Genomic DNA, 57,671 nt, shown 5'->3' on the forward strand with positions numbered 1-57,671 from the left:
TTGGCGCTGGACTAAACAAAGGCCCCCTTTTAGGGGGCTCACACAAAGCCACCTTCTTTAGAAGGTGGTAATTTACTATCATATCGAATATCTCATTGAACTTAACTGATTGAGGTTAAGCGAAATCGAAAATGTCGATACCATTTTGTTCTGCATAGTTGATGTATGCAGAGCTCACACCGTTTAGTGTCACTTCAACATTGTATTCATCACTTGAGAATACTGCCCAGCCACATTCATTGTAAGATAAAGTCAGATCATCCGCTGAATCCAAGAACGTATCTCGAATGCCATCGTTATCAGTGTCTCGGCCCATATCAAAGACAAGTTTGTCATGGAAAATATTAAAATCGACAATGTCGGCTTTAACATCAATATCGTTGGAAGACACTGGCTGATCAGGTACACCAATAGCTAGGCGGTTTGTAAGCACGAAGGTGTCGTCTCCACAGCCACCGCTCAGTACTGATTCACCATCACCAACAACGAGCGTGTCGTTACCCCAGCCACCACTCAAGTAGTTGTTGCCTGAATAATCAAAAATTGTGTCGTCGCCGCAGCCACCAAAGAGTTTGTCGTTTCCTAATCCGCCGGATAGGAAATCGTTTCCAAAGCCGCCAGAAACAAAGTCGTTACCTCGGCCACCAAGCAAGGTATCATCTCCCCAGCCACCGAAGACAATATCATTACCTCCGTATCCTACAAACTTATCATCACCACAGAAGCCGAAGAAAATATCGGTTGTTTCAGAGCCTTTTGTGCCTGTCATATCGTCATCTTGAGATGTCCCAAAAATCCAATTTAGGTCGAGATTTAGCATAGACATTGTTCTATTCCTTTTTGTCTGATTTATGCCAATCGCCGAGAGTGCAGAGCGAACCTAGAGAGTCAGAGTACACGATAGCATTAGTGTTATTTTTGATGTGAACTAATGACTTAAAGACAATTTTTGTCTTGTTACCCACGACCTTGCTTTGCTATGAGCGCTCATTGTCTGCGGTGATTGGTATTACTTAGCAGCAAACAGGGACGGCTTATTTTTCGTTGCTTTCTAGCAATACGAACAGTAAACACACCCCAAGTGGTTATTGTTGTAACCCTGACAATTTTATCAGGTACCGCGTGGTTAAAGTGGTTCAGGAAGACCGATATTAGTGGGATTCTCGTTGAGCAATGCCTGCATTAAGTAGTAAAAAAGTTGCAGAATAGGACAAATATTTCGGTCATTTTTGATGTGAATTTTGGTGTGGAGAATGGCGCCGATTTAGCTTACATTAACTAAGAAAGTTACGTATAATGTCCGACCGAAAAATCCCACTGAAATGGGTAAATAGCAAAATGCAGACCAATCCTGGTCTAGACGTCTGTGAAGACGACACATAGGTAGATAAATGAGCGAAAAGTTACAAAAAGTATTAGCACGTGCTGGTCACGGTTCTCGTCGTGAGATTGAATCGTTAATTAAATCTGGTCGCGTTAGCGTGAACGGTGTAGTCGCTAAGCTTGGTGAAAGACTTGAAGACGAGAGCAGCGTAGTTCGTATCGATGGTCACATTGTCTCTGCAAAGATTCAAGAAGAAGTGATTTGTCGTGTACTTGCGTACTACAAACCTGAGGGTGAACTGTGTACTCGTCACGATCCAGAAGGTCGTCGTACTGTTTTTGATCGTCTGCCAAAAATTCGTGGCTCTCGTTGGATTTCAGTTGGTCGTCTGGATGCGAACACTTCTGGTCTTCTACTTTTCACAACGGATGGTGAACTGGCGAACCGCTTAATGCACCCAAGCCGCCAAGTTGAACGTGAATACCTAGTACGTGTGTTCGGTGAAGTAACTGAACAGAAAGTTCGTAATCTAGTAAAAGGTGTTGAACTGGAAGACGGTTTAGCTCGCTTTGAAGATGTTGTTTACGCGGGTGGTGAAGGCATGAACCACACGTTTTACGTTGTTATCAACGAAGGTCGTAACCGCGAAGTTCGTCGACTATGGGAATCGCAAGAGTGTACCGTTAGCCGTCTGAAACGTGTTCGTTACGGCGACATCTTCTTAGACAAGAAACTGCCTCGTGGCGGTTGGATGGAGCTTGACCTGAAAGAAGTAAACTACTTGCGTGAGCTTGTAGAGCTTCGTCCAGAGAAAGAAACCATGCTTGATCTGAACAAAGACAACACGTCACGCAAACGTGAGCGTGCACGCAGCCAAAAAATTCGTCGCGCAGTTAAGCGCCATGAAGAGCGTGTTAACACACCAAAAGGTCGCAGCAACAACCCTTCTCGTCGTAAGCCGAAGAAGACTGCTGGTGACCAAGGCGCACGCAACAAGCATCGTTAATCGATAGCAAAACATCAGAAAGGCTTGCCAATTCGGCAAGCCTTTTTCTTATCTGTTACATAACAAAAGGATCTAAAGCCGATATAGAGCAGGGTGTTTTGGATAAACAAATATCTCAGCTAAACAAAAACAGCAGATAAAAAAATACCAGCACTAGGCTGGTATCTTTGTTCATGATGAAGAAACGTTAATCGCGTTTCCAAAGCATATGGCAGAACTTATGTTCAGGGTCTCGGCTGATTAGCATACGAGCAAATACGTCATCAAGAACGTCATTTTCCTCATTTACTAGGCCGATACGAACCTCTGCATATACTTCTTTGTCGATCTCGAAGCCAACATGTTCAACCCAGTCATCACCGGTTTCAACAAGTTCTGCGGCACCACGATCTTCAAATTGCGCAGTAAACAGTATCACGTCAGCAGGCTCTAGGTTATCTGGAGCCATCTCAAGGAAAATGTCGTACGCTGCGTCGATGACGTCGTCGTAAGAAATCAAATCAGACATGCTTATGCTCGGCTCATGTATTTACGTTCAGCTGTGTTAATGATAACACGGTCACCAGTTGCAATGTACTCAGGAACCTGGATGACAAGACCTGAAGCGAAGCGTGCTGGCTTAGTGCGAGCAGATGCAGAAGCACCTTTGATTGAAGGGTCAGTTTCTTCAATCACTAGCTCAACAGAAGATGGTAGTTCAATACCCACTGCAGCACCGTTAACAAGGATAATGTGGATACCTTGTGTATCTTCGTTGATGAACAGCATGTCGTCTTCAACTTCATTGTGCTTGAATGTGTATTGTGAGTAGTCTTCGTTATCCATGAAGATGTGCTCATCGCCGTCAGCGTATGAGTACACAACTGCACGTTTGTTCATTTCTACCGTTTCAACAACGTCATCAGACTTGTAACGCTCATCTACACGTGCGCCCGTGTTTAGATCTGTACAACGCATTTTGTAGATTTTAGCGCCGCCACGACCGCCAGGAGTCGTTACTTCGATGTCTTTAACTAGAAGAGTTTTACCATTAGACTCGATTGCGAAGCCTTTTTTGATTTCACTTGCCTTTGGCATTGTATATTCCTATTCATACTTATTAAGCAAAACTCGGAGATTATAGCGCTAAGTTAGCCGCCTAGCATTAAAATTCATTGCAGAAATTTGTTGTTACTCCCATGACTAAACACCTGAATGGACTTGATTCAGTGAGTCGGCTAAGAGAACATATAGTCCAACTTCTTGAACCATCTGAGAACACGTTTTAAGTCATGTCTCTGCCTGTTATCGATCCTAAACAACCATTTCAACCAGAGTTTGCGCCTTTAATTAGGGAAGTCACCGCTTGTCTCAAAGGTGGACTGGGGCAAAACTTACACAGCGTTTATGTATACGGTAGTGTTGCTCGTAAAACAGCGATCGTTGGGAGGTCGAACTTAGACCTGGTTGTCGTTACTCAATCATCCTTTGAGCACAATCGCGCGACTTTGCTCAACACAATTAAGTGGCGTGTGCAGCAGAGTTACTCTCAAGTTAATGGTGTATCGGTCCGTACAGCCTTAGTGAGCGAAGTGGCTAATTTAGACAGTATTTTTACTTGGGGCTTTATGCTTAAGCATTGCTGTGTCTGTGTTTATGGTGATGATCTAGCAGACTGCTTCGGTGATTACGTCCCAAGTTGGGAAATTGCTAAGCACTGGAATATGGATGTGGCAGATTGGATTACGGTGTATCGCAAAAAAATCGTACAAGCGAAGACGATAGAAGAGCAGGTGGCCGCCCAGCGCGTGATTGCTAAAAAGTTACTAAGAGCGTCATACTCTTTGGTGATGTATCGAGATAAACGTTGGTTTGATGACCCTATACAATGTGGCAAGGTATTCTTAACTTATCATCCTGAAAAGCAGCTTGAGATCGAGCGGCTAGAAATTTTACTTTCTGGCCGGGGGATTCCCAAGCGTTCTGTTATCGGGTTAATTGATGCGTTTGGTGATTGGTTAGTCAAACAGTACCAGAAAACAGAGTTTCGTATCGGCTAAAACAACCCCATTTGTGGCGCTGAAAGCCTGTCAAAGTCCGTCCCGATGAAAGGGAGAATCGCATCCGCAACAGGTTTGAGTTGTTTATCAATGTAATGTTGATAATCAATAGGGCTATTGAGGTACTCATAAGGTTCAGGGCCGTTCACGGTAATAATGTATTCAATTCGCCCTTTGTTTTGATACTGTAATGGGCGGCCAAGCTTGGCATTTATCTCATCCGCTAAACGAGCTGCACGCACTTGTGGCGGGACGTTCTTCTGATACTCATGCAGTTTTCTGCGCAGTCGCTTTTGATACACCAACTGTTCATCAAATTCACCGTTGTTAGTTTTCTCAACCATCTCTCGGACATAGTCGCTTGGATCTTCACCATGGAAAATCATGCTATAGAGTGTATTTTGAAATTTCTGTGCTAACGAGGTCCAGTCAGTACGGGCACTTTCTAACCCTTTAAATACAATCCGTTCTTGCTCTCCTTCACCGATTAAACCCGCATAGCGCTTTTTCGAGCCAGTTTCTGCGCCACGAATCGTTGGCATAAGGAATCTGCGATAATGGGTTTCATACTCGATTTCCAACATAGATGTTAGGTTGTACTCAGAACGCAGGTGTTCTTGCCACCAAGAGTTGATGTAATCAACTAATTGATTTCCAACAGCGTCAGCTTCTACTTGACTGTATGGTCGATTCAACGACACGAATGTGGAATCCGTATCGCCGTAAATCACTTGATATCCTTGCTCCTCAATCAGCACCTTAGTTTGCTTCATGATTTCATGTCCGCGCATGGTAATACTAGAAGCTAACCGAGTATCAAAGAAACGACATCCCGATGAGCCCAGTACGCCATAAAAGGAGTTCATGATGATTTTGATTGCCTGAGAAAAAGCTTTTTCATTGTTCTTCTTTGCAACATCACGTGCTGCCCAAAGCTTTTCAATCATTTCTGGTAAAAAGTGTTTCGTACGATGGAACTGCCCACCGCGAAAGCCAGGTACAGCCTGATTTTCTTCTTTTCCAATATGGAGCAATAACCCCTCAACTAAACCCATAGGATCAATCAAGAAAGAGCGAATAATCGATGGATATAGACTCTTAAAATCCAATACTAAAACAGAATCATATAGGTTAGGGATGGAGTCCATCACGTAACCTCCGGGGCTGGCAATCCAATTTTCAGGGTGTAGGTTTGGGGCGACGTAGCCTGCTCGGTGTATCTGAGGCATGTATAGGTTTGTGAATGCTGCAACCGAACCGCCAACACGATCCAGTTCGACACCAGTGAGACGAGAGCGCTCTATTGCAAAGTCGAGCAGGTGAGTGTGATTGAAAATCTTATTCACTAACACGCAGTCTTGTAAATTATATTTAGCCAGCGATGGTTTGTCGGAGCGGTACATACGATTGATCTCATCCATGCGGTCATGAACGTTGTGGATTTCTTTCCCTTCCCCTAAGAGTTCTTGAGATACAGACTCTAATGACCAAGACCGAAAGTGATAAGTCGCCGTTTTTAACGTATCGATACCGTCCATTACAACTCGCCCTGGAATGGAAATAAACCCTTGTTGGCTTTGAGATGAACTTCTGAAAAAGCTGGCTTGGTCTGCTCTACCAAGCATTAGCTTCATGTTGTGCCATTCTGCTCGTTTGTGTAGCAGACGAAAGTCAAAATCAATGACGTTCCAACCGACAATGACATCGGGGTCGAATTGTTTAAACCAAACGATGAGTGCTTCTAGAAGCGCTTTTTCATCCTTAACCCATTGTATCGGTGTCTCCGAAGGTTCTGGTTCTCCGATCATGATAACGCGGGAATCCATGACGCTGTCTAATCCGATTGAGTAAAGAATGCCTTTCTCAGAGCATTCTAGATCTAACGAGACAACGTTTAACTTCGGCTCATATTGCCCCGCACGGCATTTTGCGCTCTGGACGCGTTGGTAGCCATTGGTGCGAGTCACATTGCCTGTAAACTCGATACTGCCTTTGATAAAACGCTCCATTAGGTAGCGATCGGCGAGGCGAATATCACTTTCATACGTAGTGATATCTTTTTGAGCGAATGTGTCTTTGAGTGCGAGAGCGTCTCTGGTTACATTGGTATAGCAGGCAGCAAGAGGCGTATGTTCAAACGTTTTGAGATCCAAAAGGCGGATGTCGACGAATATGTTTTTTTCTCGTGCGAGTGTCTTTGCTTGCTCTGAGTGTTTCTGAGCGATGAAAAATACTGGCTTCTCACCATTAATAAGTAACTGAGTAGGACCTGCTTCTGTCGAAAGCCACAGCTCGATTTGAGTTTGACCTTTGATGTCTCGTGCCTGTCGAGTTAGCAGGAAGCCTTGTTGAATATTCAAATGTGAGAAACCTTAGAAAACTTGAAGAACGTTAGTTTAACACTAAGAACTGTAAAAATAACCAGTAAAGAAAGCGTCTCAAATTTTTGCTGGAATTAGTGATTACAAGTTAGTCTTTGGTGCAAGAGGGACAGTGTCATTTTAAGTTATAGCGTGTTTCTCTGGGCAATATGAAACCTAGTTACTTGATTTATTGTACTTAATGTTGTTAATTGTCTTTTCTTAGATTTCGGTTCTGCTCATCACGCTCTAAAATAATAGAGTGGTTTATGAATAAGTTCTTGCTAAAGTTTGCGTTTCAGCACATATTCATAGAAAGCAATTTTTTGTCGATTACGTTAGTATATAGGCAGTCATACTGATATCCACATTTAACAAGTAATGGTTATGTGGGTGCAGAACCAATACAAAGTGTGGAGATACAAGTTTGATAAATGTTTTCCTTGTAGATGATCACGAGCTGGTTCGCACAGGGATACGACGTATTATTGAAGACGTCCGTGGAATGAACGTAGCAGGAGAAGCTGACAGCGGTGAAGATGCAGTAAAATGGTGTCGCAGTAATCATGCTGACGTCGTTTTAATGGACATGAACATGCCAGGAATTGGCGGCTTGGAAGCCACTAAAAAAATTCTTCGCGTGAATCCTGATGTGAAAATCATCGTACTTACCGTTCATACAGAAAACCCGTTTCCAACCAAGGTGATGCAGGCAGGTGCGTCTGGTTATTTAACCAAAGGTGCTGGCCCTGACGAAATGGTGAATGCGATTCGTGTAGTTAATAGTGGGCAGCGTTACATCTCGCCAGAGATTGCGCAGCAGATGGCATTGAGTCAATTTTCTCCAGCCTCTGAGAACCCTTTTAAAGACTTATCCGAACGTGAATTGCAGATCATGCTTATGATCACCAAAGGCCAAAAGGTAACGGATATTTCTGAGCAACTTAATTTAAGTCCAAAGACAGTCAACAGCTATCGCTACCGACTCTTTAGTAAATTGGACATTAATGGTGACGTTGAGTTAACTCACTTAGCGATTCGCCACGGAATGCTGGACACCGAGACCCTTTAGCGTGAATCCTCCTTTCGATTCGGCTTCCTTTCTCAAGACAGTAACTCATCAGCCCGGCGTTTACAGAATGTACAACGCCGAAGCTGTTGTAATCTACGTAGGTAAAGCCAAAGACCTTAAAAAGCGCCTTTCAAGCTACTTTCGAAAAAAAGTAGACAGTGAGAAAACTCGCGCGCTTGTCAGTAATATCGCCAAAATAGACGTCACGGTGACTCACACTGAGACAGAAGCGCTGATCTTAGAGCATAACTACATCAAGCAGTATTTGCCGAAATACAATGTGTTGCTGCGAGATGATAAGTCTTACCCTTATATCTTTATTAGCGGTCATAAGCACCCACGGCTTTCTATCCACCGTGGCGCCAAGAAGCGCAAAGGTGAATATTTTGGCCCCTACCCAGATTCTGGTGCAGTAAGAGAAACATTGCATTTGCTGCAAAAGATATTTCCTGTGCGCCAGTGTGAAGACACTGTCTATTCCAACCGAACGCGCCCATGTTTGATGTACCAAATTGGTCGTTGTGCAGGACCATGCGTTAATACCATCATTTCTGATGAAGAATATGCAGAGTTGGTTGGCTTTGTGCGCATGTTTTTGCAAGGCAAAGATCAGCAAGTACTCAAACAGTTGATTGAGAAAATGGAAGTTGCTAGTCAGCAATTGCGCTTTGAAGATGCCGCTAAATTTCGCGATCAAATCCAAGCGATTAGGCGTGTTCAAGAGCAGCAGTACGTCTCAGAAGACAGCATGGATGATATGGATGTACTCGGGTTTGCTCAGGAGAATGGTATCGCGTGTATCCATATCCTGATGATACGCCAAGGCAAAGTGCTTGGTAGCCGTAGCCATTTTCCGAAAATCCCACAAAATACAAGCCAGCAGGAAGTGTTCGATAGTTTTCTGACTCAATACTATTTGAGCCATAACGAAGCACGTACAATTCCTTCTCGTATTATTTTGAATCAAGAGTTGGCAGAAGATATTGCGCCAATACAGAAAGCGTTAAGTGAAGTGGCAGGCCGTAAGGTTCATTTTCATACGTCGCCAACTGGCTCTCGAGCAAGGTATCTCAAGCTTTCGAACACTAATGCACTAACGGCGATTACCACCAAAATCAATCACAAAATGACGATTAATCAGCGTTTTCATGCGCTTCGCGAAACATTGAATTTGGAGTCTATAGCTCGAATGGAATGTTTTGATATCTCCCATACGATGGGGGAAAGCACGATTGCGTCATGTGTGGTGTTCAACAACGAAGGCCCCGTAAAGCAGGAGTATCGTCGCTACAACATTACTGGGATTACCGGTGGTGATGATTACGCAGCAATGGGACAAGCGTTGGAGCGCCGTTATTCGAAGCAATTGGACGTAGAGAAAATTCCCGACATCATCTTTATCGATGGCGGTAAAGGTCAGTTAAATCGTGCGCATGACATCATTTCGCAGTACTGGGGGGATTGGCCAAAGCGTCCTATCATGATTGGTATTGCAAAAGGCGTTACTCGCAAACCAGGTTTAGAAACGCTGATTACAGTCGATGGGGAGGAGTTTCATTTACCAAGCGATGCTCCTGCGCTGCACCTTATCCAACATATTCGTGATGAAAGCCATAACCATGCTATAGCGGGGCACCGTGCTAAGCGAGGTAAAACCAGACGTACGAGTGCACTCGAAGGGATTGAAGGAATCGGCCCTAAACGACGTCAGGCGTTACTCAAGTACATGGGTGGGTTACAAGAACTTAAACGTGCAAGTGTCGAAGAAATCGCCAAAGTACCGGGAATAAGTCACTCTTTAGCAGAAATTATTTTCCAAGCATTGAAACAATAAGGAAAATCGCGCAACATTAAGCCGCAATGTGTAAGAGAATAATAAAATGCGTTTGAATATCCCGAACATTCTGTCTCTTCTTAGACTGTTCCTAATCCCTGTTTTTGTGGTTGTCTTTTATCTACCTTATTCATGGGCACCGTTTGCAGCAGCAATGGTGTTTTGGGTAGCGGGTTTTACTGACTGGCTTGACGGCATGTTGGCCCGTAAACTTGGCCAAACTTCTCGTTTTGGCGCGTTTATTGATCCTGTCGCTGATAAAGTGCTAGTGGCAACGGCATTGATTCTAATCACGGAACATTATCATTCAATTTGGGTGACCATTCCTGCGGTAACGATGATTGCGCGAGAAATCATTATCTCAGCATTGCGAGAATGGATGGCTGAAATCGGTAAGCGAGCAAGTGTTGCGGTATCTTGGGTTGGCAAAGTAAAAACTGTTTCGCAAATGTTCGCCTTATGGGTGTTGATATGGCGTTACGATGAATGGATGGTTTGGCTAGGCTTTGCGGCCTTGTATGTGGCAACTTTCTTGACATATTGGTCAATGATTCAATATTTGGCTGCTGCGAAAGACGATCTGTTGAATGAAGAGCACCATTAAATTCTGATGTTAGAAAGCAGGCTTAATAGCCTGCTTTTTTGTATCTAAGGCAATCTACAGCATTTTTTGGCTTCTCCCGCTTTTCAATGCTTGCTAACGGCCATGTTTGCAATTTGTATCTGGGGCTTTTGCTTCGATAGAGTTCTATTTGTGATCTAAGTCTTGTTTTTGTCCTTGGAGAGTCTTAGAGAGGCGAGTCTTCTGATTATTAATACTTCAATGCACGCAACGCACGGCCAGCAGTGTAAGGCGTAGCCAAAGTTTTATGATAAACAAGTGTATTTAAGCGATTTTTAGTATTAAAACTAAGCAATCCATCGTCTTTCGCACAAATTCTAGTCAAACGATTTAAAAAAATAAAAATAGTGTTGACTCGATCGCTCGAATCCGTAGAATGCATCCCGTACCCAAGAGAGCACGGCTCGAAAGGGTGGTGAAAAAGCTTAGCTTTATTCACAAATGAGGCGCCTTGGCAGAGTGGCTATGCAGCGGATTGCAAATCCGTGGACCTCGGTTCGACTCCGGGAGGCGCCTCCATTATTCTTTTGAGAGCGAATGGCTTTCGAGAAAAATGCGACACTAGCTCAGTTGGTAGAGCGCAACCTTGCCAAGGTTGAGGTCACGAGTTCGAACCTCGTGTGTCGCTCCAAATTTTATTGATATGGCATTTAGCGGTATCAGATGGTGTTTTACTTTTCTGTAAAGGCATCACAAAGAATATTTGTGTGCCCTGGTGGTGGAATTGGTAGACACAAGGGATTTAAAATCCCTCGACGTTCGCGTTGTGCCGGTTCAAGTCCGGCCCGGGGCACCATCTCATATTAAATGCGACACTAGCTCAGTTGGTAGAGCGCAACCTTGCCAAGGTTGAGGTCACGAGTTCGAACCTCGTGTGTCGCTCCAGATTTAAGGCCTAACATGAAAATGTTAGGCCTTTTTCGTATTTTTTGAAAATCTCAAACTTCTTTTCTGTCACAGACTTCGTTAAGTAACGAACCCTTTGTCTAATTGACTCAAGTGATTGTTCATTCTGCCATTGCAAAGCATCTTAGCCATTCCTACTAGTCTATGTTTAAACCATCACTTGTGGAGAATAACCACTCTTGCTCCAGGCAAAGCTGTGACGAGAATGCTATCTTTTTAAATGTTCCGGATATTGAAAGGAATGTTTTACGATTAAGCAGCACAACCTTAAACCTCTGTTGGATGAGGTGATGATATCTCAAGAATATTTGTTTAAATAACAGCTGTTTGAGAGAAGCAGAAAAGCATAGCTCATGAATATGAACATGCGAGTTACGATGGGGTATGTTTTGTTGTGATTTACATCACTGTTACTAATATGAAAAATCGTTGCCAGAAGATTTTATTTTGTGATAAATTCGCGCGCAATCTCGGAGCGTAATTAACAACGTTTGATCTCTGGGGGATACGCGTAGTGACCATTCAAGCTGATTGTGACACTGCGTAGGGTAGGTATCGGCAAAGCCTTTTGTCGATAGACGGGATACTAATGCTGTAAACGCGGCATATTAATGGGAAACCCAACATTGAAACCTTTGAATAAACACACACTAATCAGCTTCATACTGCCGAAATGTCCTGTTTTACAAAACGGGTGCATTACAGAACCTTGATTAATCCCTTTTACATATAAAGTCGCGAGTATCGTGGCGGATGATCTGTATTTGTCATTTATGCACTGACAAATGCGGAGGGGTATTCACACCTCCTGTAATTTCATTCTAATGATTATTAATACAGGATACAGAATTATTATAATTCAAGGGATTATGTAGTATGAGCACTGCCTTTGAAGTCGATAGCAATATCGCAAACATTTTTTCGTCTCAGGTTCCTATCGTTGAGGGAACGTATGACTTAACGCCAGATCAAGTATTGATTGATCAGGCTGAGCATGAATCTGAAGTACGTTCTTATCCACGTCGTTTGCCGATCGCAATTAAACAAGCCTTTGGGTGCTTGGTTGAAGATACGCGTGGACAGATCTTTCTAGACTGCCTTGCGGGGGCAGGCACTCTAGCTTTGGGGTATAACCATCCTGAAATAAACCAAGCTCTGAAAGAGCAATTAGATTCAGGACTGCCATATCAGACGCTAGATATTGCAACATCAGCAAAAACGACGTTTATTCAATCTGTTAAGTCTTTTCTTCCTCAAGAGTTAAGCGAGAACAGCGTTATCCAATTTTGTGGCCCGTCTGGAGCTGATGCGGTTGAAGCTGCTATCAAGCTCGCGAAACAGACTACCGGTCGCAACACTATGTTTGCCTTCCGTGGCGCATACCATGGTATGACTAATGGTACGATGGGGATGATGGGTAACTTAGGCACCAAAGCTCGTCGAACTGGTTTGATGTCGGATGTGCACTTTATGCCTTTCCCATACAACCTGCGTTGTCCTTTTGGGCTTGGCGGTGATGAAGGTGCAAAAGCAAGTATTCGCTATATCGATCGTCTTTTAAACGATGATGAGTCAGGCATTATGAAGCCTGCCGCGATTATCGTGGAGCCAGTGCAAGGTGAGGGTGGTGTTGTTCCTGCGCCAGCATTCTGGCTACGAGAGTTACGTCGTATTTGTGATGAACACGGTATCTTACTGATCTTCGATGAGATCCAGTGTGGTGTTGGTAAAACTGGCTACAATTTCGCGTTCGAAGAGTCGGGCATTGTTCCAGATATTCTGTGTTTATCAAAAGCAATTGGTGGTGGCTTACCAATGTCGCTATTGGTTATCAACAAGCAACATGATACATGGAAGCCGGGCGAGCACACAGGTACATTTCGTGGTAACCAGCTAGCTATGGTCTCTGGTGCGAAAGCATTAGAAATTATCCAGCGTGATAATCTTGTTGAGCATGCCAATATTGCGGGTCAGTACTTGCGCTACGGCCTTGAGAGTATTCAAAAGCGTGTGAACTGTATCGCAGAGGTTCGTGGCAAAGGTTTGATGCTAGGCGTGGAGATTAAAAATCCAGACGGTGAGCTCAATAAATTTGGTGAACCTCAAGCGGATAGTGAACTCACACTTTCTATTCAACGCGCAGCACTCGAGCGTGGCTTGATCGTTGAGAAAGGTGGACGCGAAGGCGCAGTAATTCGTTTCCTTCCTCCTCTTATCATCTCGTTTGAACAAATCGACTTTGCTTTACGTGTATTTGAAGACGCGATTTTAGCCGCTGGCGGTAGTCACATCGAAACTCAGCCACAAGATGAATGGAAGAAGCATTTCATCCACACTGGAGAGATGGGCAGCAATGAATTTGCTTCGGTGATGAATCACACTACTACGGCAATGAAGTCAGTGTTTGAACAAGTGACTGCACCGTATTCAGGTATGGATCCAAAAGCATTGGAAGCAGCGATTCACGACGTTGATCTTGATAATGGAAATGCGCCTCTTAAATCCGTTATCGACGATGCTGCTGATCTGGTCGCGAAAAACGCAATTTTTACTCAACATCCAGATTGTATTGCTCACCTGCATACTCCACCGTTGATGCCAGCGATTGCGGCAGAGGCAATGATTGCGGCTTTGAACCAGTCGATGGACTCATGGGATCAAGCTTCATCAGCGACTTATGTTGAACAGAAAGTTGTGAACTGGCTATGCGATAAATATGAGTTAGGTGCAAAAGCGGACGGTATCTTCACGAGCGGCGGCACGCAAAGTAACCAAATGGGTTTGATGCTTGCGCGAGATTGGATTGCTGACAAACTCAGTGCACACTCAATTCAAAAGCTTGGCCTTCCTGAATACGCAGACAAGCTACGTATTGTATGTTCGAAAAAATCCCACTTCACGGTTCAAAAATCAGCGTCTTGGATGGGGTTGGGTGAAAAAGCGGTCATGACTGTCGATGCTAATGCCGATGGAACGATGGATGTCACTAAATTAGACGAAGTTCTCAATCAGGCCAAAGCAGAAGGTTTGATCCCATTTGCCATTGTTGGCACAGCGGGCACAACGGACCACGGTGCTATTGATGACTTAGACTTTATCGCCGATATGGCAGCGAAACATGACATGTGGATGCATGTCGACGGTGCATACGGTGGAGCTCTGATTCTAAGTAGCCAAAAAGCGCGTCTGAAAGGTTGTGAGCGTGCACATTCCATCAGCGTAGACTTCCATAAGCTGTTTTACCAAACCATCAGTTGTGGTGCGCTATTGGTAAATGACAAGTCTAACTTTAAATTCCTGCTTCACCATGCAGACTATTTGAACCGCGAACACGACGAACTACCGAACTTGGTGGATAAGTCTATTGCGACAACTAAGCGTTTTGATGCGCTCAAAGTGTTTATGACGATGCAAAGCGTAGGGCCAAAAGCCCTAGGCGATATGTATGATCATTTGCTTGAACAGACGCTTGAAGTGGCAGACATGATTCGAGATAACAAACACTTTGAGTTGTTGGCTGAACCATCACTGTCTACGGTTCTGTTCCGCGCGACACATGAATCAGCGGATCTTGATGAACTGAACAAAACGTTGCGCTTAGAAGCGTTAACACGCGGTATCGCGGTATTGGGTGAAACCATTGTCGACGATAAAACTGCATTGAAATTTACGATTTTGAACCCGTGTCTGACGACGGCGGACTTTGAATCTTTGCTCTCAAAAATCAATACGCTAGCGGCAGAGCTAGTTTAACAAAGGTAACGGAAAACTATGGCAATTCTACAGATTGGTGCAGGCGGCGTTGGCTGGGTAGTTGCACATAAAGCAGCACAAAACAACGACGTTCTGGGTGATATCACAATCGCATCACGTACCGTAGGTAAGTGTGAGAAAATCATCGAATCGATTCAGAAGAAAAACAATCTGAAAGATTCAACTAAGAAATTAGAAGCGCGAGCGGTAAACGCGGACGACGTAGATTCTTTAGTTGCTTTAATTAAAGAAGTACAACCTGACTTAGTGATCAACGCAGGTCCTCCTTGGGTGAACATGTCTATTATGGAAGCATGTTACCAAGCTAAAGTGTCATACCTTGATACATCTGTTGCGGTTGATTTGTGCTCTGAAGGCCAACAAGTACCTCAAGCTTACGATTGGCAGTGGGGTTACCGTGAGAAGTTTGAAGAAGCGGGCATTACAGGTATTCTTGGTGCTGGTTTCGATCCGGGCGTAGTATCGGTGTTTGCCGCATACGCAGTGAAACATCTGTTCGATGAAATCGATACTATCGACGTAATGGATGTAAACGCAGGCGACCACGGTAAGAAGTTCGCAACTAACTTTGATCCAGAAACGAACATGCTTGAGATTCAAGGCGATTCGTTCTACTGGGAAAACGGCGAGTGGAAACAAGTACCTTGTCACTCACGTATGCTTGAGTTTGAATTCCCGAATTGTGGTTCACACAAAGTGTACTCAATGGCGCACGACGAAGTTCGATCTATGCAAGAGTTCATCCCTGCGAAACGCATCGAATTCTGGATGGGCTTTGGTGACCGTTACCTAAACTACTTCAATGTGATGCGCGACATCGGTCTACTCAGCCCAGATCCACTAACGCTTCATGACGGTACGGTTGTTCAACCTTTGCACGTGCTAAAAGCACTACTACCAGATCCAACATCACTCGCGCCAGGCTACACTGGCCTAACGTGTATCGGTACTTGGGTTCAAGGTAAGAAAGATGGTAAAGAGCGCAGTGTATTTATTTACAACAACGCTGATCACGAAGTCGCATACGAAGATGTTGAACACCAAGCTATCTCATACACCACTGGCGTACCAGCGATCACTGCGGCTTTGCAGTTCTTCCGTGGCAAATGGGCAGACAAAGGCGTGTTCAACATGGAGCAGCTAGATCCAGACCCATTCCTAGAAACCATGCCATCTATTGGTCTAGATTGGCATGTTCAAGAACTGGAGCCAGGACAACCTGTTATCCATAAATTGAAGTAAGAATTTAGCGACTCTTATTTGTACGTTTAAGCCGATGCACTTGCGTCGGCTTTGTTCGATTTTATAGTGTCTTTGCTAAGGCGAAGGGACGTAAGGTATCAAAATGCAACAAAACGAACTAAAAACGCCATACTTCATGATCAATGAAGACAAGCTGATTGAGAACCTAGAGAAAGCAAAACAGCTAAAAGACATCTCTGGTGTGAAGCTTGTATTAGCACTGAAGTGCTTCTCAACATGGGGTGTATTCGACATCATCAAGCCTTACCTAGACGGAACAACAAGTTCTGGCCCGTTTGAAGTGAAGCTTGGCTACGAAACGTTCGGTGGTGAGACACACGCATACAGTGTGGGTTACAGCGAAGATGACGTTCGCGATGTGGCGGACATCTGTGACAAGATGATCTTTAACTCTCAGTCACAGCTAGCGGCTTATCGTCATATTGTCGAAGGCAAAGCATCGATTGGCTTGCGCCTAAACCCAGGTGTGAGCTATGCAGGGCAAGACTTAGCAAACCCAGCGCGTCAATTCTCTCGTCTTGGTGTTCAGGCTGATCACATCAAACCGGAAATTTTTGATGGTATTGATGGCGTAATGTTCCACATGAACTGTGAGAACAAAGACGTGGATGCGTTTATCGGCTTACTCGATGCTATTTCAGCTCAGTTTGGCGAGTACCTAGATAAGCTGGACTGGGTAAGCATGGGCGGCGGCGTGTTCTTCACATGGCCGGGTTATGACATCGAAAAGCTTGGCCTAGCGCTGAAAGCGTTTGCTGAAAAACACGGCGTGCAAATGTACCTAGAACCGGGCGAAGCGATCATTACCAAGACGACTGACCTAGTGGTCACTGTGGTTGATATCGTTGAGAACGTAAAGAAGACGGCGATTGTCGATTCAGCCACAGAAGCTCACCGCTTAGATACGTTGATCTACAATGAGCCAGCGTCAATTCTTGAAGCATCTGAAAATGGTGAACACGAGTATGTGATCGGCTCGTGCTCTTGTTTGGCTGGAGACCAGTTCTGCGTGGCGAACTTCGAACAGCCTCTAGAGATAGGACAGCGTCTGCATATTCTAGATAGTGCCGGTTACACCATGGTGAAACTGAACTGGTTTAACGGTCTACGTATGCCGTCGGTCTACTGTGAACGCTCGAATGGTGACATTCAAAAACTGAATGAATTTGACTACTCTGATTTCAAACGTTCACTGTCTCAGTGGTCAGTGATATAAAACGTATTGAGTATTAGAACGACAAAGAGCAGCTGAATTGCTGCTCTTTTTATTGGGGGAAGCGTTAAAGGTATGCAGTTAGCTTTCTACAATTACACGAGTGTCTTCACTCAGAGATTCTAACTCATTGGCTATGTCTTCAATTTCTAGCTCGCTAGGTAGTTTTATCGCCATTTTAGCGCTGAATAAGCTAGAGCTTACCCCTCCGCCTCCTGCAATGAATACACGCTGACAATCCATATCTAAAATTGAGATACCTTGATTATCGAGAACGTGAGTAATTTCATTCACAATACCCGCTCTATCGTTGGCATCTAAACGAAGTTGGAAGATAGTGTCTTCACGATATGAGTGAGGCTCAGAGTCGACGAACCTAACAACAAGAGTCTGACAAGAAGAGAACGCTTGTTTAACGATGTCGGCATTTTCTCTTGGAAGCTCTACTTTGATGACACCTGCAACTTGGTCTTCGATAAAGTTTACTTTGCTGATCAGCCATTTCCCGCCGTTTTCGTGTGTGATTGCAGCGAGCTCTTTAATCGTGGCGGGTGACGCTTGTCCGACAAAATTAACAATAAATACGGTGTTCATAATGTCCCCTCCTGGAATCAAGGTTTGGACGCAGTACGAATAAACGTGCTACTTAAGTTATTGGAATAAATCCTTTTATTTAGTGTAGGTGCTAAGGGCGGGTAATGTTTGATGAAAGTCAATTTTTAACACTAATTCGTGATGCAAATAATTAAAACAATGTTCAGAGCACAAAAAAGCAGCCATCGTAAGGCTGCTTTTTACCGAGTATCAACTTAGGATTAGAAGGTTACTTTTAACTCGACACCATAAAATTGACTGTCGTAGTTTGCGCCTGCGTCCATGGCGAATTTTGCAACATCTTGGTTTCCAAACCAAGGTGATGAATTGAATTGTAGTTCTGCACTACCGCCCCATGCATCAGTTACCCAATAATGAATATGTCCAACAGGGTTTAAGAAGAAGAGCGAAACATCACCTGCGGTTTCAGAGCCCATAACTTCGCCGCCGTTTGCAATAATGTCTTGCTCAGCCGTTAACATCATTTCACCAACAACAGCACCAAAGAATGGTGTGATAAAAATATCCTGCCAAGATGGTACTTCTGCGAACGCCTCCACGCCATACTCCCAAAAGAACGTCGACATAGTTGCGGAGTACAAAAACGACTGAAATTCATTATAGCCAGCGTGACGTGCTGCCGTGTAGTAAACGCCGCCAAAATATGGGTGCATGATGTAGTTGAGGACATGTTCATCGCGATCCCAAACGGGGCCGTCAGAGACATTATCTTTCCACTTTTGCCCCAACTTACTCATGTCTCGGTCTTCTTCGTCCCATTTGGTGATACTTTCTGGAAGAAAAGTCATCATGCCTACGGTCGCGATACTGAGACCTAGAATGGTGTAGGTTTGACCCATCAGATAATCCCAGTCTTTATCTTGAGGGATGATGAGATGTTTAGGCTGAAGCCCTGCGTCAAGGTTTAGCGAATCATCACTATTCTGTTCATACATAACACCGCGATTTTGAGCCTCGAAGGTGTACAGAGTCGTCGTTTCGCAGTAACCTGACAAACAATCAGGTGTGTAAGAAAACTCTGTATGACGGCTTAGGTCATAGTGACTTGCGTGCGCAAGCGCTGACGAAGCCAAGCAAAGGCCTGTTAGAGTCGTCTTGAACATGGATGATTTTGACACAAAGGTCTCCGAGTTAATGGTGTATGTTCGGGCTCGTAATTATCCCTCAAAACATCAATCATTTAAACACTTGACCCTTATTTAGTCCCAACAAACCTCGGCGAGATTTGTCCAAATAAAAAGAAAAATAAGCGCTATAACGAAAATAGGATTGTGCTTACGTTCAGGAGTCAGTTGTGAAAATAGCAATGCTTAGTACTGGTGAGGAAGTCCTCCACGGTGATATTGTTGATACTAATGCGGCATGGTTGTCTAGCCTGTTTTATCAACATGGATTTGGCTTAACAAAGCGCTCAACGGTTGGTGATAGCCTATCGAGTTTGGTTGAAGAGTTTTTAATGCTCAGCTTTAACAACGATGTGGTTATTGTTAATGGTGGTTTAGGCCCTACAACGGATGACATGAGTGCTGCCGCCGCCGCGAGAGCCGCCGATTGTAAACTGGTGCTATTCAAAGAGTGGTTGCAGCATCTAGAAAGTTTGTATGCTCGACGTGGCATCCCTATGCCGGACAGTAATTTAAAGCAAGCAATGCTGCCAGAAACGGCAGAGATATTGGACAACCCGATAGGCACTGCTTGCGGTTTCAAAATGCTGATTAATGATGCCATTTTTTATTTCACACCGGGTGTACCAAGTGAATTTAAGCTCATGGCAGAGACGCAAATTCTTCCCGATCTGAGAAGAGTGTTTCCCGATGTTCAAGGTTCATGTTGTAGTCGAATCTACACGTTTGGTCTATCTGAATCCGGTATTTCAGATAAGCTAGATCAGCTAAAACTTCCTCAAGACTATGAGCTAGGGTATCGCTCTTACTTGCCTTTTATTGAAGTGAAACTTTTTGGTCCTTCAGATCAGATTGAACAGCGTTTGAAACTAGTACAGATAATTAATAAACACCTTGAGAGTAATACCGTTAGTATTGATTTACCTATGGTTGAAAATGTCGGCCAGTTGTTGGTCGATAAAGGACTAACAGTGTCGACCTCCGAAAAAAGTAGCGGAGGATACTTAACGTACTGGCTAAACGGTGATGAAAACGCTGAAAAACAACTAGGGCATGGTTGGATACTACCGAGCCTGACTCAAGCGATGGCCAACAGCGGAGATCCATTAGCAGAAACGTTTGCTCTGGCTGGTGCTACGCGAGAGAAGTGTGGGACGGATTTATCACTCGTCACTGGCCATATTGAAGAGGGCGTTTTTTCCGTCGCTTTATCGACACCGTCAGGCGAGTGGGGAGCGTTATATAAACTCTCGAAAAAGTATCAGCGCAGTGATCAAGTTAAAGTGATCAGCACGGCAGCACTAGACTTGTTGCGTCGCTACCTAGAACGTAAACCGATGTTTGCGCATTATGCATTTTTAGAGAAAGTTAAAGAGATGCACCTCCCGAGCAGTGCTTTATAACCAAAGCTCTCTACAGTAGTCTAAGAGACAAAACACAGAGACAAAAAGCCAAGGTGATTACCTTGGCTTTTGCATTTTATACCGTCGAGTCAACGTTATGCGCGCTGCTTTTCTTTCATCGCGTAGTTAACGCCGCTAAGTGACAAATCTGATTTTGCTTTACAGATACAAGGTAATATTTCATCACTTTGTGTGTAAGCCATGGCAAAACCAACATACTCCACTTCACCAGACTCCAATTTGCAGCGACAGGCGCCGCAGTGCCCGTCACGGCAGTTGTATTCTGGTAATAGGCCAGCTTGCTCCATTGTTTCCAAAATCGTATTGGAAGGGTTGGATTCAATGCTGATCAGTTTGTTGATTTTGAGTGTTGCCATTACAGCTCGAATCCTTCGAAGTCATCTGCGCGAACTTCATTGTCAATTTGACCCACAAGGTAAGAAGAGATTTCTGCTTCTTGAGGCGCAACTTGAACGTTATCTGAAGACAACCAAGCGTTAATCCATGGAATTGGGTTAGTTGTTGCTTCTGGATACGCTGCTGGTAGACCTACCGCTTGCATACGAATATTTGTGATGTATTCAACGTATTGGCTTAGGATGTCTTTGTTTAGACCGATCATAGAGCCATCTTTGAATAGATACTCTGCCCACTCTTTTTCTTGCTCAGCCGCTTCTTTGAATAGGTCAAAACAGTCCTGTTTTGCCTCTTCTGCGATTTGCATGAAAGTGAAGTCATCTTGACCGTTACGTAGCAGGTTGATCATGTGCTGCGTGCCATTTAAGTGAAGTGCTTCGTCACGAGCGATCAGCTTGATGATTTTCGCGTTACCTTCCATTAGTTCGCGTTCTGCGAAAGCGAAAGAACATGCGAAACTTACGTAAAAACGAATAGCTTCTAATGCGTTAACAGACATCAGACAGATGTACAGCTTCTTCTTAAGATCGTACAGACTAACCTTAACCGTTTCACCGTTAAGGACATGCTCACCTTCACCGTAGCGATGGTAATCATTCGTCGCTTGAATCAAATCGTCGTAGTAGTGCGCGATGTCTTTTGCACGCTTCAGAATGTGCTCGTTCTCAACGATATCATCAAACACTACAGCAGGGTCGTTCACGATGTTACGAATAATGTGTGTGTAAGAACGAGAGTGAATCGTTTCAGAGAAAGACCAAGTCTCAATCCAAGTCTCTAGTTCTGGCAGAGACACAAGCGGCAGCAGTGCCACGTTAGGGCTACGACCTTGAATAGAGTCAAGAAGCGTTTGGTACTTCAAGTTAGAGATGAAGATGTGCTTCTCGTGATCTGGCAGTTTGTTGTAATCGATACGGTCGCTAGATACGTCTACTTCTTCTGGACGCCAGAAGAAAGAAAGTTGTTTCTCGATAAGTTTTTCGAAAATCTCAAACTTTTGTTGGTCGTAACGTGCAACGTTTACTGATTGACCTAGGAACATTGGTTCCTTCAATTGGTCATTCTTTTTTTGGTTAAAAGTACTGTAAGCCATAATGCCTCAATTCCTTTTAAACCTCCCCGTAAGGGGGAGGTTATCGATAGTCTGTCTTTACGGGTTCGCTAGGTACGGGAAGATTAAATCTTACAACCGCCGCCAGCACAATCGTCATCTTGTGGTTGAACAGCGTCTTTCTGTTCATCTTTCGCGCCATCACGAGTGTTGTGGTAGTAAAGCGTTTTCACACCAAACTTATACGCTGTTAGCAGGTCTTGAAGTAGTTTCTTCATTGGAACCTTGCCAGTCTCGTAACGTGACGGGTCGTAGTTAGTATTAGCAGAGATAGCTTGGTCAACAAACTTCTGCATAATACCCACAAGGTGTAGATAACCGTCGTTCGAACCGATATTCCAAAGCAGTTCATAGCTGTCTTTAAGTTCTGTGAACTCTGGTACAACTTGCTTCAGGATACCGTCTTTCGAAGCTTTTACTGAAACGTAACCACGTGGTGGCTCAATACCGTTAGTTGCGTTTGAAATCTGAGAAGAAGTCTCAGAAGGCATTAGCGCAGTCAGTGTTGAGTTACGTAGGCCGTGCTCCATAATTTCTTTACGTAGGCTGTCCCAGTCGTAGTGCAGCGCTTCGTCACAAATTAGGTCGATATCTTTCTTATACGTATCAATCGGCAGTAAGCCTTTCGCGTAGTTCGTCTCGTCGAATGAAGGACACTTACCTTGTTCTTTCGCCAGTGCTACAGATGCTTTCAATAGGTAGTACTGCATTGCTTCGAACGTACGGTGAGTTAGGCCGTTCGCGCTACCGTCAGAGTATTTCACGCCATTCTTCGCTAAGTAGTAAGCAAAGTTAATCACACCAACACCTAGCGTACGACGGTTCATAGTCGATTTGTATGCCGCTGGTAGAGGGTAATCTTGGTAATCAAGCAGTGCATCTAACGCACGAACAACAAGATCGGATAGCTCTTCGAAATCATCTAGAGACTTGATAGCACCTAAGTTGAATGCAGAAAGCGTACACAGTGCGATCTCGCCTGAGTCATCTTCAACGTTAGTTAATGGTTTCGTTGGCAGTGCGATTTCTAAACATAGGTTCGACTGACGAACTGGAGCGACTTCAGAATCAAATGGGCTGTGAGTATTACAATGGTCCACGTTCTGGATGTAGATACGACCCGTTGATGCACGCTCTTGCATTAGCAGAGTGAACATTTCAATCGCTTTAACCGTTTCTTTCTTGATTGAAGGATCGTTCTCGTACTTCACGTATAGACGCTCAAACTCTTCTTGGTTTTCGAAGAATGCGTCGTACAGACCAGGTACATCAGATGGTGAGAAGAGCGTAATATTGCCGCCTTCAACTAAACGTTGGTACATCAGTTTGTTTAACTGAACACCGTAGTCCATGTGACGAACACGGTTTTCTTCAACACCACGGTTGTTCTTAAGTACCATTAGTGAGCGTGCTTCACCGTGCCACATTGGGTAGAACACAGTAGCTGCGCCACCACGTACACCACCTTGTGAACAACATTTTACTGCTGTTTGGAAGTACTTGTAGAACGGAATACAACCAGTGTGGAATGCTTCACCACCGCGAATCTCTGATCCTAATGCACGGATACGACCTGCGTTGATACCAATACCAGCGCGCTGAGATACATAACGAACAATTGAGCTTGCTGTTGCGTTAATAGAATCAAGACTGTCTCCACACTCGATCAGAACACATGAGCTGAACTGGCGAGTAGGGGTACGCACGCCAGACATAATTGGCGTAGGTAGAGAAATCTTAAATGTCGATGTCGCATCGTAGAAACGTTTGATGTAATCAAGACGTGTCGCTTTTGGATATTTCGCAAATAAGCACGCTGCTACAAGGATGTATAAGAACTGAGCACTTTCGTAAATTTGGCCCGTAACACGGTTCTGTACGAAGTACTTACCCTCTAGCTGCTTAACTGCCGCGTATGAGAAGTTTAGGTCGCGTTTATGGTCGAGGTACGCATCAAGTTCGTCGAGTTCTGCTTTTGTGTAGTCTTCTAGAATATGTTGATCGTACTTACCCATATCGACGAGGCGAGACACGTGATCATAAAGCGTTGGTGGCTCGTATTGGCCATACGCTTTTTTACGCAGATGGAATACCGCTAGGCGAGCAGCTAGGTATTGGTAATCCGGAGTCTCTTCAGAGATCAGGTCTGCCGCAGACTTGATGATTGTCTCGTGAATATCTGTCGTTGTGATGCCGTCGTAAAACTGGATGTGAGCGCGAAGTTCTACTTGAGAAACCGAAACATTATCTAGACCTTCTGCAGCCCAAGTGATAACGCGGTGGATTTTATCCAGATCGATACTTTCTTTACGGCCATCACGCTTGGTGACGGTAAGTTGTTGGTTCATTCTGCTTTATTTCCCTAAGAAAACTGATAAAAGCCGTATTTTTGTTTGTTTATGTGCAATATGAGTAAAGCTTGCGGCGGCTTTGTGATCAAAGTCTATCTATATATTGTCGCTTAAACACAACATATAGGGGTTCATTTGTTTGCGGGTTACAAGATAGTGCTATTACACTGATTTATCAAGGTACAGATCGGGGATGACTTGTGGATAACTGACAAAATGAAAAAAATCAGTAAGTGAACACTAACCGATGAGAAAAGGGCAGACTTGAATGGTTAAAAGTACGGTTTCGAGATCGGTTTAGAAATAACCGCATGCAAAAATATTTTCCTTGATCTTTGGCCGTTTTTATCTACGAAAAATGGCTTGGTCAAAATGGAATCTAGAGCACGAATTTTAGCCATAAAAAGACAAAAAAAGCGGCAACTTTGTGCTACCGCTTCCGATTCATTTTCTTTAAAAAATGTCAATCACAAAACACATTTTTTAACGCAACAGCGTTCAGTATTTTTTAGTATGAACGATGTAGTTTACATCTACATTACGACCGAGTTTGTAGCTGTCATTTAGAGGGTTGTAATGAAGCCCAGTAATGCCCATTTCCGTCAGGTCAGTTTGGTCTATCATCTTCATCATTTCGGCTGGCTTGATAAACTTATCGTGCTCATGAGTGCCTTCAGGAACAATCTTAAGAAGCTTCTCAGCACCGACAATAGCAAATAAGTACGACTTAATGTTTCGGTTCAAAGTTGAGAAAAACACGTGACCACCGGGTTTGACTAGCGCAGCACAAGAGCGGATAACGGAGAGAGGATCTGGAACGTGTTCAAGCATCTCCATACAAGTCACGACATCGTAAGTTCCTGCGTTTTCTATAGCGTGGTCTTCTATTGTGCTCTGAATGTAGGTCAGTTGAGTGCCTGTTTCTAATGCATGTAGTCGCGCGACTTCTAATGGTTCTTTACCCATATCAAGCCCCGTCACAATAGCGCCTTCTTTTGCCATGCTTTCAGCAAGAATGCCACCACCACAGCCGACATCAAGTGTTCGCTTGCCAAACAAGCCATTTGCTTTTTCAAGTACATAGTTCAAACGAAGTGGGTTAATTTGATGAAGCGGCTTAAACTCGCCTTCTAAATCCCACCATCGAGAAGCCATGTCCTCGAATTTCTTAATTTCACTTGGGTCGACGTTTTGTGCTTTAGTCATAATTGGTTTTATTGCATTCAATCTGAGTCCTTTAGAGGGCGCCAGTATACTCCAACGTTTTATACCCAAACAACCTCGATGTGCTTAGTTAAGGGACAATGACAGAGTTCACTGGCGCGACAATAGCGACAGGTTCCTGTATTTTTGAAAGCGCTAGCTATTGTTTTTGGTTCATCCTTGAACTAGTGCCAGTGACAATAACTCTAAAACCTGCATTTTCGCGTTGTGTGGTTAAAGGAATTTACCTCGCTTTTCCGCGTAAAGAGTCCGATTTTGCTCAATATTGACCGAAATATAACCACTAATCAGAAAGATATGGGATGAGTGTGCAAATTCTCGACATTTGATTCATAACCAAGCTCACAACCTGATAAAAGGAGAGGGAAAGTGATGCCGAAGTGATGAATTGTGTGTTATATTTTTGCACCTTACACGTATCGTAATTACGATCAGATAATAGAGGGATAATGGCTCTATGAGCGATTTAGCTAAAGAGATCACGCCCGTAAACATTGAAGATGAGCTTAGAGGTTCATACCTAGACTATGCGATGTCAGTCATCGTGGGTCGTGCTCTTCCAGATGTGCGTGATGGCCTAAAACCAGTACACCGCCGCGTTTTATTCGCGATGAACGTACTAGGCAACGATTGGAACAAACCATATAAAAAATCAGCCCGTGTTGTCGGCGACGTAATCGGTAAATATCACCCACATGGTGATAGTGCTGTGTACGACACAATCGTACGTATGGCTCAGCCGTTCTCGCTTCGTTACATGCTGGTCGATGGTCAAGGTAACTTTGGCTCGATCGATGGCGACTCTGCTGCGGCAATGCGTTACACCGAAGTTCGAATGGCAAAAATTGCCCATGAACTATTGGCTGACCTAGACAAAGAAACCGTAGACTACGTACCAAACTACGACGGTACTGAGCAGATCCCAGCGGTTCTTCCAACTAAAATTCCAAACCTATTGGTTAACGGTGCTTCTGGTATCGCAGTAGGTATGGCAACCAACATCCCGCCTCATAACCTTGGCGAAGTGATTGATGGCTGTCTTGCATACATCAATAATGAAGAAATCACTATTGATGAACTAATGGATTACATTCCTGGTCCTGATTTCCCAACGGCGGCGCTTATCAGCGGTCGTAAAGGCATTGTAGACGCGTACAAAACAGGTCGTGGCAAAATCTACATGCGTTCGAAAGCGGACATCGAAGTGGAGAAGAATGGTAAAGAGACCATTATCGTCACTGAAATTCCTTACCAGGTGAACAAAGCTCGCTTGATCGAAAAGATCGCTGAGCTAGTTAAAGATAAGAAAGTAGAAGGCATCAGTGCACTGCGCGACGAGTCAGATAAAGACGGTATGCGCATTGTTATTGAGTGTAAGCGCGATGCTGTGGGCGAAGTAGTTCTAAACAACCTTTACGCTCAGACTCAGCTGCAAACCACTTTCGGTATCAACATGGTGGCCCTAAACAATGGCCAGCCACAGCTATTCAACCTAAAAGATATGCTGAAGTGCTTCGTTGATCACCGTCGTGAAGTTGTGACACGTCGTACTATCTTCGAACTGCGTAAAGCGCGTGAACGTGCTCATATCCTTGAAGGTTTAGCTCTAGCGCTTGCTAACATTGATGAAATTATTGAGCTTATCCGTAAGGCACCTACACCGGCTGAAGCAAAAGCGGGTCTTATCGCTCGTGGTTGGGATTTAGGCAACGTTTCAGCAATGCTAGAGCGTGCTGGTACAGATGCTGCGCGCCCTGAATGGCTAGAGCCTGAATATGGTATTCGTGATGGTCAGTACTTCCTGACTGAGCAACAAGCACAAGCTATCCTAGATCTACGTTTACATAAACTAACAGGTCTAGAACACGAGAAGATTCTTGGCGAATACAAAACACTTCTAGAAGAAATCGCTGAACTCATGCATATCCTTGCGAGCACTGAGCGTTTGATGGAAGTTATCCGTGAAGAACTTGAAGCGGTTCGTGACGGCTTTGGTGACGCTCGTCGTACAGAAATCACAGCTGCGAGCCATGATATTGACATGGAAGAGCTGATCGCACGTGAAGACGTTGTGGTTACTCTATCTCACGGTGGTTACGTTAAGTACCAAGTACTGAGCGACTACGAGTCACAGCGCCGTGGTGGTAAAGGTAAGAGTGCGACTAAGATGAAAGATGAAGACCATATCGAGCGTCTTCTAGTGGCGAATACCCACGATAACATCTTGTGTTTCTCTACTCGTGGTAAGACATACCGCCTGAAAGTTTACCAATTGCCTCTAGCGAGCCGTACTGCGCGTGGTAAGCCAATTGTGAACATCCTTCCACTCGAAGAAGGTGAGCGCATTACCGCGATTCTACGTGTTGATGAATTCTCTGAAGACAAATTCATCTTCATGGCAACAGGTGACGGTACGGTTAAGAAAACGCCGTTGAACCAATTTGCAAACGTACGTTCAAACGGCCTAATCGCTGTGAACCTACGTGAAGACGATTCGTTAATCGGTGTGGATATCACTAACGGCGAAAACGAAATCATGCTGTTCTCTAAAGCGGGTAAAGTGGTTCGCTTTAAAGAAGCAGAAGAGATTCCAGTACTTGATGAAAATGGTAGACCAGTTCTTGATGAGAATGGTCAGCCAGAGATCAAGTTTAAAGGTGTTCGTCCTATGGGTCGTACCGCCTCTGGTGTTCGTGGTATGAAACTGGCTGAAAATGACCAAGTTGTATCACTTATTGTTCCTTCGCACGAAGGCGACATCCTAACGGTTACAGAAAACGGTTATGGTAAACGTACAGCACTTAGCGAGTACCCGACAAAAGGTCGTGGCACTCAAGGTGTAGTTTCTATCAAAGTTTCTGAGCGAAATGGCCCGGTAGTTGGTGCTATCCAGGTTGTTGAAGGTGATGAAATGATGATGATCACCGACGCTGGCACGTTAGTACGTACTCGTGTGGGTGAAGTTAGCCAGGTTGGTCGTAACACACAAGGTGTAACGCTTATCCGTACTGCGGAAGATGAATCAGTTGTTGGTTTGCAACGTATTGAAGAAGTTGATGATGAAGAGCTGCCTACTGATGAAGATGCAGAAGCGTTAGAGTCAACAGGCGAAAATACGCAGCAAGACGCTTCAGAAGCTCCAGCTGCTGATGATGCAGAGGAAGGTAACGAAGAGTAATCTTACATCGTTATCCTGATATGAAAAGCCGAGCCTTAGTTGCTCGGCTTTTTTGTATCTGTATCAACGCATTTAAAGTAAGAAATGCGTACACTGACGTTATCTTTGTTTATGGGACGTGTTATGTCTGTTTGGTTTTTCGCTGCCATCACTCTAATGGGGTTGTTTATCGTACTCTTATCACTGAGTGCATCAAAAGTTAAACCTGCTCAATGGTTTGGTTTTTGCCTGTTAGTACTTGTCGTGACGAGTGCCAGTTTCTTATTGCTGCATCAAACTCCGCCTAAACCAATACAAGCGGAAATGTCACGAATGATGACTGCTCGTGACATCATGAAAGAGATTCAAGACCAGTTGCGTGAAGATCCGAACAACGCTGAATTGTGGTTCCAACTCGGGCAGGGCTACCTGCTAGAGGGGGAATTTGATGGCGCGCTGATTTGTTTTGATTACGCGATCCAGCTGACTGAGCCAGTCAGTGCCACGCAACTTGCCGCAAAAGCGACGACCTTGTACTACATTCACCAGCAATCAATGACGCAAGAAGTTAGCTTGCTTTTGGAGCAAGCTTTGCAGGTAGAGCCGCACAATGAAGCCGCTTTGTCTTTGATCGCAAATGATCATTTTCTGTCATTCCGATTTCAGGAAGCGATTGATGCCTGGGTACTATTATTAGATTCTGATGATCCAAATTTAGATAGGGTGCAAATCATTAACTCTATTAACAAAGCAAAAGAGCTGTTGTAAGCGTACAATTTAACAAGCAATAGAGGGAAAGGTGGGCAACGAATGAAAAATAAAGCACTAAGCATATTGGTTTTGCTGTGCGGCTCTGTGCTGGCGGGTTGTAGCTCTTCCGATCATTCTGGCTCTTCCTCTACGGTTTATTATTCATCGGGTTACTACGACCCGTGGTGGTACGATCATGACGACTACTGGATTTATTACTATCCGGGCTGTTGCGATAACGACGATGAATACAAAGAGAAACTGGAAGAGTGGTGGAATGGTTTAGATGAAGACCAACAGCAATCCATCAAAGACAAAGTCGAAGATTGGAAAGACGACGATATGTCCGCCAATATCGATAACATGAAACGCCAACTTGACGATCATTGGCAATCACTGCCTGACGAGCAAAAGCAAGAGATTCGAACCCAATGGGAGAATCGTCCGGAGCATATTGAACCAGCGACTTTACAAGGCAAGGCGGTGAAAGAAAAGGTTCAACAAAGAAAAGCATTACCGGAAACGAAGATCCAGCGTCCAGTTGCTCGTCCAAATGTGCAGATACCTAAAGCACGTCCAAATATTCAACCTAGACCTAGGCTTCCTCGTCGCTAGTACATTCGATTTTTGTCTCTCGATAGAATCAGGATGAAGAGATAAAGATAATAAAGAAAGAAAAGGGGCGTTCAGTACGCCCCTTGTTGTATCTATAAGTTAACCGTTGCCAGTTAGACTAATACGTGGCTTCGCGTTCAGCTGCTGCTTTATCCCACTCTGGCGCTACTGTTTCTAGGAAGTGTTTCTTGTCTGCGTTCATCTTATCCATATCCATGCCTAGTGCTTGTTGTGCTTTCGCTTTGGTCGAGATATCTGGAATTTGAACAGGGTCAGTAATGCCTTTGGTTGCCAGTAAACGAACCAATTTGGTACGGGCGTCAGCAGCGCGGTCAACTGCAGTACCTAGTACTTCAAGTGCTACCTCAGGAGCATGCATGTGAACACCGTGAGAAGCAATCGCGTAGTCCCAACGCCATTGTGCATGGCGAATATCTTGTAGGATAGGTTCCATCTCTGCTTCTGTTGCACCTGCTTTCCACGCTGCGCCTGCTTCAAAGTGTGCCGCTACGATTTGCTTCTCGGCGGTTAGCTTCATGTTCAGTACTTGCGCTTTGCGAGTCGAAACGATGCCTTGTAGCTGCTCTTTAGTTTGGGTATGGCATTGCGCACAGGTGTCTTCAAAACGATCAAATGGGTTACCCACTTTGTGGTCTGTGTACACCGTACCGTCTTCTTTGGTCACTTTAGGCATGTGGCAGTCCACACACACCACTTTATTTTTACCATGAATACCCGCTCTCCAAGTTTCGAAACCTGGATGTTGCGCTTTTAGCATCGGCGCTTTAGATACGGCATGCGTCCAATCTTTGAAATTCAACGCGTCGTAGTATTTCTCCATGTCATTAACGGTGGTGCCCATATCCCATGGGAATTTAACCGCTTTAGTTGGGCCGGTGAAGTAGTATTCAACGTGACATTGAGCGCAGACCGATGCTTGCTTATCTAGGCGAGACTGTTCATCAAAGTTTTTACCAATAGTATCAAAAGCACGCTCGACGTATGGGCGAGTCAGTGCTAGCGCAGGTTCGCCTTTCTTGAAGGCTTCAGAGCCTGTGTTGTGGCAATCGGAACAACCGATAGGGTTGACGATTTCTGAGCCTAAGCGTGCCCATTTACCTTCGAAATAACCGTCTTCACCACGTTCATCAATCACGCGAGCAACGTCTGGGCTTTTACAGCTCCAGCACGCCATCGGCATAGGGCCGGATTTTTCATCAGTCGGTGCGCCGGTACGTAAGGTTTGACGAACATCATCAATTGCGTAAAAGTGACCGCGCGCTTTGTTGTAGTCTTTCGCGAAGCCATAACCTGCCCACAGGATAACCATGTTTGGGTCTTCACTTAGAGCATCTTCAATGTGCTCACTTTCGGATGTTGCTTTCCAAGAATGGTATTGATCAGGGTGGTTCTGTTCAAAGACATCGTTACGAGGATCGATAAAATCCTTCTCTTCTGCCGCTAACGGAGCGTCAACCAAAAATAATTGGCTGGCGAATAAGGTCGCAACCGCAATAGGTGCGCTCATCCAGTGTTTTATGCTCACAGTGTTATCTCCATATTCGTTTTTATTAGCAGCGTTGTGAGGAGCTATTCCAAATAAGAACTGGAGATCTACGATTAATAATATTGCTTAATTGGATAGATGAAATAGTGAGTGAATCTTGTCTTGTTTTAGATCAATTTACACCAGTGATCTCAGTCATGTTTGAATTTATATACCTCTAAAGTGGTAGTTGTTAAGTCATTGTTCTGCAATGCTTTGGGTTTTAACCTTTTTAAAAATAGGGTGATTTAGTTCGCTTTTTGAGCAGGCGTTTCTACCCCTTATGAATAATAGAGGTATTATAAATATAGGTTTAGCGTTGTGGCTTTCCGAAATAAGAATTGATGTCATTTGAAGATCTAAAAAATATCTTCAGAGGAAATTAATTGTCGCTCAAATAAATAATTGAGAATAGTTATCAATTATTATCGAGCTAAGGAAAGAACAATATGGGCAATATAAAATTGACCATAGAGACAATGCTGAAACTTCTCTTCGTCTTTGCCATCTATGGTTTCTCCATCGCCGCCCATGCGACTTCTTCAGAGCCGATTGAAGGTGCTCAAGCTGAGCGTCATCAAGTCGAGTTGATCCGTGACCGTGACTACAAGTGTCTGCAATGTCATAAGGATGCAAAAGAGACTCTGAACCTTTCGCATGACCCGCAAGCTCTACTCAGCCAAGGGAAGCAACTTAATTGCACCAATTGCCATAGCAACATTGGTCCCGACCATCGTGAGGGCGCGCCTGATGTGATTAAGTTTTCTGCCGCGCAATCGAAAGAGGTACACGACAAAGTGTTCCTTGATCCAAGCATGATTCTTAAAGCCAACAGCCAATGTGTGGATTGCCACGCACCGACACAGCTGAGAGAAATCCACTGGACGCACGATGTGCACGCCAAAAACCTCACTTGTTCAAATTGCCACGATGTACACGCAGCGAAAACCAAAGCGTTGTCGTACGACAGAAAACAACTGATCAAGCAGTGTGTGGATTGTCACTCTGAATTTGCCGTCGAACCTGAACTTGCCAAAGAAGAGGAGAGATAGCATGAAATGTTCGAGAAGAAACTTTTTAGCCGGCAGCGGCGCGTTGATTTTAACTACAGGCGTTGCAGGCACTTCCGTTGTTAGCTCCTCTCTTTATGCCAGCAACCGTGAACAAGCGAAACGCATGGGTATGGTTCATGATGAAAATGCCTGCATTGGCTGTACCGCTTGTACCGATGCTTGTCGCGAAGTAAATAAAGTCCCTGAAGGCGTAACGCGACTTAAAATTCATCGCAGTGAACCGATTGGCGAGTTCCCAGATGTGGAATACCAGTTTACTCGTGAATCCTGTCAGCACTGTGATAACCCACCATGTGTATACGTTTGTCCAACAGGCGCTGCATACAAAGATGAAGCGACCGGCATCGTGGATGTACACAAAGAGAAATGTGTCGGATGTGGTTATTGCCTTGCTGCTTGCCCTTACCAAGTGCGCTTCTTTAATCCAGTCGATCACTCTGCGGATAAATGTAACTTCTGCCGTGATACCAACCTAGCGCAAGGTAAGCAGCCAGCTTGCGTGGAATCTTGCCCAACAAAAGCACTCATCTTTGGTGATTTAAATGACCCAACTAGCGAGGTGAGCAAAGCTATCGAAAGCCATGTTGTCTATCGCGATAAATCGCATTTAGGTACGCAACCTAAACTGTACAAAATTCCGCATAGCAAAGGGGAGGTGTCATCATGAACGGCTTCGAAAGTGCATTCCACTTTGACTCGTTAGTCTGGGATTGGATCATCGCGATTTACTTATTCCTTGCTGGGATGTCAGCGGGTGCGGTGATTATTTCTATCTATTTAAAACGCAAAGTGATTGAAGGTGATCCTGCAAACAACGGCATCATGAAAGCGATGGCTTGGCTCGCACCATTTGGCATCATTGCTGGGTTGGTAATTTTGATTTTCCATTTAACCAAGCCTTTAGAGTTTTGGAAGATCATGATCTACTACAACCCAACGTCTGTGATGTCGATGGGCGTGATCTTGTTCCAAGTGTACATGCTAGTGCTGTTTGTTTGGATTGGCGTTATCTTCCGCCATCAAATCATCAGCTTCTGTGAAGGGAAGTTACCAAGCAAACTGCTGGATTTTGCCGATGGCATTTTGATTAAGGCGGGGAAAGCCAACAACGCAATTGAATTATTCTTGGGCTTCTTAGCCATCGTACTTGCAGCGTACACTGGCTTTCTATTGTCTGCGTTGAAGACTTACCCAATGCTAAACAATCCAGTACTGCCAATCTTGTTCCTGTTCTCTAGTTTGTCCTCGGGTGCAGCGGCATGCTTGATGTTCGGCATCTTGGTGTTTAAAGAGTCGACCAGCAGCCCAAGTGTGTCTTGGGTGCACGGATTTGAACGCCCAGTAGTGTTGTTTGAGTTGTTTGTCTTAGTGACCTTCTTTACTGGATTGATCTTCAGCGGTGGTCAGAACGAAGTCGCGGCTTGGAATGCTATTTCGAGTGGATTCTGGGCTCAATGGTTCTGGGTTGGCGTAGTGTTCATCGGCATGATTACGCCTTTGACTCTCAATTGGTTAACGCCTTCAGAAGTGCGCCACAAAGGCAGTTACGTTTTTGTGGTCACGACGTTGAGCTTGGTTGGCGTACTTATGCTACGTACTTTCATTCTCTATGCCGGTCAAATGACCATAGTGTAAGGGGGAAAAATGGAGGCTGAGCTAGGGTTCTTCTTACTGATATTGGTGGCTGTAACATCGACTTGTGCATCGTTGCTGCATTGGCTACGTCGTGCTATGGGTAAGAAGGCGACATTGCCGCATCAAGTCGCGATGTCCCACATCATTAGCTTAGCTTCCATCATTTGTTTAGCACTTCTGATCGTCTGCTTCGTGCAAGACAACTTCGCGTTGGAATATGTTGTTACGCATTCAAACAGTCAACTTCCCGTAGCATTCAAAATTGCTGCCGCTTGGGGCGGGCACCAAGGCTCCATGTTGTTTTGGGTCGTAACCTTGAGTTTATGGGCGTCGTTTATTGCATTTAAGTCACCGCTCAACGCCCAATATACTGGTGACTGTTTAGGAATCATGAACGTTCTGATTGGGACGTTTGCATGGTTCACGTTAATGACCTCTAACCCGTTCGAATATGCCCAATTATTGGCTTCGGAAGGGCGAGATCTAAATCCAATGTTGCAAGACGTTGGGCTTATCATTCATCCACCATTGCTTTATCTCGGTTATGTCGGTTACGCAGCAATATTAGCTTTTGCATTAGCGGCGCTATTGGGTAAACAACCGATGAGCGATTGGTATGTGGTTGCTCGAAGCGCAGCGTTTTTTGCATGGGGAACGCTCACGATGGGTATCTTGGTGGGATCATGGTGGGCGTACAATGAGCTAGGGTGGGGCGGCTGGTGGTTTTGGGACCCTGTGGAGAACGCTTCTTTACTACCTTGGCTTACTGGTACTGCTTTGTTGCACAGCGGTGTTGTCGCAACACGCAGCAGAGGCGCAATTTGGAGCACCTACGCACTGGCGTTTGCTACGTTCAGCCTAAGCATTTTAGGGACATTCGTGGTGCGCTCTGGTGTGTTGACTTCAGTGCATGCTTTTGCGGTGGACCCAACTAAAGGTTTGGTGCTGCTTGGTGTATTGAGCTTGCTTGTCATCATCACTTTTGGCGTATTGATTTTGCGAGGAGAACAACTCCCTCGTTTTAAACTTCAATCTCTAACGAGCCGAGCTTACACTGCTTACATCGCCAAAGGGCTGCTGGTTGTTGCGACTGCCATCGTTTTTCTTGGCACTTTTTATCCGATGGTTTATCAACTGCTCGGCTTAGGGAACATTTCAGTTGGCGCGCCTTACTTTAATAGTCTGATCTTCCCATTAAGCATACTGGCTCTGATTGCTTTAGCTTTGATGCCGGTGCTGAAATGGACAAAAGGCACAGTGCTGAGTGTAAGCGCTGATATCGCGATCAGTATCGCGTTATCTCTAGTCTCTGGGATCGGGTTTATGTTCTCAGTGAATGCACTGCATTTCGAAGTATTGTTAACCATAACGTTGGCTACTTGGGTGATTGTGGCGCATCTCGTTATGCTGTTTCGCTGTTCCAATAAGCGTAAACTCATGCCAATCGTGATGGCACATATCGGTTTTGCACTGGCGGTGAGTGGGGCTGTATTCAATAGTCACTACTCTTATGAATACAATTTACGTGTCGACCCCGGCAGTTCTCAACAAAGGGCGGGGATCACTATCGATTATCATGGTATCGAATGGCTGGTGGGGCCGAACTATACCGCGGAACAAGGACAGATCACCTTGCACTTGGAAGATGGCCGCATGCTCAATTTCAACCCGCAAAAGCGTCATTACCCTGTGCGAGTGATGAATATGACCGAGCCTGCGATTCGTTCACTATGGCATGGCGATTATTACGTGACATTGGGTGACAAAGTCGATACTCATGCTTATGCGATTAAAGTTCAGTACCGCGCAGGTATTTGGTGGATATGGTCTGGCGGGCTACTAGCTGTGTTTGGTGCGCTATTAACCGGCCTAAAGAAAAGGAGAGAGGCTATCAATGCGATCGAGAAATACGCTTAAACTCGCAGGTCTGTTTGTGGCTGTTGCCGTGTTTGCTGTAGTAACTGCGGTGGCTTTGTCTGAGCGACCACATGTTGAATTGTCCCCACAACGAAATTTAGAGACACCGAATTTTCGCTCTACTTCTCTGATCTCTGATGACATGGTTTCTGAGCAGTTGTTCAAAAGCGACGGATATAAATTATTGAATGTTTGGGCATCTTGGTGCGGAGTATGCAAACGAGAGCATGAAGAGTTATTGCAGTTAGCAGAACTCGGTGTGCCTATTATTGGGCTGAATTATAGAGATCAAAAACAAGCCGCTCGTGAATATTTGAGCTCTAAACGAAATCCATATATTGAAGTAATTAGTGACCCTAATGGAAAGCTCGCTGTGGAGCTAGGTGTTATCGGAACGCCGGAAACTTACTTGATTGATCCAAATGGTCGTATATTGATCAAATATCGTGGAGAGATAACGGCAGATAAATGGAACGATATATTTTCAGGATACTTGAATGTTTCGATTTAATAATCTTCTCCTCACTTTAATCCTATTTATACTATTTTCTCCTTTCACGATAAGTGCGGATTTAGAACAGAATGTTGATCTGTTTGAGTTTCATTCTGTTGAAGTGCAACAGCGTGCAACCTCGCTAGCCAAGACATTACGCTGCCCGCAGTGTCAAAACCAAAACCTTGTCGAGTCTAATGCACAGGCGGCCAAAGACCTGAGGTTGAAAGTGTATACGATGGCCAATGAAGGCAGCTCAGATCAAGAAATAAAGGACTATCTAGTTGCTCGTTATGGGAATATTGTTCTGTATCAACCACCATTAAATTATTCCACGGCGCTGTTGTGGATCTTTCCTGTGCTATTTTTGATCTTTTTTGTCTTATATTCGATCCGAATGGTGAAGCGTAATTAATGTGACCGTTATTCCACTATTAAAAATAAATTGTGCACTTAACAAGCAGAATGTTATCATTTTTCCGAATTTATGAAGTTTCCAGTATAAAGAAAATAAAAATTTTGAGCTGGATAAGTAATAAAAGAACGAAATAGGTGCACGCAGTGGATTCAGTTATATTACAACTTAAAAAAGACTTCTATTCGCAGATTCGTGCATTGCAATCACCGAACCTGCCTCAAGTTACTTCAACGCTCGCCGTGTTGACCGACGAGGAAATCCAAGAACTCGAAGCAGTTTGGATTGAACTCGCCGTTTGGAAGCGCAGTCAGACCCATTAAAAGATAGACCAAACGACCTTCTTGAAACCCCAGACAAAATTTGTCTGGGGTTTTTTATTGTAGTTTTTTTAAATTGTTATAATATAACAATTGTTCAGTTGGAGAGTGGTTCTCTTTTGCTGTCTTGAGTGGATAACTGCCCTCAATTGTGATCTCTATATTGCAAAATGCGGTATCAGTCCCCATAGTTGAAGAGCAACGAGTAAATCCCATGAATGCAATAACGAAAACGCATCAAGCGCATCAAGCAATAAATCGAGTGAGTATAGATATGGCGGAAGTACGTGCCAGAGTAGATTTTAAAGTCGGGGCAAAAAGTAACATTGATGCCGAAATTCTGTCTTTCCATGGTCTGAAGACAGACAAAGAGCATGTTGCTATTATCTTTAAACAAGCGGACCAAACTCAGGACATGCCTTTAGTTCGTATGCACTCTGAGTGTTTGACAGGCGATGTGTTCCACTCTTCACGCTGTGACTGTGGTGAGCAACTAGAAGAGACGATCAATCGCATGGGCGAGTCCGGTGGTATCATCTTGTATCTCCGTCAGGAAGGTCGTGGTATTGGCTTGTACAATAAGATCGATGCATACCGCTTACAAAGCCAGGGCATGAACACGTACGAAGCTAACAACCATTTGGGCTTTGATGATGACCTGCGTGATTTCACAGAAGCAGCACAAATGCTAGAAGCTTTAGGCGTGAATAAGATCCGCCTCGTGACGAACAATCCTAAGAAAATTCGTGAGTTATCTGAGTACGGAATTGAAATTGGCGAGGTTGTCAATACCTCTGCACATATCAAAGATGGCAACGAAAATTATCTGAAGGCAAAAGTCTCTCACGGAAAACATGACCTAAAGGTTTAATCCTAAAGATAAAACTGATAATAAAGTCTGTGAAAAACCTCATTTTTATGAGGTTTTTTTGTATCTGGAGTTGCAAATAAATTGTAAATTTGTATTATCTCGAGACTAAAGTGCAAATAAGAATAATTAGCACTACCAATACGATAATTGAAAAGCTCAACAAGGATGCTTCAGATGAATGCAAAAAAAGTTTTAGTCCAATCTATTGCTGCATCACTCCTCATTGCCAGTGGTTCTACCGTTGCTGCCACAGTAACTAAACAACAAGTAGTCGAACATTACGCGGACGTTGCCCATGCTGTGTTTGCTGATTCAGTAACAACAGCGAAGGCGCTTGACGTAAAAATCGACGAATTTCTAAAATCACCATCAGCGAAAAAGCTTGAAGAAGTAAAACAAGCTTGGCTAGATTCTCGCGTGCCTTACCAACAGTCTGAAGTTTTCCGTTTTGGTAACGCGATTGTTGACGATTGGGAAGGTCAGTTAAACGCGTGGCCACTTGATGAAGGTCTGATCGACTACGTAGCAGCGGACTACCAATACGAATTGGGTAACGAGGGCGCTGCTGCCAACATCATCGCGAACACTAGCCTACAGATCGGTGCTTCTAAACTGGACGTTTCAAAAATCACTCCAGAATTGCTAGCGGATCTAAACGAAGTAGGCGGTTCTGAGGCAAACGTTGCATCAGGTTACCACGCGATTGAATTCTTGCTTTGGGGTCAAGACCTAAACGGCACTAACGCGGGTGCAGGTCAACGTGCTTACACTGATTTCGTTGTGGGTTCTGAGTGTACGAATGGCCATTGTGAGCGTCGTGGAGAGTACCTAAAAGCAGCCGCTGATCTACTGGTTCAAGACCTTGAGTGGATGGAAAAGCAGTGGTCTGCTGAAGTAAAAGGTAACTACCGTGAAGAGCTACTGAACGACTCAGCGGACAATGGTCTACGTAAGATGCTATTCGGCATGGGTTCTCTTTCTCTAGGTGAGCTAGCGGGTGAGCGCATGAAAGTGGCACTAGAAGCGAACTCAACTGAAGACGAGCACGATTGTTTCTCAGACAACACGCATAATTCTCACTACTACAACGAGCAAGGCATCTACAACGTTTACACAGGTACATACAAAGGTGTAAACGGCAAAGAGCTATCTGGTCCAAGTATTGCTGATCTTGTTGCTCAAAAAGATAAGAAAGCCGCGACCGACATTCAAAAGCAGTTTGATACAACACTTAGCCAAGTTGGTGAGCTAGTGACTTCTGCAGAGAAGAATAACCAGCATTTTGACCAACTTATTGCGGCGGGTAACGCACAAGGCAACGCGCTGGTAAACGACACCATCATGTCGTTGGTAGCGCAAACTGGTGCGATTGAGCGAGCGGCAAACATTGTCGGCATCGACAGCCTAAGCCCTGATACTGCTGACCACGAGTTTTAATAAGAAAACCATAATAAATAAGGGCTCTTTGTGAGCCCTTTTGCCGTTTGAGCTCGTTGTTATCACCCTTGTTGTCTATGTAGAGCAATGATATGAAGCCATACCTAATTTCTGCGCTAGCCGCGATCCTTTCTTCTTCTGCCATGGCTTACGATGTTAAGTCTGGTGGCAAAACCAGTGTTAAAAAAGATGGCGCGAATGCCTATTCTCTTCCTGCTGCCAACCTGCCGATGAGCAAACGCCTAGATTTTAGTGTGGGTAACAGCTTTTTCCGCAACCCTTGGGTACAAGCGCCAGCGTCAACAGACGCTCGTGATGGCCTAGGTCCGCTTTTTAACACCAATGGTTGTCAGAACTGTCACATCAAAGACGGTCGTGGTCATCCGCCAGAGAAAGATGATTTACATGCCGTGTCTATGTTAGTGCGCTTAAGCATTCCTGCGATGACGCCAGAACAAAAGAAAGCCTACATCAAAGACGGTGGCATACCTGAGCCGACTTATGGTGGTCAGCTTCAAGATTTCGCCCTGCAGGATCAAACGCCAGAAGGCAAAATCGAAATCACTTACACCGATGTCCCAGTGAAATTTAAAGACGGTACGACGGTGACGCTAAGAAAACCTCATTTGAACATTACCGATCTGGGTTACGGCGATATGCACCCTGATACCGAGTTCTCAGCACGCGTGGCACCGCCAATGATCGGCCTTGGTTTGTTAGAGAGTATTCCCGACGAAACGCTACTTGCTTGGGTTGATGAACAAGATGCCGACAAAGACGGTATCTCAGGCAAAGTCAATAAGGTGTGGGATATTGAGAAGGACGACTTCTCGATTGGTCGTTTTGGCTGGAAAGCAGGACAACCGACGCTAATGCAGCAAAATGCAGCAGCATTTAATGGTGATGTGGGTCTTACGAGCCATTTATTCCCAAATGAAAACTGTACCTCGAAACAAAGCATTTGTGACGACATGCCAAATGGCGGCAAACCAGAAGTGAGTGAAAATATTCTCGACTTCGTAGAGTTTTACAGCCAGCACTTAGCTGTACCTATTCGCCGTAATGTCAATGACCCTAACGTGAAACTTGGTCAGCAAATCTTTGCTGCGTCTGGCTGTGAAAGCTGCCACAAGACCAGTGTTAAAACGGCGAAACGACCAGAGTTACCAGCGCTTTCTGAGCAGCTTATCCACCCATACACCGACATGCTTTTGCATGACATGGGTGAAGGCTTAGCCGATAACCGTCCGGAATACTTAGCAAACGGCCGTGAATGGCGAACGGCACCTCTATGGGGTATTGGTTATACCGAAGAAGTAAACGGACATACTTACTTCTTACATGATGGTCGCGCTCGTAACCTGATGGAAGCGGTGTTGTGGCATGGCGGCGAAGCTGAAACGGCGAAACAAAATGTTTTAGCTCTTAACAAAAAAGAACGTGATGCTCTCATTGCGTTTCTGAACTCTCTATAAGGACCTAACCATGAAAAAGACACTGTTAGTGAGTGCGATTGCCGCAACGTTAAGTTTGGTTGGTTGCCAATCGACCATCGGTTCGAGCTCTGCCAAGCCTGAGAGTACAAGTCATATTTCTCAAAGCGTGTACGAGGTGGAGTTTCAATCAGCTCAGACGTTTTTAGCGCAAACCACAGAACTTGAACAACGCTTCGCAGATTACTGCGCATCAGAGTCGAAAGATGATGCACAAGTAAAACAGCAATGGCATCAAACTATGCTTGCGTGGATGGCATTACAAGGTCAAGAACGTGGCCCTGCTACGGCGCTGGAGCAAAGCTGGAATGTTCAGTTTTGGCCAGATAAAAAGAACACCACTGGTCGTAAAATGTCCGTACTGACAAAATCTGATCAAGCTTGGAGTGCAGAAGATATCTCCACCCAAAGTGTCACCGTACAAGGTTTAGGTGCATTGGAATGGCTGCTTTACGATAAAGCGTCGACCTTATCTAGCTACGGCAATACTTGTGCGACAGGCGTTTCGATTGCTGAAAACCTTGATGACAAAGCGCAGATCATCGCGGATTCTTGGGCAGAGAACCCTTGGAAATCGCTAGAGATGACGGAATGGGAATCTGAGTACATTTCACTGCTCTCGAATCAGCTTGAATACAGCATGAAGAAGTTGAGCCGACCGCTAGCGAAGATTGGTAAGCCTCGCCCGTATTTCTCAGAATCGTGGCGTTCCGAGACCTCGCTTTCAAACTTAAAAGCCAACCTTCAAGGGATGGAAGCGTTGTACTTTGCTAACGGAAATGGTCTAGATGCGCTACTTAGAGAGCAAGGCCATGCAGATCTCGCAGACCGTGTCGTTCATCAGTTCGAAATGGCGCTAGAAACTTGGCCTGAAGATAAGAGCTTGTTTGCTGCACTACAAACAAAAGAAGGCTATCGCATGGTGCTCGCTCAATACAACAAGCTAGAGCAATTGAAGTACCTGATTCACGAAGAAGTGGCGATCGAGCTTGGCGTAGTTATAGGATTTAATGCAACCGATGGTGACTGATCAAACCCGCCGAACCTTGCTGAAAGCCGCTCTATTCGGGGCGGCTATACCTATGATGCCATTTGGTTGTGCTTCAACAAGCTCACGTGAACCTGCGTTGATCGGCTGTTCTATCATTGGTCGAGATAAATTCGCAGCGGTGGTGGCGGATGAGCATGGTATGCCGCTATCTTCATTGCCGATTCCTGAGCGTGGTCATGGTGTAGCAACCAACCAACAAGGCCACGCCGTAGTTTTTGGTCGTCGACCTGGTACTTTCTTCATGGTGTTTGATTATCGCTCAGAGCAGATGATCAAACTGCAACTAGCAACGCCAAATCGTCATTTTTATGGACATGGTGTTTACTCCCGTGACGGCACATTGCTATTTGCCACAGAAGGGGAGAGGGGGACAAGCCGTGGGATCATTGGTGTTTATGATGTGCAGAAGCAATATCAAAAGATCGATGAGTTAACGGGTTTTGGTCTTGGTCCTCATGAAGTGATCATGATGCCTGATGGCGCATTAGCGATTGGCGTCGGTGGCGTACACACCAACGGCCGTGAACCTCTCAATCTTGATAGCATGAGACCGAGTCTGAGTTACCTTTCACAGGAAGGGGAGCTATTGGATCAAGTGTCTTTACCGGATCATAAGTTGAGTATTCGCCATTTAGCTCATGATGGTGCGGAAACCGTGCTTTGTGGTCAGCAATATCGTGGTGAGCCGGACGAGTATCCAGCCTTGATCGCCATGCACACGCGTGGTGGTGAAATGCAAGATCTTCAAGCTGAGCCTGAAGAGTGGGCGCGTTTCAATCACTATGTTGCGAGTATTGCAGCAACCGATGAATGGATCTTAGCCACTTCGCCTCCGGGCAGTTGTTATGGTATATGGTCTAAATCTACGGGCAAATTGGTAGAGCTAAGTGCGTTACCAGACGCCTCTGGTGTTGTGGTTTATGGCGATGAGTTCCGAGTCAGCTCTGGGGCGGGAAAAGTGGTAGAGCAAAGACCAGAGGAGTCAAAAAGTACCTTCGCAAGCGGAGTGCAATGGGACAACCATTGGTCGAGAATTATCTAGAAAGATCATTGAGTAATTACTTATAGAGAGTTTTGTTGTCGTTTTCGGCATCAGATTCTTAATTTTAAACCTGCAAGCTGTGAGATATTTGCCATACTTTTTATTATGGCAAGTAGCGCAAGGATCATTTCAGTGTTTGCTAGGGTTTTAATCATGACGGCACTTCTGGTGCCGTTTTGCAGCTTTTCCACCGTCGTTTCTCTCGAAGCTTCAGCGCAAGTCGAGCAAGAGGGAGCGGTACAAAAGCTGTCTGTAGAAAAAATGATCCATTATCCAGAGGTGATTGATCAACTGTATCAAAGCACCAATTACCGTTTGAACTGGGAAAATGAAAGTGATATTGAGCAGTTTCTTTTTCAAGTAAACCTGGTTGCACTTGCGGATGTCACCGACGAATTCGAAAATCAACTTCACCGGATAAACCAAGTAAGGTGGCAGGGAGATAATCTCGACTTCGATTTAGTGATGACAGATTCACTCTTGATGTACCTTAGTTATCTTGAGCAACTCCCCGAAGAAGGGATTAATTGGCTATTTACAGACAAAGCCCATGTTACGTTACCCGCTCCTAGCATCGATACTTTATCGGTTCTGAGTAATGAGATTACGGTTGGCAAACTTGGTCAGTTTTTGGCAAGTCTCCGGTCTCCATTACAAACAGATGATGCTTTCTACTCCGCCTATTCTTCGCTATCGGAACATTCTCAGTACCAATATCCTGCCTATCAACAAACTGGGCTAGCACGTGTTGGCGATATATTGGAAAACAGACCCCTATTGATTGAGCGAATGGAGATCGTAGGCGTAGATGTTTCTTACTTGGATTTAGTCACTGAAGAATATGACGAACAATTAGAGCTTGCGATAAAAGAGTTCCAGCGTATTCATGGTTTGAAAGAAGATGGCGTTATCGGCCCGAATACCATTCGATGGATCAACTTTTCTCCTCAAGAGCGATTGCATCTGTTGGCGTTGAATTCTGAGCGTTCAAGAATTTGGTCGAAAGAAAGGGATAATGTTGTCTTTGTTAACGTGCCTGGATACGAAGTCACGTATTGGCATGACGGTCAACCCTTGTTTGAGTCTAAAGTCGTGGTAGGGAGAGCATCAAGAAAAACGCCCATCATGTCGGTAGCACTGGATTCAGTTATTCTCAACCCAACTTGGAACGTGCCTTGGACTATCATGGTTAAAGACATTATTCCTAAAGTAAAACGTAATCCGATGTATTTGATTAACCATAACATTCAAATCATTCGGTCTTGGACTTCGAACGAAATTATTGACCCTACAACCATCAATTGGGCAACGGTGAATCCGAGAACATTTCCTTATCGTATGCGACAGGCGTCGGGCTTACAAAATGCACTGGGATTGTACAAGTTCAATATGCCTAACCCACAAGCTATTTATTTGCATGACACGCCAAGTAAGAACTTGTTTGAACAGGACAGACGCGCATTCAGCTCAGGATGTGTTCGTGTAGAACATGCAGACCAGCTAGCAGAACTTCTGTTCAAAACTCAGGGGTTGGAAGAACGTTTAGCGAAAAAGCGAGAAAGTTCTCGTCGGTCTAACACGTCAGTTCCTTTGGGAGAGCGCATTCAAGTACACATCATTTATCAAACAGCATGGTTGGAAGAGGGAACGCTTTACTACCGTGATGATATCTATAAGTACGATCACCGCAGTTGAAATCTTTAAGGAAAATTTACAAAACGAAGAATTCTCTTTTCGTTCAATAATTAAACAATAATTACTGCGTCTGAAAATCAAGATGGAGTGTTTTATGCGTTTGACGTGACAAATGTGTTTGGTTAATGTCCACGACTTGTCTAGTTGTTGAGCACTGTATTTTGAAATGGTAAGTCGTAACTTTTCCCGCCGAGATTTCCTTAAAATGACCGCTGGTGGTGTGGTGTTGGCGTCTGCCCTGCCATCATTTTCTTGGGCTTCACTCCCTGACGAGCCACGTGCGCTGGCGATGAACAATCTTAATACTGGAGAGATCCTCGAAACATGCTATTTCGATGGAAAACGATACATTAATGATGAACTTCAAAGGCTGAATGAGTTTTGTCGAGACCATCGACGGAATGAGGTTCATCCGATGGATCGACGCTTGTTCGATCAAATAAGCCAAATTCAAAAGTTAATTGGTACAGAAGCAGAGGTGATCGTCATTTCAGGTTACCGTTCTCCTGCCACTAATGCCTCGCTGCGCAACGGGTCTTCTCGTGTAGCGAAAAAGAGCATGCACATGGAAGGAAAGGCCATTGATTTCCGTTTAGACGGTGTGAAGCTTTCAACAGTTCGTGATGCTGCATTAAGCCTAAAAGCCGGTGGCGTGGGTTATTATCCAGGCAGTAACTTTGTTCATATCGATACGGGTGCTGTTCGTTCTTGGTAGTGCCAGTTGAGACAAGGTTTCTAGTCTCAGAACGTCGTCGATTACCCACAGTTCAAAGCTTGAAGTCGCTAGGCCTTAGTGTCATAGTTGCGGCAGTTTTCACGCAAATTTATTCGGTATAGGTTATCTATGGCTCTGAAATACCAAGTTGTTCCAGTAACATCTTTCTCTCAAAACTGTTCTATTGTCTGGTGTGACGAAACCATGAAAGGTATTGTGGTTGACCCAGGCGGCGATGAAAAGCAGCTCGCTATGCTTATCAAAGAGCTGGGTGTTGACGTGGTAAACCTAGTGCTAACACACGGTCACTTGGACCACGTAGGTGGCACGGAGCCGCTGTCTGCACTGCTTGGCGGTACAGAGATTGTTGGCCCTCACAAGGCAGATAACTTCTGGTTGCAAGGTTTGGAAGGTCAGAGCCAAATGTTTGGTTTCCCGCTGACAGAAGCGTTTGAACCGCACCAATGGCTAAATGAGGGTGACACTGTCACTTTTGGTAATCAAGTGCTGAATGTATTCCACACACCTGGTCATACACCTGGTCACGTTGTGCTTTACAGTGAAGAAGCGCGTTTAGCGTTTGTGGGTGACGTTTTGTTTAACGGTAGCATTGGTCGAACTGACTTCCCACAAGGTGATTTCAATACGTTGATTAGCTCTATCAAAGAGAAATTGTGGCCTTTAGGCAATGATGTCACGTTTGTCCCTGGTCACGGCCCTCAATCGACTTTCGGTCATGAGCGTAAAACTAACCCGTTCGTTGCTGACGAGATGCCGCTTTACTAAAAGTGCGTGTACTAAGCATTATTCTGGCTCGGCGGCAGCTAAGTATCGCCGAGTCAGTCCCACAAAATCCTCAGCCTCACGATCTAGATCACTTGCTGATATAAATAGATCATAGCCATAAAAGCCTCTCTGATACTTCATCCGGTTGGCGAGCATCGCTAACAAACCTTTGTACTCAATCCCATCTCTGTTTATATACGGTTTAGGGTCAAGCACCATATCCTCAAACTTATCTTCACACTGATTTTGTTTTGCGCCTAAGTAAAGCAGTGCTCGCTGGCTGAGGAGAATTTCTGTCGCTATACGAGGGCAGATTGAATTTAAGTAGGGTGAGTAGTGTTTTAGACGAATACCGATCCAAGGTAGCGGTTGGTGCCACCCTTCCTGTTGGTAGCTACAAATACCGATTGACTCAATATTTCGCCATCTGACGACCCAACCCCCTTTAAAAAGGTGTTGCTGAAAGTGAGAAGCTGTCAGCGTAAAAGTGACTTGGCTTTTCTTAATCATCAAGATGGCGAAACCAACGATTGCAGACATCAAAATGACCGACAACATGGCTTGCTTCCATCCCGGAGAAATGGCAACCAAAAACAAAGTGATGAGTGCAACGAGTAACAAAAGTATTCTGTTGATAGGGGAGTCGGGTTTGAAATGTGAATTTGTTAGGTGCAGCGTTTCCATGCTTATAACCTCATCGAATACTTGTTCAAAAATGAGTGGGCAGCTTTATGTGCATTGACTTGCATTTAAAATAAAACAAACCTCTGTTTTTATACCCAGTATTCAATAAATCCGTTCATAAAATATCTGATTAAATAGTAGACGTTCTATGCTTTGAGCGCATTTTTCATCGCGTTTCGCCGCTAAAACCTACAAATTGCTTGTGAATTTTGGTATAAAACGCGCTTCAAATTTTCATCCCTGCTGAGATGCAGTGAACTGGAGAAATATTCAATGAGACTTGCTCATAAGCGTAAAGTGCAGATGAAACTGCAAAAACGCATTAAAGCGACAGTAGCAAACTTAGCTGCAGCACCTAAAGCAGTGAAGCCTGTTGCGGAAAAAGCAGTAGCACCTTCTGTTGCTGAAAAAGCTGTTGCGGAGAAAGTAGTAGCTGATAAAAAAGTAGCTGCAGTGAAAACAGTTGATGTTGCCCTTACTCCTAAGCAACAACAAGTATTAGACATCGTTATGGCGAATGCTGAAGGTATTAACCCTAAAGGCATCGGTCTAGCTGCAGGTCAAGAAGATACTAAAGCGGCATCATGGGCTACTGGCGCACTAAAGAAGCTTCTTGAAGAAAACCTAGTTCAAAAAGAGCAGTTAGCAGGTAACAAAGTTATCTACAAAGCAGTTTAATTACCGCTACCGTTCTAGATTGAATACCTCGGCCGATGCCGAGGTATTTTTTTATCTTGGTATTGGAAATAATGCATTAAGTACTCACTTTAACACTGCCAATAAGTGGTTTGTCACATTTTCTTAAATACTATGTAAATTTTTTGGCAGAAAAATACGTACGTATTGTCTTTTATTTTTATTCATAGATAAAAATATAATTTATTGATTTTGCTATTAACAGTCTTTTTTCATGACGGTTGTCCTACGTACTTGTACGTAATACCTTAGGCTAATGCCTTATTGATGAATCACTCGCTTCCGTGTTCATGCCCATTTCGCATTAGAAAACATTGTTACATCTTTTATACCGAATACAGCCAATCCTAATGAAATGGATGACAACAATAACCTTGGTGATAAAGGACGTGAACGATGAGTCTAATCCAAAAATCTTTAAAACGAGTGCTCAAAACAACCGCTGTCGCTGCCGCGATGGCACTCGCGGCGACTTCTGTAAACGCTGCTGAAAAAGTCTATCGTTTAAAGCTTGCTGAAACTTGGGGGCCTAATTTCCCAATTTTTGGTGATACCACAAAAAACATGGCCAAAATGGCGGAAGAGATGTCCAACGGACGTTTGCAAATCCGCATTGATTCCGCAAACAAGCATAAAGCGCCTTTTGGGGTGTTTGATATGGTTAAGTCGGGTCAGTATGACATGGGTCACTCAGCGTCTTATTACTGGAAGGGTAAGGTTCCAAACACACTTTACTTCACTTCTATGCCCTTCGGTATGTTGCCAACTGAGCAGTATGCATGGTTTTACTACGGCGGTGGTATGGAGCTGATGGAAAAAGTGTACTCTCCACATAACTTGATGTCTTTCCCTGGCGGTAATACCGATACTCAGATGGGCGGGTGGTTCCAAAAAGAGATCAAGTCCGTCGAGGACTTACAGGGTTTGAAAATGCGGATCCCAGGGTTTGCTGGTGAGATTTTGGCTGAATTAGGTGCCAAGCCAACGAATATCGCCCCTGGTGAGCTATATACCTCTCTAGAGCGTCGCACAATTGATGCCCTGGAATGGGTTGGTCCATCGCTGGATCTACGTATGGGCTTCCACAAAATCGCGCCTTACTACTACACAGGTTGGCATGAGCCAGCGACTGAGCTTCAGTTCCTCGTTAACAAGCGCACCTGGAACCGTCTACCTGATGATCTAAAAGCGATTTTGCAAGTAGCCATGAAAACGGCCGCTTACGATATGTACACGCAATCGAAACACGAAAGCGGCAAAAACTGGGCATCTATTAAGTCTGAATACCCAAATGTTGAAGTAAAAGATTTCCCACCTGAAGTCGTAGCTGCGTTGCGAGAAGCAAACGATCGTTTGTTGAAAGAACATGCAGAAAAAGATGCTTTGGCGAAAGAGATTCAAGAGTCGCAAGCGAACTATATGAATCAAGTTCGACCATGGTCAGATATTTCGCACCGAGCGTACTTAAACAGTCAAGCTCAACAATAACGTTATGAAGCAGGCGACGCTGAGAGGTTTAGCCTGCTATCGAAGCCCAAGAAAACTTCATAATGAATGCTCCGCACCATAGCGGAGCGCATCTAAACGTTCCACGGAGTTCGGAATGAGAAGTCTTATTTATATTGAGCGATTATTTAACCGCTTTAGCGATTTTCTCGGATGGTTATCCAGCATCCTGTTTATTTTGTTGTTAGCAAACGTTGTGTACGACGTTGTCATGCGTTACGTGTTTAATGATGTGTCTATCGCATTCCAAGAAATGGAATGGCATCTATTCTCTGCCGTGTTCTTGCTTGGTGTGCCTTACGCAATTAAGTCCGGTGGCCATGTTCGCGTCGACATTTTTTATGAACGCTTATCTTACAAAGCACAATCCATCATCGACATCATAGGCACACTATTTTTCTTATTCCCTTTTTGCCTACTGGTAGCTTGGTTTGGTATTGATTTCGCCAAGGAAAGTTACGCGTTAGGCGAGACGTCTGGTGACCCAGGTGGCTTACCATATCGTTGGATTATCAAAGCGATGATTCCGCTGTCATTTTTCTTTATGGCGGTGAGTGGTATTGGATTGTTACTTCATTCAATCAACAAAATTGTCAACCCTCATCTCATCTATGCCGGTAATAACGGTAAGTCGTAAAAGGAAGTCATTATGATCGGTATAGTGATGTTTTTTGTTGCGCTCTTTGCGCTTCTATTGGGATTTCCCGTTGCCTTTACTTTTGGTGGTATCGCGCTGATTTTTGGTGTTTGGGCTGAAGGCATCGAGATGTTTGCTTTTATGCCATATCGAATTCAGTCCATTATGGAAAATACGGTGCTAATGGCCGTACCGCTGTTCGTTTTTATGGGGCTAGTGCTACAGAAAACGAAGCTTGCTGAACAGCTACTAGAATCAATGGGGCGTTTGTTCGGTGGCGTTCGCGGTGGTATCGCTATTTCTACCGTGTTAGTTGGCGCATTGCTTGCAGCTTCAACGGGTGTGGTAGGCGCATCAGTTGTTGCGATGGGCTTAATATCTCTTCCTGTGATGCTCAAGTACAATTACGACAAAGGTTTAGCGTGTGGGACTATTTGTGCGTCTGGCACGTTGGGCCAAATTATCCCACCTTCTATCGTGTTGATCTTGTTGGGTGATGTACTTGGCGTACCGGTAGGGGACCTATTTCAAGCTGCGATCTGGCCCGGTATTACACTTGTTGGCGCCTATGTGATCTACATTCTCATCTACGCGAAGTTGAACCCTCAAGCCGCACAGGCGATAGAGCGTGATGAGTCGATCAGTCGTAAACAAGAAGTGCTCACCGCACTGAAAGCTGTATTGCCACCTTTAGCATTGATCATCGTGGTATTGGGCTCCATCTTTGCAGGGATTGCAACACCAACAGAGTCAGCGGCACTGGGCGGTGCAGGTGCGATAATTTTATCGCTATTGTATAAACAGTTTAGTTGGTCGATGATTTATGATGCATCAAAAGAGACAGTTAAGGTAACCGCAATGGTCTTTGCGATCTTACTTGGTGCGACCGCCTTCTCAATGGCATTTACCTACACCGGTGGTGATTATTTAGTTGAAGAGTGGATGTTAGAACTGCCGGGTGAAAAGTGGGGATTCCTTATTATTACCATGGTGGTGATTCTGATTTTAGGTTTCTTTATCGACTTCGTTGAAATCTGTTTTATCATCGTGCCAATTATTGCGCCAGTCGCTGAATTGATGGGCATTAATATGACGTGGTTTGCGATTCTTATTGCGATGAACTTGCAGACGTCGTTCCTCACACCGCCATTTGGCTTTAGTTTGTTCTATCTAAAAGGTGTCGCTCCAGCAGGGGTTACTACGCGTGATATCTACAAAGGTGTGATGCCGTTCATCGCGATTCAGATTGTTGTGTTGGCGTCTTTGCTGTTTTTCCCAGGTTTTTACGGTATGAGTTAATCACTCGATAATAAAGAGATTTTGTGAACTGAGAGTTTTTACCTTTTGAGACAAGTTGTTAAGCTGTTAATTATGTCTATGCAGACACAATCGATTCGTTTGTACTGCTAAGATAGTAAGCTGTAAAGGCAGCGTTTCATGGAGGGAAGGGATGCCTCTCAAAGCAAAGTTAATTCTGCTGACACTGATACCCGTGGTATTGGTGTCAGCGAGTATCAGCTGGATCTCTATCTATCAAACCAAGACCCTTGGCAAAAGGGAGGTAGAGATCTTTCATCAAAACCTGATCCAATCAAAAGAAGCGGCGCTGAAAGATACGGTCGACGTCGCTTTTGACTCCATTTCTTACATCTACAACGATCCGACTTTAGAAGAGAGTGTTGCCAAAACGCGTGTGAAAGCGATTTTAAATCGTTTGAGTTATGGGTCGGACGGCTATTTTTTTGCTTATGATAAATATGGTACCAACCTTGTACACCCAGTTCTTCCGGAGCTTGTCGGGGAAAACTTACTCTATCTTGAAGACGAAAATGGCGATCGCTTAATCGAAGCTCTATTGTATCAAGCGCAATCCGGTGGTGGATTTCATCAGTACCTGTGGCAAAAGCCATCTACGGGTGAAGTTGTCCCTAAGCTTAGTTACGCTGCATGGCTCGATAAGTGGGAATGGATGATAGGGACTGGGCTGTATATTGAGGATGTAAGCCGAGAAGTCGCCAATATGCGCGCGGCGGTGAACAAAAATATCGAAACGACATTTTTCTCAGTCGTCGTGATCTTAGCGGTGACCGTTGCTGTAATCATTGTTCTCACTCTGGCGATCAATCTGCATGAGCATCGCCTCGCTGATAAGAACCTGAAAGAATTGGCACATAAAACCGTGATGTTCCAAGAAGATGAGAAAAAGCATTTAGCGCGAGAACTGCACGATGGAATCAATCAGTTGTTAGTCTCCAGTAAATGTCATTTAGACTTAATGAGTCATAGACTGGAAGACGAAAAACTCAAATCCCACTTAGATAAATCACAACGATCGCTCGTCACCGCGATAAATGAGGTGCGGCATATTTCTCATCAGCTCCGTCCAAGCGCCCTCGATGATATCGGTTTAGAAGCAGCACTGACGACCTTGCTACAGGATTTTCATTCCCATTCCGGGATTGATATCGAGAGCAATTTCGATACTCAGCAGCACAAACTGACTTCGGAAGTCGCAACGACGCTATATCGCGTCGCTCAGGAGTCTTTGAATAACATTGAAAAACATGCGCGAGCGAAAAAAGTAACGGTTACTTTGCAAAAAATGGGCAATATGCTGCAATTACTCATACGTGATGATGGCGTTGGATTTGTGGTTAACCAAGCAGTGCACCAACAAGGGATTGGGTTAAGGAACATGCAAGAGCGTGTAGAGTTCATCGGTGGTGAATTTGAGCTAATGAGTGAGCTTGGCTTGGGAACAGAGATTACTGTGCTGCTTAATTTGGATGAAATAGTTTATGGATAAACCGATTAGTGTAGTGATTGTCGATGATCATCAAGTGGTATTGGATGGCTTCATGGCTCGTTTGGAGTTAGAGCCTGACATCGAAGTGGTGGGTACAGCAAGTAATGGTTTGGAAGCGATAGAGGTCGCAAAGCACTTGCAACCGGACGTCATATTGATGGATATCAGCATGCCTATAATGAACGGTATTGAAGCGACTGGTGTAATTAAAGAAGCGCGCCCAGAGAGCAAAATACTTATGTTGACCATGCACGATAATCGCGAGTACATCATGAAGGTCATGCAAGCTGGTGCCGTAGGATATATGCTCAAGGAAATCTCGGCCGAGAAAATGGTGCAAGCAATAAAAACGGTGAACCAAGGTTCGACGTATTTCTGTGAATCCGTCACACAAACACTCTTTACCCAAGAAGTGGTGCCTGCCACGCAAAAAACGAATCCTCTCAGCCGCAGGGAAGAAGCGGTACTTAAATTAGTTGCTCAAGGAAACAGCAGCAAGAAAATCGCCACTTTACTCAATATTAGTTATCGAACGGTAGAGACGCATCGCCATAACATTAAGCACAAGTTGGACTTACATTCGACGGCAGAGTTAGCAAAATATGCGTTTGAAACTGGGTTGACTGAGTAGGAGAGTAGTGCCCGCAAAAAGCGAGCACGTGGGAGCGAAACTAATCGGCTTTGGTAATGCTACCAAGCTCTAGCATTGGAGCAACATCGATGTCCTCTGCATTCATCATCGTCGAGATGCGTTGAACGGAAGATAGTAGAAGGGATTGCTCCCATTCTTCCAATTTTTGGAATCGATTAATGAAGTGCTCTTGCAGCGGCGTTGGTGCTTGTTTTAAGGCTTCTTGGCCCTTGCTCGTAAGTACAGCATGCACTTTACGCTTGTCTTGAACACTGCGCTGACGCTCAACAAACTGGCCTCGTTCTAGTCTATCTAGAATGGTCGTTGCGGTCGCTTGGCTCATGTTAGTGTGGCTAGACAACTGTTTAATCGTCACGTTATCTAAGTCATTGATAGCGCGCATCAAAATCAACTGTGGAGCAGTCAATCCAGACTCTTTGCTCAGCTTTTTAGAATGTAAATCAATAGCGCGGATGATCTGACGAATCGAGACCAATACTTCTTCGTACTTTTCCAATTTATTCATCCAGTCTGTAGGGAACATTTATCGAGGCGACACTAACTTAAATGCGCCCTTATTTAAAGGGGGGAAATCAAAAATTACCTCTACAATTTTACGCCGTGTCCTCAATACCATTTTGTCGCGCCTTTTCGACAAAATAAGAAGAGCTAAAATTATTATAGCAATAAATGTTTGTGGTCTAACTATTGTGGTAGTGATTTGTTCTATCAAAGGCCGAAACCACACAGTGAAAAGTAAGTTATTGGATTTTTTAATAGCAAAAAGATAGACAAAAACGTGTCAAATGATAGGATCTTGCGCCTTCACGGAATGCAAAACGTATCGTGTTCGAAAGATTTTTTTGTTTGGTACGTAAAAACACTACAAAAATAGAGAGGAACGATGACAAAGGGTATAGATAAGTACAGTATCGATAGTACCGACTATACGGTAGGTCAGGACAACGTTCAAAAATGGGGTTTTGATGTTCATAACCCAGTTTTTGGTATTAGTGCAGGTTTAATTGCGCTGTTTCTTGTCGCTGCATTAGTTCTAGATGCACATACCGCAAAGACGGCACTTGATGGGCTGAAGTGGAAAATTATTGGTTCATTCGATTGGTTGTTCATTATTGCAGGTAACATTTTCGTTATTTTCTGTTTGGCGCTTATCGTCTCACCAATGGGTAAGATTCGACTAGGTGGTAAAGACGCTGTTGCCGATTACTCGTTTATGTCATGGCTTGCAATGCTATTTGCAGCTGGTATGGGTATCGGTTTAATGTTCTGGAGTGTTGCAGAACCTGTCGCTTACTTCACCGGTTGGTATGAAACGCCACTTGGTGTTGAGGCAAATACACCAGAAGCCGCGAGATTGGCACTGGGTGCAACTATGTTCCACTGGGGCCTTCACCCATGGGCAATTTACGGTGTTGTAGCACTTTCTTTAGCATTCTTTGCCTACAACAAAGGTTTACCGCTATCTATGCGTTCGATCTTCTACCCACTTCTGGGTGATCGTGCATGGGGTTGGGCTGGCCACATTGTGGACATTCTGGCTGTGCTTGCGACTTTATTTGGTCTTGCTACATCCCTAGGTCTAGGTGCGCAGCAAGCAGCAAGTGGTATTCATCACGTATTTGGTGTTGAGCCAGGCCTAGGTCTGCAAATCGTCGTTATTACCGTGGTGACTTTACTTGCTGTTGTTTCAGTCGTACGCGGCATCGATGGTGGTGTTAAAGTCATTAGTAACATCAACATGGTTGTGGCGTTCTTGCTACTTCTCCTTGTTGGTCTTATCGGTTGGGCGGCGAGCCTAGGTTCGATTCCAACCACACTTATGGCATATGTAGAGAATATCATCCCACTAAGTAACCCGTTTGGTCGTACGGACGAAGCTTGGTTCCAAGGCTGGACAGTGTTCTACTGGGCTTGGTGGATTTCATGGTCGCCATTCGTAGGCATGTTCATCGCGCGTGTTTCTCGTGGTCGTACCGTTCGCGAGTTCATCACAGCAGTTCTACTGGTTCCAACTGCGGTTACCGTTGTTTGGATGTCTGTATTTGGTGGCCTGGCGATCGAGCAAGTTGTTGATAAAGTAGGTGAGCTGGGCACAAATGGCTTGACTGACGTATCACTTGCTATGTTCCAAATGTTTGATGTTCTTCCATTTGGTAGCATGCTTTCTATCATCGCTGTTGTGCTGGTACTTGTGTTCTTCATTACGTCTTCTGACTCTGGTTCACTTGTTATCGACAGTATCACGGCAGGTGGTAAAGTCGATGCACCTGTGCTTCAACGTGTCTTCTGGGCATTCATGGAAGGTGCAATTGCGGTTGCTCTGCTATGGATTGGTGGCTCCGAGGCGGTTCAAGCTCTTCAGGCCGGTGCCATTTCTACAGCACTGCCATTTACCTTCATTCTGCTTGCAATGTGTGTGAGCTTATTGATGGGTATGCGAACTGAGCGTCAGTAATTCGGCATTTTATAAAACCGTCTGACTAACAATTAATCAAAAGGCCAGCAATTTGCTGGCTTTTTTTGTGCGGTTTTTATGACGCTCGAGACAAAAAAATGACACATGAAAGTTCATATTTTACAAAGAGTTAATGTGCTATTTTGTTTTTTAAAAATTAGTGAATAGTCGTAAAAAAGTGTGTAATATTCATGCACCTTAACTGTTCTCCCAACTCAAAAAACTATAAATATGAAATTATCATTAAAACAAAAGCTTATAGGCGCAAGCCTTTCTGCTGTTGTTGTGATGGCAACAGCACTTACTTGGTTGTCGGCTGGTCAATTATTTGATCAGACTCGTTCAGGTGTCTATTCACGTGCGCAAAGTCTTAGTACTACTGCGTCAGAGGGAATTTCTGATTGGGTCAATATCCGTAAAGATATTGCCACTGCGTTCAACGATTACTCGACCGAGCAAGACGTTGTTCCTTTCCTACAACAAGCTCGCAAGGCTGGTGGCTTCGATGACATCTTCCTTGGTACACCAAACGGTGATATGTACCGCTCTCATCCGGAGCGTAACCGTGCTGATTATGACCCTCGCACACGTCCTTGGTACAAGGATGCTGATGCCGCAGGTAAGCAAATCATCACAGCCGCATATCAAGACGCAATCACGAATGCACTACTTGTGACCATTGCTGAGCCAGTAATGAAAAATGGTCAGTTTGTTGGTGTTGTTGGTGCGGACGTACTGATCGATCAGCTTATCAGCGATGTGATTAACTTAGATGCAGGTGAAAACGCGCATGCGATGCTAATCGACATGAATGAAGGCACCTTCTTAGCGCATCCAGATAAAAGCTTGACGCTTAAGCCTATCACCAGTGTTCTAAAAGATTTTTCAGAAGAGGCAATTGAGCGCGCCGCCGATGAAGGTCGTATCGAAGATACGGTAATCAAAGGAAAAGAGAAGCTTTACTACTTCAATAAAGTTCCTGGTACGCATTGGATGTTTGCGATTGAAATGGATCGCGCAACAGAAGAAGCAGGTCATGCGGTATTGCTACGAGATCTATTGTTCACTGCTGTGGCGATCACGATTGTGGTTATTCTTGCAGTTTCTTGGCTAGTTGGTTTCTTGTTCCGTGACTTGAACCGCGTATCAAATGCACTGGAAGAAATTGCATCTGGCGAAGGTGACTTAACGCAACGCCTAGAGCCACGCAGTGATGATGAAGTAGGTAAACTGGCGGAAAACTTCAACCGTTTTGTTGGCAACATGCACACAATGGTTACTAAGCTTAGCCACGTATCTTCTGCGCTTTCAGAGCAAGCACGCACGACAGCACAGCAAGCTGAGGAGCGTAGTCAGCGTATCTCTTACCAGCAAGATGAAATCAACATGGTGGCGACGGCTGTGAACGAAATGGCAGCAGCGACACAAGAAATTGCAGGTAATGCTGATAGCACGGCAAGTAACTCAGAAGAAGCGGTTCAAGCTTGTTCACATGGTTCTAGCCAAGTAACTCAAACGCAAGGCTCTATTCAGAACTTAGCGCAAGAAGTTCAAGTTGCTACTGAT

Annotated in this window: 48 protein-coding genes and 4 tRNA genes (1 of these 52 running past the window's edge); 39 read left to right on the forward strand and 13 right to left on the reverse strand. The window is 44.5% G+C overall.

Going from position 1 to position 57,671, the window contains the following annotated elements; all coding sequences use genetic code 11:
• Positions 1 to 115: 115 nt before the first annotated feature.
• On the reverse strand, positions 116 to 826 hold the full coding sequence (locus tag R7O03_RS17385; protein WP_005376796.1) for a calcium-binding protein: 711 nt from the start codon (positions 824 to 826) through the stop codon (positions 116 to 118).
• A gap of 565 nt (positions 827 to 1,391) precedes the next feature.
• Here R7O03_RS17385 and rluB point away from each other — a divergent pair.
• Positions 1,392 to 2,330: a 23S rRNA pseudouridine(2605) synthase RluB gene (rluB, locus tag R7O03_RS17390; protein WP_005376798.1), complete on the forward strand. Its 939-nt coding sequence runs from the start codon at positions 1,392 to 1,394 to the stop codon at positions 2,328 to 2,330.
• Between the two features lie 187 nt (positions 2,331 to 2,517).
• On the opposite strand, the gene R7O03_RS17395 is transcribed toward rluB, so the two are convergent.
• The gene (locus tag R7O03_RS17395) at positions 2,518 to 2,838 is read right to left on the reverse strand and encodes an HI1450 family dsDNA-mimic protein (protein WP_005376800.1); all 321 of its coding nucleotides are present in this window, start codon (positions 2,836 to 2,838) and stop codon (positions 2,518 to 2,520) included.
• Positions 2,839 to 2,840: 2 nt separating this feature from the next.
• Positions 2,841 to 3,407 carry an elongation factor P-like protein YeiP gene (gene yeiP / locus R7O03_RS17400; protein ID WP_005376801.1) on the reverse strand — a complete coding sequence of 189 codons (567 nt, stop codon included), beginning with the start codon at positions 3,405 to 3,407 and terminating at the stop codon, positions 2,841 to 2,843.
• A gap of 194 nt (positions 3,408 to 3,601) precedes the next feature.
• On the opposite strand from yeiP, the gene R7O03_RS17405 reads away from it, so the two are divergent.
• A complete protein-coding gene (locus R7O03_RS17405) occupies positions 3,602 to 4,369 on the forward strand; it encodes a nucleotidyltransferase domain-containing protein (RefSeq protein ID WP_318131908.1) in 768 nt (255 codons plus the stop codon).
• Here R7O03_RS17405 and R7O03_RS17410 read toward each other — a convergent pair.
• A complete protein-coding gene (locus tag R7O03_RS17410) occupies positions 4,366 to 6,729 on the reverse strand; it encodes a DNA polymerase II (RefSeq protein WP_318131909.1) in 2,364 nt (787 codons plus the stop codon). The two genes, R7O03_RS17405 and R7O03_RS17410, sit on opposite strands and share 4 nt — an antisense overlap.
• A gap of 427 nt (positions 6,730 to 7,156) precedes the next feature.
• On the opposite strand from R7O03_RS17410, the gene uvrY reads away from it, so the two are divergent.
• The 10 genes from uvrY (at position 7,157) to nspC (ending at position 17,416) form a co-directional block, all read left to right on the forward strand.
• Positions 7,157 to 7,801 (forward strand): UvrY/SirA/GacA family response regulator transcription factor, encoded by a 645-nt coding sequence (gene uvrY, locus R7O03_RS17415; RefSeq protein WP_005386783.1) that lies wholly within the window; start codon positions 7,157 to 7,159, stop codon positions 7,799 to 7,801.
• A gap of 1 nt (position 7,802) precedes the next feature.
• Positions 7,803 to 9,635 (forward strand): excinuclease ABC subunit UvrC, encoded by a 1,833-nt coding sequence (uvrC, locus tag R7O03_RS17420; protein WP_082240156.1) that lies wholly within the window; start codon positions 7,803 to 7,805, stop codon positions 9,633 to 9,635.
• Positions 9,636 to 9,681: 46 nt separating this feature from the next.
• Complete coding sequence (gene pgsA / locus R7O03_RS17425) at positions 9,682 to 10,239, forward strand: CDP-diacylglycerol--glycerol-3-phosphate 3-phosphatidyltransferase (RefSeq protein ID WP_005394805.1); 558 nt, start codon at positions 9,682 to 9,684, stop codon at positions 10,237 to 10,239.
• A gap of 463 nt (positions 10,240 to 10,702) precedes the next feature.
• Positions 10,703 to 10,776 (forward strand) — tRNA-Cys (locus R7O03_RS17430).
• 36 nt (positions 10,777 to 10,812) lie between these two features.
• Positions 10,813 to 10,888: transfer RNA gene (locus tag R7O03_RS17435), tRNA-Gly, on the forward strand.
• A gap of 78 nt (positions 10,889 to 10,966) precedes the next feature.
• Positions 10,967 to 11,053 (forward strand) — tRNA-Leu (locus tag R7O03_RS17440).
• Positions 11,054 to 11,066: 13 nt separating this feature from the next.
• Positions 11,067 to 11,142 (forward strand) — tRNA-Gly (locus tag R7O03_RS17445).
• An 897-nt stretch (positions 11,143 to 12,039) separates the two neighbouring features.
• Positions 12,040 to 14,916 carry a pyridoxal phosphate-dependent class III aminotransferase gene (locus R7O03_RS17450; RefSeq protein ID WP_171344307.1) on the forward strand — a complete coding sequence of 959 codons (2,877 nt, stop codon included), beginning with the start codon at positions 12,040 to 12,042 and terminating at the stop codon, positions 14,914 to 14,916.
• An 18-nt stretch (positions 14,917 to 14,934) separates the two neighbouring features.
• A complete protein-coding gene (locus R7O03_RS17455) occupies positions 14,935 to 16,179 on the forward strand; it encodes a carboxynorspermidine synthase (RefSeq protein WP_012841628.1) in 1,245 nt (414 codons plus the stop codon).
• Between the two features lie 103 nt (positions 16,180 to 16,282).
• Complete coding sequence (nspC, locus tag R7O03_RS17460) at positions 16,283 to 17,416, forward strand: carboxynorspermidine decarboxylase (protein WP_017820473.1); 1,134 nt, start codon at positions 16,283 to 16,285, stop codon at positions 17,414 to 17,416.
• 78 nt (positions 17,417 to 17,494) lie between these two features.
• Here the strand turns inward: nspC and R7O03_RS17465 are convergent, their stop codons facing one another.
• Together R7O03_RS17465 and R7O03_RS17470 are read right to left on the reverse strand one after the other, a co-directional pair.
• Positions 17,495 to 18,007, reverse strand: a complete 513-nt coding sequence (locus R7O03_RS17465; protein WP_005376814.1) for a glycine cleavage system protein R — start codon at positions 18,005 to 18,007, stop codon at positions 17,495 to 17,497.
• Positions 18,008 to 18,228: 221 nt separating this feature from the next.
• On the reverse strand, positions 18,229 to 19,131 hold the full coding sequence (locus tag R7O03_RS17470) for a DUF3943 domain-containing protein (protein WP_031777259.1): 903 nt from the start codon (positions 19,129 to 19,131) through the stop codon (positions 18,229 to 18,231).
• 191 nt (positions 19,132 to 19,322) lie between these two features.
• Between R7O03_RS17470 and R7O03_RS17475 the strand changes: the two genes are divergently transcribed.
• Entirely contained in the window at positions 19,323 to 20,555 is a 1,233-nt protein-coding gene (locus tag R7O03_RS17475; RefSeq protein WP_017820471.1) for a CinA family nicotinamide mononucleotide deamidase-related protein, read from the forward strand.
• 95 nt (positions 20,556 to 20,650) lie between these two features.
• Here R7O03_RS17475 and yfaE read toward each other — a convergent pair whose 3' ends face one another.
• The 4 genes from yfaE to ubiG form a co-directional block, all read right to left on the reverse strand.
• Positions 20,651 to 20,932 (reverse strand): class I ribonucleotide reductase maintenance protein YfaE, encoded by a 282-nt coding sequence (yfaE, locus tag R7O03_RS17480; protein ID WP_005376817.1) that lies wholly within the window; start codon positions 20,930 to 20,932, stop codon positions 20,651 to 20,653.
• Positions 20,932 to 22,065 (reverse strand): class Ia ribonucleoside-diphosphate reductase subunit beta, encoded by a 1,134-nt coding sequence (nrdB, locus tag R7O03_RS17485; RefSeq protein WP_005376818.1) that lies wholly within the window; start codon positions 22,063 to 22,065, stop codon positions 20,932 to 20,934. Before nrdB ends, yfaE begins: the two co-directional genes overlap by 1 nt.
• An 83-nt stretch (positions 22,066 to 22,148) precedes the next feature.
• Positions 22,149 to 24,431 (reverse strand): class 1a ribonucleoside-diphosphate reductase subunit alpha, encoded by a 2,283-nt coding sequence (gene nrdA, locus R7O03_RS17490; RefSeq protein ID WP_005376819.1) that lies wholly within the window; start codon positions 24,429 to 24,431, stop codon positions 22,149 to 22,151.
• Positions 24,432 to 24,932: 501 nt separating this feature from the next.
• Positions 24,933 to 25,640 (reverse strand): bifunctional 2-polyprenyl-6-hydroxyphenol methylase/3-demethylubiquinol 3-O-methyltransferase UbiG, encoded by a 708-nt coding sequence (ubiG, locus tag R7O03_RS17495; protein WP_017636129.1) that lies wholly within the window; start codon positions 25,638 to 25,640, stop codon positions 24,933 to 24,935.
• A 475-nt stretch (positions 25,641 to 26,115) separates the two neighbouring features.
• Here ubiG and gyrA point away from each other — a divergent pair, with 475 nt between their 5' ends.
• The 3 genes from gyrA (at position 26,116) to R7O03_RS17510 (ending at position 30,180) form a co-directional block, all read left to right on the forward strand.
• Entirely contained in the window at positions 26,116 to 28,836 is a 2,721-nt protein-coding gene (gene gyrA, locus R7O03_RS17500) for a DNA topoisomerase (ATP-hydrolyzing) subunit A (protein WP_318131910.1), read from the forward strand.
• Positions 28,837 to 28,959: 123 nt separating this feature from the next.
• On the forward strand, positions 28,960 to 29,583 hold the full coding sequence (locus R7O03_RS17505) for a tetratricopeptide repeat protein (protein WP_213872837.1): 624 nt from the start codon (positions 28,960 to 28,962) through the stop codon (positions 29,581 to 29,583).
• A 42-nt stretch (positions 29,584 to 29,625) separates the two neighbouring features.
• On the forward strand, positions 29,626 to 30,180 hold the full coding sequence (locus R7O03_RS17510; protein ID WP_005376825.1) for a hypothetical protein: 555 nt from the start codon (positions 29,626 to 29,628) through the stop codon (positions 30,178 to 30,180).
• A 118-nt stretch (positions 30,181 to 30,298) separates the two neighbouring features.
• On the opposite strand, the gene nrfA is transcribed toward R7O03_RS17510, so the two are convergent.
• The gene (nrfA, locus tag R7O03_RS17515; protein WP_021033971.1) at positions 30,299 to 31,726 is read right to left on the reverse strand and encodes an ammonia-forming nitrite reductase cytochrome c552 subunit; all 1,428 of its coding nucleotides are present in this window, start codon (positions 31,724 to 31,726) and stop codon (positions 30,299 to 30,301) included.
• A gap of 449 nt (positions 31,727 to 32,175) precedes the next feature.
• Here nrfA and nrfB point away from each other — a divergent pair, with 449 nt between their 5' ends.
• The 15 genes from nrfB to R7O03_RS17590 all read left to right on the forward strand — a co-directional run bounded on the left by nrfB (position 32,176) and on the right by R7O03_RS17590 (position 46,669).
• Entirely contained in the window at positions 32,176 to 32,778 is a 603-nt protein-coding gene (gene nrfB, locus R7O03_RS17520; protein ID WP_017820468.1) for a cytochrome c nitrite reductase pentaheme subunit, read from the forward strand.
• Between the two features lies 1 nt (position 32,779).
• Entirely contained in the window at positions 32,780 to 33,466 is a 687-nt protein-coding gene (nrfC, locus tag R7O03_RS17525; RefSeq protein WP_086046905.1) for a cytochrome c nitrite reductase Fe-S protein, read from the forward strand.
• On the forward strand, positions 33,463 to 34,434 hold the full coding sequence (gene nrfD / locus R7O03_RS17530) for a cytochrome c nitrite reductase subunit NrfD (RefSeq protein ID WP_017820466.1): 972 nt from the start codon (positions 33,463 to 33,465) through the stop codon (positions 34,432 to 34,434). Before nrfC ends, nrfD begins: the two co-directional genes overlap by 4 nt.
• 9 nt (positions 34,435 to 34,443) lie before the next feature.
• Positions 34,444 to 36,351, forward strand: coding sequence for a heme lyase NrfEFG subunit NrfE (locus tag R7O03_RS17535; RefSeq protein WP_318072851.1), 1,908 nt, complete (start codon positions 34,444 to 34,446; stop codon positions 36,349 to 36,351).
• The gene (locus R7O03_RS17540; RefSeq protein ID WP_318072850.1) at positions 36,329 to 36,862 is read left to right on the forward strand and encodes a DsbE family thiol:disulfide interchange protein; all 534 of its coding nucleotides are present in this window, start codon (positions 36,329 to 36,331) and stop codon (positions 36,860 to 36,862) included. The genes R7O03_RS17535 and R7O03_RS17540 overlap by 23 nt, the downstream gene beginning before the upstream one ends.
• Positions 36,849 to 37,259, forward strand: a complete 411-nt coding sequence (gene nrfF, locus R7O03_RS17545) for a heme lyase NrfEFG subunit NrfF (protein ID WP_017636119.1) — start codon at positions 36,849 to 36,851, stop codon at positions 37,257 to 37,259. Before R7O03_RS17540 ends, nrfF begins: the two co-directional genes overlap by 14 nt.
• A gap of 146 nt (positions 37,260 to 37,405) precedes the next feature.
• A complete protein-coding gene (locus R7O03_RS17550; RefSeq protein ID WP_020480909.1) occupies positions 37,406 to 37,582 on the forward strand; it encodes a hypothetical protein in 177 nt (58 codons plus the stop codon).
• A 271-nt stretch (positions 37,583 to 37,853) separates the two neighbouring features.
• Positions 37,854 to 38,450, forward strand: a complete 597-nt coding sequence (locus R7O03_RS17555) for a GTP cyclohydrolase II (RefSeq protein ID WP_025767283.1) — start codon at positions 37,854 to 37,856, stop codon at positions 38,448 to 38,450.
• 174 nt (positions 38,451 to 38,624) lie between these two features.
• A complete protein-coding gene (locus R7O03_RS17560) occupies positions 38,625 to 39,887 on the forward strand; it encodes an imelysin family protein (RefSeq protein ID WP_199266795.1) in 1,263 nt (420 codons plus the stop codon).
• 92 nt (positions 39,888 to 39,979) lie between these two features.
• Positions 39,980 to 41,362 (forward strand): di-heme oxidoredictase family protein, encoded by a 1,383-nt coding sequence (locus R7O03_RS17565; RefSeq protein WP_318131911.1) that lies wholly within the window; start codon positions 39,980 to 39,982, stop codon positions 41,360 to 41,362.
• 10 nt (positions 41,363 to 41,372) lie between these two features.
• On the forward strand, positions 41,373 to 42,410 hold the full coding sequence (locus R7O03_RS17570) for an imelysin family protein (protein ID WP_318131912.1): 1,038 nt from the start codon (positions 41,373 to 41,375) through the stop codon (positions 42,408 to 42,410).
• Complete coding sequence (locus tag R7O03_RS17575; protein ID WP_137282208.1) at positions 42,391 to 43,473, forward strand: DUF1513 domain-containing protein; 1,083 nt, start codon at positions 42,391 to 42,393, stop codon at positions 43,471 to 43,473. The genes R7O03_RS17570 and R7O03_RS17575 overlap by 20 nt, the downstream gene beginning before the upstream one ends.
• A gap of 153 nt (positions 43,474 to 43,626) precedes the next feature.
• Positions 43,627 to 45,168, forward strand: a complete 1,542-nt coding sequence (locus tag R7O03_RS17580; protein WP_005376852.1) for a L,D-transpeptidase family protein — start codon at positions 43,627 to 43,629, stop codon at positions 45,166 to 45,168.
• 166 nt (positions 45,169 to 45,334) lie between these two features.
• Complete coding sequence (locus R7O03_RS17585; RefSeq protein WP_031778936.1) at positions 45,335 to 45,883, forward strand: DUF882 domain-containing protein; 549 nt, start codon at positions 45,335 to 45,337, stop codon at positions 45,881 to 45,883.
• 129 nt (positions 45,884 to 46,012) lie between these two features.
• On the forward strand, positions 46,013 to 46,669 hold the full coding sequence (locus tag R7O03_RS17590; RefSeq protein ID WP_005376855.1) for an MBL fold metallo-hydrolase: 657 nt from the start codon (positions 46,013 to 46,015) through the stop codon (positions 46,667 to 46,669).
• A gap of 18 nt (positions 46,670 to 46,687) precedes the next feature.
• Here R7O03_RS17590 and R7O03_RS17595 read toward each other — a convergent pair whose 3' ends face one another.
• Positions 46,688 to 47,353: a DUF2982 domain-containing protein gene (locus tag R7O03_RS17595; protein ID WP_005376857.1), complete on the reverse strand. Its 666-nt coding sequence runs from the start codon at positions 47,351 to 47,353 to the stop codon at positions 46,688 to 46,690.
• Between the two features lie 273 nt (positions 47,354 to 47,626).
• On the opposite strand from R7O03_RS17595, the gene R7O03_RS17600 reads away from it, so the two are divergent.
• From R7O03_RS17600 to R7O03_RS17625, 6 genes are all read left to right on the forward strand, one after another.
• Complete coding sequence (locus R7O03_RS17600) at positions 47,627 to 48,031, forward strand: hypothetical protein (RefSeq protein ID WP_005376863.1); 405 nt, start codon at positions 47,627 to 47,629, stop codon at positions 48,029 to 48,031.
• A gap of 414 nt (positions 48,032 to 48,445) precedes the next feature.
• Positions 48,446 to 49,537 carry a TRAP transporter substrate-binding protein gene (locus tag R7O03_RS17605; RefSeq protein ID WP_017636112.1) on the forward strand — a complete coding sequence of 364 codons (1,092 nt, stop codon included), beginning with the start codon at positions 48,446 to 48,448 and terminating at the stop codon, positions 49,535 to 49,537.
• A 115-nt stretch (positions 49,538 to 49,652) separates the two neighbouring features.
• Positions 49,653 to 50,192 carry a TRAP transporter small permease subunit gene (locus R7O03_RS17610; RefSeq protein ID WP_005376869.1) on the forward strand — a complete coding sequence of 180 codons (540 nt, stop codon included), beginning with the start codon at positions 49,653 to 49,655 and terminating at the stop codon, positions 50,190 to 50,192.
• Positions 50,193 to 50,204: 12 nt separating this feature from the next.
• Entirely contained in the window at positions 50,205 to 51,491 is a 1,287-nt protein-coding gene (locus tag R7O03_RS17615) for a TRAP transporter large permease (RefSeq protein ID WP_005376871.1), read from the forward strand.
• 151 nt (positions 51,492 to 51,642) lie between these two features.
• Positions 51,643 to 52,998 carry a cache domain-containing protein gene (locus R7O03_RS17620; RefSeq protein ID WP_005386831.1) on the forward strand — a complete coding sequence of 452 codons (1,356 nt, stop codon included), beginning with the start codon at positions 51,643 to 51,645 and terminating at the stop codon, positions 52,996 to 52,998.
• Positions 52,991 to 53,629 (forward strand): response regulator, encoded by a 639-nt coding sequence (locus R7O03_RS17625; protein WP_005376875.1) that lies wholly within the window; start codon positions 52,991 to 52,993, stop codon positions 53,627 to 53,629. Before R7O03_RS17620 ends, R7O03_RS17625 begins: the two co-directional genes overlap by 8 nt.
• A 40-nt stretch (positions 53,630 to 53,669) precedes the next feature.
• Here R7O03_RS17625 and R7O03_RS17630 read toward each other — a convergent pair whose 3' ends face one another.
• Positions 53,670 to 54,146 carry a MarR family winged helix-turn-helix transcriptional regulator gene (locus tag R7O03_RS17630; RefSeq protein WP_005376877.1) on the reverse strand — a complete coding sequence of 159 codons (477 nt, stop codon included), beginning with the start codon at positions 54,144 to 54,146 and terminating at the stop codon, positions 53,670 to 53,672.
• A gap of 387 nt (positions 54,147 to 54,533) precedes the next feature.
• Between R7O03_RS17630 and R7O03_RS17635 the strand changes: the two genes are divergently transcribed.
• Positions 54,534 to 56,105, forward strand: a complete 1,572-nt coding sequence (locus R7O03_RS17635) for a BCCT family transporter (RefSeq protein WP_005376879.1) — start codon at positions 54,534 to 54,536, stop codon at positions 56,103 to 56,105.
• Positions 56,106 to 56,336: 231 nt separating this feature from the next.
• On the forward strand, positions 56,337 to 57,671 hold the 5' portion of the coding sequence (locus R7O03_RS17640) for a methyl-accepting chemotaxis protein (protein WP_005376880.1). The gene runs 549 nt beyond the window's last position; 1,335 of the gene's 1,884 nt are visible here — the first part of the coding sequence; it begins with the start codon at positions 56,337 to 56,339; its stop codon lies off the right edge, out of view.

It is taken from the genome of Vibrio sp. Vb2960 (genome assembly GCF_033337665.1).
Taxonomy (GTDB): Bacteria; Pseudomonadota; Gammaproteobacteria; order Enterobacterales; family Vibrionaceae; genus Vibrio; species Vibrio alginolyticus.

Bases quoted from the DNA above. Each gene is read 5' to 3' on its own strand.
- R7O03_RS17405 (WP_318131908.1), top strand. From the start codon at position 3,602: ATGTCTCTGCCTGTTATCGATCCTAAACAACCATTTCAACCAGAGTTT.
- R7O03_RS17505 (WP_213872837.1), top strand. From the start codon at position 28,960: ATGTCTGTTTGGTTTTTCGCTGCCATCACTCTAATGGGGTTGTTTATC.
- R7O03_RS17590 (WP_005376855.1), top strand. From the start codon at position 46,013: ATGGCTCTGAAATACCAAGTTGTTCCAGTAACATCTTTCTCTCAAAAC.
- nrdA (WP_005376819.1), bottom strand. From the start codon at position 24,431: ATGAACCAACAACTTACCGTCACCAAGCGTGATGGCCGTAAAGAAAGT.
- R7O03_RS17600 (WP_005376863.1), top strand. From the start codon at position 47,627: ATGAGACTTGCTCATAAGCGTAAAGTGCAGATGAAACTGCAAAAACGC.
- nrdB (WP_005376818.1), bottom strand. From the start codon at position 22,065: ATGGCTTACAGTACTTTTAACCAAAAAAAGAATGACCAATTGAAGGAA.
- R7O03_RS17595 (WP_005376857.1), bottom strand. From the start codon at position 47,353: ATGGAAACGCTGCACCTAACAAATTCACATTTCAAACCCGACTCCCCT.
- nrfB (WP_017820468.1), top strand. From the start codon at position 32,176: ATGGGCAATATAAAATTGACCATAGAGACAATGCTGAAACTTCTCTTC.
- R7O03_RS17615 (WP_005376871.1), top strand. From the start codon at position 50,205: ATGATCGGTATAGTGATGTTTTTTGTTGCGCTCTTTGCGCTTCTATTG.
- nrfC (WP_086046905.1), top strand. From the start codon at position 32,780: ATGAAATGTTCGAGAAGAAACTTTTTAGCCGGCAGCGGCGCGTTGATT.
- R7O03_RS17575 (WP_137282208.1), top strand. From the start codon at position 42,391: ATGCAACCGATGGTGACTGATCAAACCCGCCGAACCTTGCTGAAAGCC.
- R7O03_RS17570 (WP_318131912.1), top strand. From the start codon at position 41,373: ATGAAAAAGACACTGTTAGTGAGTGCGATTGCCGCAACGTTAAGTTTG.
- R7O03_RS17540 (WP_318072850.1), top strand. From the start codon at position 36,329: ATGCGATCGAGAAATACGCTTAAACTCGCAGGTCTGTTTGTGGCTGTT.
- R7O03_RS17625 (WP_005376875.1), top strand. From the start codon at position 52,991: ATGGATAAACCGATTAGTGTAGTGATTGTCGATGATCATCAAGTGGTA.
- R7O03_RS17635 (WP_005376879.1), top strand. From the start codon at position 54,534: ATGACAAAGGGTATAGATAAGTACAGTATCGATAGTACCGACTATACG.
- R7O03_RS17555 (WP_025767283.1), top strand. From the start codon at position 37,854: ATGGCGGAAGTACGTGCCAGAGTAGATTTTAAAGTCGGGGCAAAAAGT.
- rluB (WP_005376798.1), top strand. From the start codon at position 1,392: ATGAGCGAAAAGTTACAAAAAGTATTAGCACGTGCTGGTCACGGTTCT.
- R7O03_RS17455 (WP_012841628.1), top strand. From the start codon at position 14,935: ATGGCAATTCTACAGATTGGTGCAGGCGGCGTTGGCTGGGTAGTTGCA.
- nrfD (WP_017820466.1), top strand. From the start codon at position 33,463: ATGAACGGCTTCGAAAGTGCATTCCACTTTGACTCGTTAGTCTGGGAT.
- gyrA (WP_318131910.1), top strand. From the start codon at position 26,116: ATGAGCGATTTAGCTAAAGAGATCACGCCCGTAAACATTGAAGATGAG.
- R7O03_RS17470 (WP_031777259.1), bottom strand. From the start codon at position 19,131: ATGTTCAAGACGACTCTAACAGGCCTTTGCTTGGCTTCGTCAGCGCTT.
- R7O03_RS17450 (WP_171344307.1), top strand. From the start codon at position 12,040: ATGAGCACTGCCTTTGAAGTCGATAGCAATATCGCAAACATTTTTTCG.
- R7O03_RS17620 (WP_005386831.1), top strand. From the start codon at position 51,643: ATGCCTCTCAAAGCAAAGTTAATTCTGCTGACACTGATACCCGTGGTA.
- R7O03_RS17605 (WP_017636112.1), top strand. From the start codon at position 48,446: ATGAGTCTAATCCAAAAATCTTTAAAACGAGTGCTCAAAACAACCGCT.
- nspC (WP_017820473.1), top strand. From the start codon at position 16,283: ATGCAACAAAACGAACTAAAAACGCCATACTTCATGATCAATGAAGAC.
- R7O03_RS17585 (WP_031778936.1), top strand. From the start codon at position 45,335: ATGGTAAGTCGTAACTTTTCCCGCCGAGATTTCCTTAAAATGACCGCT.
- yeiP (WP_005376801.1), bottom strand. From the start codon at position 3,407: ATGCCAAAGGCAAGTGAAATCAAAAAAGGCTTCGCAATCGAGTCTAAT.
- R7O03_RS17510 (WP_005376825.1), top strand. From the start codon at position 29,626: ATGAAAAATAAAGCACTAAGCATATTGGTTTTGCTGTGCGGCTCTGTG.
- pgsA (WP_005394805.1), top strand. From the start codon at position 9,682: ATGCGTTTGAATATCCCGAACATTCTGTCTCTTCTTAGACTGTTCCTA.
- R7O03_RS17385 (WP_005376796.1), bottom strand. From the start codon at position 826: ATGTCTATGCTAAATCTCGACCTAAATTGGATTTTTGGGACATCTCAA.
- R7O03_RS17565 (WP_318131911.1), top strand. From the start codon at position 39,980: ATGAAGCCATACCTAATTTCTGCGCTAGCCGCGATCCTTTCTTCTTCT.
- R7O03_RS17580 (WP_005376852.1), top strand. From the start codon at position 43,627: ATGACGGCACTTCTGGTGCCGTTTTGCAGCTTTTCCACCGTCGTTTCT.
- R7O03_RS17535 (WP_318072851.1), top strand. From the start codon at position 34,444: ATGGAGGCTGAGCTAGGGTTCTTCTTACTGATATTGGTGGCTGTAACA.
- ubiG (WP_017636129.1), bottom strand. From the start codon at position 25,640: ATGACTAAAGCACAAAACGTCGACCCAAGTGAAATTAAGAAATTCGAG.
- yfaE (WP_005376817.1), bottom strand. From the start codon at position 20,932: ATGGCAACACTCAAAATCAACAAACTGATCAGCATTGAATCCAACCCT.
- R7O03_RS17465 (WP_005376814.1), bottom strand. From the start codon at position 18,007: ATGAACACCGTATTTATTGTTAATTTTGTCGGACAAGCGTCACCCGCC.
- R7O03_RS17610 (WP_005376869.1), top strand. From the start codon at position 49,653: ATGAGAAGTCTTATTTATATTGAGCGATTATTTAACCGCTTTAGCGAT.
- nrfF (WP_017636119.1), top strand. From the start codon at position 36,849: ATGTTTCGATTTAATAATCTTCTCCTCACTTTAATCCTATTTATACTA.
- R7O03_RS17560 (WP_199266795.1), top strand. From the start codon at position 38,625: ATGAATGCAAAAAAAGTTTTAGTCCAATCTATTGCTGCATCACTCCTC.
- R7O03_RS17395 (WP_005376800.1), bottom strand. From the start codon at position 2,838: ATGTCTGATTTGATTTCTTACGACGACGTCATCGACGCAGCGTACGAC.